The organism is Kitasatospora sp. NPDC057936 (genome assembly GCF_042887525.1).
GTDB lineage: Bacteria > Actinomycetota > Actinomycetes > Streptomycetales > Streptomycetaceae > Kitasatospora.
On record NZ_JBHVPD010000036.1, the window covers coordinates 1 to 56,388 of the forward strand.

Sequence of the window (56,388 nt, forward strand, 5' to 3'; positions counted from 1 at the left end):
ACAACGCAGCGTTCTCCGCCGCTTCGCGGCTCCGGGCCAAGGATGCATTCCCTCCCCGGCTGAAGCCGGGGATACCCTGCAAGATCAGGGATGGATCGCGGCGAGCGCCTCCACCAGGCCCGCTCCCAGGACCTGCAGCGCGGGCCCGGCGAGCGCGCCGTGGCGTACCACGGCCTCGTACAGCGACGGTCCGGCGACGAACTCGGTGGCCAGCCACGGGACTTCCGCCTCGGTGTCGGCGTCCACCACCGCCACGGTGTAGGCCCCGTTGACCGACCTGGCCGCCGCCACCTCCTGGGTGAACCTGCGCCGGAACTCGGCGTCGGCCGCGTACTCCTGCTGCACGGTCTTCACCGCGACGGGGCGCCCGCTGCCGGTGGCGGCCAGGTAGACGGCGCCCATGCCCCCCGCGCCGAGCTTGCGCAGGATGCGGTAGGGACCGATGCTCTGCGCGCTCATGCGGCGCCGGCCCGGAAGGCGCGCAGCGTGGTGGAGGAGGCGCAGTAGAGCGTTCCGCCGACGGCCGCGGTGGTCCACTGGCCCTCGTCGGAGGCCGGGCGTGACACCCAGCGGACCGCGCCTGCGGTGGCGTCCAGGACGGCGGCCCCGGACGGCCCGCCCAGCAGGGAGACGCCGAAGAAGCCGTCGCCTGCCGACGGCACCCGGAAGTCCCTCCCCGTGCCCGGCGAGGTCGCCGTCGCCACGGTGGAGTGCCACAGCCCTTTGCCGGTCGTGACGTCCAGGCAGTAGGCGGTGCCCAGGTTCCCGGACAGCAGCAGCCTGCCGGCACCGAGTGCACAGCCGAAGACCGCCTGCGGGACGGGCGGAGCCAGCCAGCGCTGCCGCCCGGTGGCCGCTTCCAGGGCCACCACCGTCTGACCGACGACGACCAGCAGCAGTTCGCCGGTGCGGATCAGCCGTGCGGGCTGCCCGGCAATGCCACCCGCGAGACCGACGGCCTGCCACTGGGACACTCCGGTCCGCAGGTCCACCGCGTGCTGGACGTCACCGTCGCGGTAGTAGCACCTGCCGTCGGCGACCAGGCCCATCAGGCTGCCGGAACCGCTGTACGAGGCCTCATCGAGGCGGGCCACGGACACCGGCGCCTGGGCGACGTCGTGCTGCCACAGCACCTCCCCGGTGCCCAGATCGGCCCCGACGACGACTCCGCCGCCGGCGGAGGCCGTCTGCCGGGCCATCACCACGGTCCGGTCGTCCGCGCCGAAGACCCGCATGCTCATCATGGCCTCCCACCGCTGCTCGGTGGGCACGGTGAGCGGGATCCGGTGGTCCTCGGCCGTGGCGTTCAGCCATACCAGACTCTTGAAGTCCATGGACGTCCCGTAGAGCAGCCCGTTCTGCGCCTGAAACAACTGGACGTCCTGCCGGGACCACGCCTGACGCCCCGTCGAGGCGTCCAGGCCGGTCGCGCCCAGCCCCGCGTTCCACCACACCGGCGTCGAGCCGATGAGGGAGAGCTGATGGTCGACCGCCACACCGCTGAACGGCTGGCTCCACAGCGGGGCCGGGGCCTCGGTCGCGGGGCTCGCGCCTCCCGCATCGGCTCCCCATGCGTCCACGGGATTGCCGACCGTCGCCGTCCCGGCCGCCGCCCGTGCCCGACGCGTGAGCAGCAGCGGCACGCCGACGGCCGCAGCCACACCCGCGCCGAGCCCGGCACCGAGGCCGAACAGGCCGCGGCGGCTGAGCGACTGCCACGTCCGCACCGGCAGCGCGGGCGGATCGGCGGGCGGCGCGGCCAGGTCGGTCGCGGCCTGCCGCTCCCGGGCGTCGAGGTCGGCCAGCAGGCCGGGACTCAGCAGTGCCGCCGGATCCACCGGAACCAGTGCGGCCAGCACGGCCGCCGCCGAGGGCCGCCGGGCAGGCTCCTTGTCCAGGCACGCGGCCACCAGTGGGCGCAACACGGCCGGCACACCGGCGAGTTCGGGCTCCTCGTAGACCGCCCGCCGGTTGATCTGCGCGGGCTCACCGGTGCCGAACGGGGCACGGCCGGTGAGCGCGTACACCAGCAGGCAGCCGAGCGAGAACACGTCCGACGAGGCGAAGGTGACGGATGCGGAGACGATGCGCTCGGGAGCGATGTATCCGGGCGTGCCGCACACCATGCCGGTCCGGGTCAGGTGAACGGCGTCGAAGGCACGGCTGATCCCGAAGTCGATGACACGCGGACCGTCCCGCGCGATGAGCACATTGCCCGGCTTGAGGTCACGGTGCACCACGCCCACCGCGTGGATCGCGGCCAGCGCCTCCGCGAGGGCCGCCCCCAAGGCCCGCGCACCCGCCTCGCCGAGCGGGCCGAACCGCCTGACCACCTCGCCGAGCGACGGCGCCGGCAGGTACGCCGTGGCCATCCACGGCCGGGAACCGCGCGGCTGCGCGTCCACCACGGGCGGCGTGTGGAACCCCGTCACCCGCCGGGCGGCCTCCACCTCCTGCTGGAACCGGCGCTGGAACCGCGGGTCCTCCGCGTACTCGGGCCGGATGACCTTCACCGCGAGCAGCCTCAGTCCGGGCGAGCGGGCCAGGTACACCACCCCCATCCCGCCCTCGCCCAACGGCCGCAGCAACTGATGGGGGCCCACGAACACGGCCGGCTGTTCCGCTATTCCTTCGGTGTCACCATTGGCAGCCACCAAGCCTCCCCCGGTATGTCGCCGCCGTCACGGACAGGGTGACACGTACCGCTCATCCAGCGGTTCCCTTCCCCGTATTGGGGGATCCCATCTGCCGGGCAGGCTGGAGGTGTCCGACGCGTTGCTCGACAGGCCGGAGACGAAGGAGAGTCCTTCAAGCCTTTCGGCGCAGATCCCGGAGCTCTGGCAGTCGCCGGAGTCCGGCCGATCGGTAGGTGGCGATGGCGGCGGCGTTGGAACTCGGCGTACACACGACGACGTTGGAGGAGCCCAGATCCTGGAGTGTCCGCGCCGCGGCGAGCACGATCGCGCGGCCGAAGCCGAGGCCGTGGTGGTCCGCGTGGACGCCCATCGGCTCGATCAGGCCTGGTCTGCCTTCTCCTGCGGACCACACCGTCGCGGCAGCCACCGGTTCGCCCCGGTCGTTGCGGGCGAGCAGGCAGCGCGCGGCGGCGTACGGGGCGGCTGCCGCCATCGAGTGCCAGCGTTCGTCGGTGAAGGTGGAATTGGCGAACGCCGAGCGCTGGACGGCAGTCCGCTCGGGTGCCTGCTCGGGCCCCACCACCTCGACGTGCACGCCTGGCTCCGGTACGGGCCCGCCGAGTTCGCGGCGCAGCGGCGTCCAGGCGTCACCGTCCTCCCAGCCGTGCCGCACCAGCAGGTCGCGGACGAGCGCGCCCGGCGGGGTGGCCACGTACGCCTCGCCCTCCGGGAGCACGCCGCGCCGGGGGGACGCTGCGTCCTCGGCCACCTGCCGTGCCAGTTCCTCGTCGTGGAGTGCCTTCGGCGCGATCTGCAGCCGCAGCACGTCCGGTCCGTCCAGCAGGCCGACGGCCAGTAGCTCCCCCGCCCGGCTCCACATCCGGACGGCTGCGGCCGTTCGCTCCGCACCGAACCGCCGGAACCAGCCGACGTCTCCCGGGTGTAGCTCCGCGGGTCGGTCGTCGTGCTGCCAGTCGGTCAACACGCCGACAGCGGAACGGAGTTCGTCGACCTTCGGCGTGCTCATCGTGATCGCCATCCCTCGATTTCACACCAGCCCGCCGACGCTCCGCACCCGATTTCCCACGGGCCTACGCCTGCTACCGCCTCACAGGCCCAACCGCCCTGTCGTCAGCCCGGCGTGGACGCGCAGCAGCAGCCCCTGGAGCACCTCCCGCTCCTCCGCGTCCAGCGGTGCGAGTACCTCGTCCTGCACCGACCGCGCCTCGGCGTCGAGTTCGGCGAGCAGCGCCCGACCCGCGTCCGTCACGGACACCGACACGCGCCGCCGGTCGGCGCTGTCGCGGGCCCGCTCGACGTAGCCGCCGGCGGCGAGTTGGTCGGCGATCTTGGCGAGGTCGCTCGGGTCCAGGGCGAGCCGCTCGCAGAGTTCGCGCTGGGCGTGCGGCCCGAAGTCGGCGAGGGCTGCCAGCACGGCCATGTCCCACAGCCGCAGCCCGCGCCCGGCCAGCCGCTCGCCGAGGCGGGCCCGCGCGGTGCGGCCGATCCGGGAGAGGAGGTAGGTGCCGAGGTCGAGCAGGGTCGGCGGCATGTCGCCCGAGAAAGGGGACGGGAACGGGGACGGGGCGGCGGGAGGGGTCATGGCTGGATTCTAGGGTTCTTCCTATAGTGGGTCTGCACCTACTAATATTCGAGTCACTCCCAGGAGCCCTCGTCATGGACGCCCTGTACCCCCGCCTGCTCGTCACGCACTTCGCCGAGTGCTTCGGCTTCTACCGCGCGGTCCTCCCGCCCCTCACCGGCGCCGTCCTGGTCAAGGGCGCCCCCGAAGGCCCGTACGCCAACTGGGACGTCGACGACCAGGCCGTCCTCGTGCTCTACGACCGCGCCGCGATGGCCGCCACCCTCGGCACCGCGGACCTGCCCGTCCGGGCCGCCGCTCAGGACTCCGCGATGCTCGCCTTCCGCGTCGACGACGTCGACGCGGCGCTCGCCCTCTGCCTCGCCCACGGCGGCACCCTCGCCGTGCCCGCCACCGACCGTCCGGAGTGGGGCCCGAACCTGCGCAGCGCCCACCTGCGGGACCCGGACGGGCACCTGGTAGAACTCCAGTCCTACTGACACGCGTCCCGGCGGCCCTGCCCGCCCGGGCGCGCAGGGCCGCCGGGACGGGCACTCAGCGGTGGAAGACCTGGAGTTCGCGGACGGCATCGTTGAAGTTGCCGCCCAGAGCGGGGGCCGGCAGGTCCATCGTCTTCTCCACGTCGAGGGTGGACCACAGGTGGACGGCGTTGCAGTTGTTGTAGCCCTTCATCGACGAGACGTTGAGCGCCACGTCGAAGTAGTTCACGAGGTGGTAGCCGGTGGCGTCGCAACCGCCCGCATCGCCGTAGAAGGCGTAGAGGACGCCACCCCCGTACTCGACGTCCTTGAACTCCTCCAGCAGCAGCGTGCGGTCCATCGGCCGCTCGGCGGAGCGGCCCACGCCGTCGGCCTTGGCGAGGGCGTCCTCGCGGGAGTCCGTCGAACAGGCCCGCCCGAGCATCGGCGACCGGCCGTCCGCGCCGGGCACGTGGCCGAGGACGGCGGCGCAGTACTGGACCGCCGGGATCGGCAGCGGCCGGGACGGGAGCGGCGAGGCCGGGGCGGCGGGTGCGACGGCGGCCGAGCCGGCGAGGGCCAGGCACGCCGCGAGGGCGGGTCCGACGATCCTGCGCGGGATACGCATGGGTACCTCCGGAACGAGGGGGACGGCGGCCGGGGACTCGGCCGCCGCGCCCATTCGACGGGCGGCCGAGCCATCTTGACGATCCGACACACCGCTTGCCGCACTAGTCGTACGTATGCCATCGGATCAGCGGGCCGGCCCGTCCTCCCACAACTCGCCGCTGTACGCCGCCACCAGCGCGCCGATCCGCGCCAGCGCCTCCTCGGCCGGCATCGGGTCGAGCCGGCGCCCGTCCCGCAGGCGCAGCGCGACGCGCCCGTCCGCCGCCTCCCGCGGGCCGATCACCGCCTGGTACGGCACCAGGCGCGCCTCCCGGATCCGCGCCCCGAGGCTCCCGTGCTCGGGACCGGCGATCTCGACGCGCAGCCCGAGGTCCAGGCAGCGCGCACGCAGCCGCTCGGCCTGCGGGACCTCGGCCTCCGAGATCGGCACCAGCACGATCTGGGCCGGCGCGAGCCATGCGGGGAACGCTCCGCCGTAGAGCTCGATCAGGTGGGCGACCACCCGCTCGACGCTGCCGATCACGCTGCGGTGGACCATCACCGGGCGGTGCTTGGCGCCGTCCGGCCCGATGTAGTGCAGGTCGAACCGCTCGGGCTGGTGGAAGTCGATCTGGACGGTGGAGAGGGTGAACTCGCGCCCGGCGCCGTCGGCGATCTGGACGTCGATCTTGGGCCCGTAGAACGCGGCCTCGCCCTCCGCCGCCTCGAACGGCACGCCGGAGCGCTCCAGCACCTCGGTGAGCAGCGCGACCGCCCGCTCCCAAAGGGCCGGGTCGGCCACGTACTTGCCGCCCGCGCCGGGCAGCGAGAGGCGGTAGCGGACGGGCACGATGCCGAGCGCGCGGTGCGCCTCGCGGATCAGCTCCAGTGCGGCGACGGCCTCGTCGGCGGCCTGCTCGGGGGTGCAGAAGACGTGGGCGTCGTTCAGCTGGATCGCCCGGACGCGGGTGAGGCCGCCCAGCACGCCGGACAGCTCGGAGCGGTACATGCCACCCAACTCCGCCATGCGCAGTGGCAGTTCGCGGTAGCTGTGCGGGCGGGAGCGGTACATCAGCGCGTGGTGGGGACAGAGGCTGGGGCGCAGCACCATCTCCTCCGAGCCGACCTGCATGGGCGGGTACATGTCGTCGCGGTAGTGCGCCCAGTGGCCGGAGATCTCGTACAGCTCGCGCTTGCCGAGGACGGGCGAGTAGACGTGGCGGTAGCCGGCGCGGCGCTCGCGGCCGCGGATGTACTCCTCCAGGGCGTGGCGGACGGCGGCGCCGTCGGGCAGCCAGTAGGGCAGGCCGGAGCCCATCAAGGGATCGGTGTCGAAGAGGTCCAGCTCGCGGCCGAGCTTGCGGTGGTCGTGCGCGGCGGGCACGTGCTCGTGCGCGGCAGCGGCGTGGTCATGCGCGGCGGCGCAGTCGGCGTGGACGTCGGCGGGGGCGGCGTGGACGTCGGCGGGGGCGTGAACGTTCATGGGGTGGTCTCCACTCGGAGGGCGGGACGAGTGGATCCGGAAACGGCGAAGCCCCGGGGCACTCGCCCCGGGGCTTCGGACTAGGTCAGCAGTCAGCGCACCGGGACTCTCTCCGGCGTCGTCGTGGCGAGTGCAGCGCGCTTCATGTGATCCACCGTAGCAGGTGGATGAAGCCGGTGGTGATCTTTTCTCGGACCCGCCGCTCGGCCCGCGGTCAGTCGGCCTCCGGCCGCAACCCCCTGCGCACGACGTCCAGCAGGCGCTCGCGGGAGCCCTCCTCGGGCTGCGTGAATTCCCGCGTGAGGCAGGCCAGCATGAGCGCCTTGACGTCCGCCACGGTCACGTCCGCCCGCACCGCCCCCGCCCGCTGCGCGCCGACGAGCAGGTCGCGCAGGGCCGCACCCACGTCGTAGCCGGCCTCGATCGCGGCGCCCTCCATGTCGAACCCCGCGCCGGCCAGGGCCTCGCTCAGCCCCCGGTTGATCGCGCCCTCCGCGACCATGTAGGCGAAGAACCCGAAGAAGGCCTCGCCCGGCTCCTGCCCGTCGGCGAGGGCGCGGGCCCGCTCGACCAGCCGCTCGACGCGGCTGAGCACGATCGCCCGGAACAGGTCGTCCTTGGTGGGGAAGTGCCTGCTCACCGTGCCCGTGCCCACGCCGGCCCGCCGGGCGATCCGTTGGACGCTCACCGCGAGGCCCTCCTCCGCGAAGGCCGCCGAGGCGGCTTCGAGCACCTTCACGCGGTTGCGTTGCGCATCGGCCCGCACGCCCCGTCTCCCTCCGCCCGTTCGGGCCCCGATCGCCGTTGACAACCGGGACGGGCGTCCCGGATAGTGAAAGCGGGACGCTCATCCCGATTGTACTCTCCGTCACCAGGAGGATCGGATGGCACAGCACCGCTGGACCGCCGAGCGCATCGCCGACCAGACCGGCCGCACCGCACTGATCACCGGGGCCAACACCGGCGTCGGCTTCCACACCGCCGAGTCGCTGGCCCGGCGCGGCGCCACGGTGGTGCTCGCCTGCCGCGACGCCGAACGCGCCGAACAGGCCGCCGCACGGATCCGCGGCACCGCACCGCGATCCCGCGTCGTCACCCTGCCGCTGGACCTGGCCGCACTGTCGTCCGTTCGGGCCGCGGCCGACCAACTCCACACGGTGTGCACCGGGTTGGACCTCCTGATCAACAACGCGGGCGTCATGTGGGCCCCGCCCGGCCGCACCCGGGACGGCTTCGAGACACACCTCGGGATCAACCACCTCGGCCACTTCGCGTTCACCGGACTCGTGCTCGACCTGCTCCGCGACACTCCGGGCGCCCGGATCGTGACGGTCACCAGCCCCGCCCACCGGTCGGCACGACTCGACTTCGACGACCTCCGGTTCACGCGCGGGTACCGCCCGGCCTCCGCCTACGCCCGGTCCAAGCTGGCCAACCTGCTCCACGCCCACGAGTTGCAGCGCCGCCTCGTCGCCTCGGGCTCCGCCCTGCTCTCGGTGGCCGCTCACCCCGGCGCGGCCCGCACCGAGCTGAACCGTTCGATGCCCGCCCTCTTCCGGGGACCGTCCTGGGGACTGTGGCGCCCGTTCACCCACACCGCCCAGCACGGCGCCCTGCCGATCCTGCGCGCCGCCACCGACCCGGAGGCCGGGGGAGGCGAGTACTACGCCCCCAGCGGCCCGGGCGAGTTCAGCGGCCACCCGGTCGTGAGGAGTTCGAGTCCCGGCTCGCACGACACCGGCGCGCAGCGGACGTTGTGGGAGGCCTCGGAGCAACTGACCGGCGTGCGCTACGACTTCGGAGCATCCGATGAGTGAGAAGGGACGAGCGGCATGGCTGGGGCTCGCGGCCGGCGGCGTGCAGTCGCTCGACTTCCTCCGTGAACGGACGGGAGCGTTCGATGCCGTTCCCGGCTCCGTTGCGGCGCCGGTCGTCATCGCGGCCACCCTGTCGTTGTGGACGCTCGCGGGCCTCCGCGCCGCGGACCCGAGGTCCGGCGCCCGTGCCGGACTGCTCAGTGCCGCGGTGACGACGCTGGCGCTCTGGAGCACCATGCTGCTGAGCGGCAACGTCCTCATCGGGTACGCCTGTTGGCACGCGGCCGCCTTCCTTCCCTTCGGCGCCCTCTGTGCCGCCCTCCCGCCCTGGTGCCACAAAGGGCCGCGGGCCGACGAACGCCCGGCCGCCGGGGCCGGATAGGTTGTCGGCATGACCTTGTCGACACGTACAGCAGTCGCCGCCGACCGTGCCAGAGTGCTCGCCCTGATCGACGGCGCCCGGGGCGACGGACTGTCCCCGGAGGAGCGCGCGGAGCGGGGTTTCGTGCAGGGCCGCTTCGACGAGGACAAGCTCGCCGGCATGGAGGCCACCACCGGCATCTACATCGTCGAGGAGGACGGGCGGATCGCGGGCGCCGCCCTCACCGCTCCCGCCTCCCCGGCCCTCGACGAAGGGCCGCCGCGTCAGACCTGCGAGGCCGCCGTGCGCGCCGGGCTCGCGCCGGACCGCTTCTACCTGTACGGGCCGGTGGTCGTGGATCCGGAGTTCCGCGGGCGCGGGGTCGTGCGGCGCCTGTTGCGGGCGGTCGACGCGAACCTGCGCGACCGCTTCGACCACGGCGTCCTGTTCGTCGAACAGTCCAACCACAAGTCGCTCGCGGTCCACCGGCACCTGGGCATGCGCGAGGCGGCGGAGTTCACCGTGGCGGACCGCGCGTACACCGTGTTCAGCTTCGCGTCCGGCACCTTCTGCGACCAGCCGGCCACGACCCCGGCGGGCTGAGCGCGTTACCGCGCCACGGCCGCACCGGCGGCGGCCACGTCGGCCGCCGCCCGGACGAACTCGCGGACCCGCTCCGTCGTGTTGCCCGGCAGCCAGACCGGGCCGCGCTCGATCGGCGGGGCGTCGCGGATCGGGACGTAGGCCAGGTCGGGACGCGGGTAGTACTGGCGGCAGTGCTCGCCGACCGGCAGGACGCCCCGGCCCAGCGCGACCAGGCTGAGCATCTCGGAGAACGTCCCGCCCGACGGCCCCTTGGGCACGGGGCGGCCGGACGGGGTGCGGTCGGGGGTGCGGTCGCGCTTGAACCCGACCGACGTCACCGCCGGGTACTGCACCACCGGGTGGTCCGCGAGCACGTCGAGCGACACCGACTCCTCCGCCGCCAGCGGGTGCCCGGCCGGCACCGCCAGGACCCGGCGCTCGGTCAGCAGGACCGGCCCGGTGGCCATGCCGTCGAAGGGGAAGGAGGCGACCAGGACGTCGACCGAACCGTCCGCCAGGCCGGACCGCGAATTCGAGAGCTGCGCCTCCCGGACGTCCACCCGGCAGTCGGGGTGCCGCTCGCCGAACAGCGCGACCGCCCGGAGCAGCACCGGCGCCGTCCACTCCCCCATGAACGCCACCCGGAGCTCGCCCGTCACCCCCCGGCCGGCGTCCACCGCGCGGCGCAGCGCCTCCTCCATCGCGGCCACCACCGGGACGAGGTCATCGGCCAGCTGCCGACCGACCGGGGTGAGCCGGACGGACCGGCTGGTGCGCTCGAACAGCGGCGCGCCGATCCGGCGCTCCAGCTTCCTGACCACCTGGCTGACCCGCCCGGTGGTGAGGTTCAGCAGCTCGGCGGTCCGGCCGAAGTGCAGTTCCCCGGCGAGCGCGAGGAAGACCTCGGTCTCCAGCCGCTCCAGCATGGTGCCCCCTCGCCCGCCGCTCCCGGCATCGTTCGATCCGGCATCGCCTACTCCGGCACCGCTCACTGCGGCATCATGCAGCATCGTTTAATTCAGCTCAACGATCATACGACGATCCGGCATTGATGATCACTTCCGGGCGGAGGATCGTGGAACCCGTCACCAGCGGAAACCACACCCCCGGAGCCGCCACCATGCGCGTCATCGCCTTCGACCACCTCGTCCTCAACGTCGCCGACATCGAGCGGTCCCTCGCCTTCTACTCCGGCCTCCTCGGCCTGGAGCCCGTCCGGGTCGACGAGTGGCGGGCCGGCAAGGTGTCCTTCCCATCCGTCCGGGTCACCGCCGAGACCATCATCGACCTGGTGCACCGCCCCCGGCACGAGTCCAACGTCGACCACATCTGCCTCACCGTCGAGCCCCTCGACTGGCAGGAGGTCATCGACTCGGGCGTCTTCACCGTCCTGGAGGGCCCCGTCCCCCGCTACGGCGCCCGCGGCACCGCCACTTCCGTCTACGTCCAGGACCCGGACGGCAACACCGTCGAACTCCGGTGGTACCCGCAGGACACCACCGCCTGAAGCAGAGGGGGTCGTCCCGGACCCACGGGGGTGGACCGGGACGGCCTCCTCGGAACCCCGGAAGGACAGCAGCCGGTGCGAGGATGTCGGCATGTACTGGTACCTGACCGTACGGCCGAACCGCCGCCACGACGGGAATGTGGCGGCAGGAGTGCTGCTGGCGCACCTGGACGCGGTGCCCGGCCTCCGGAGGACCGACCTGGCTTCCTACCGGGCCGAGGACGACCGCGAGTGGCTCGATGTGAGCATCGCCGCACGCGGCGAGACCGGCGGCTACGCCGTCCACGAGGGCCGGGTGCCGGCGCGGGTCGACGTGGTGGAGCTGATCTGCTCCACGCCCGGCGGCTACACCGCCGCGCTGGCAGTGGCCACCGGGATCGCCGACCTGCTCGGCTGGGAGGTCGTCGACTCCGAGAGCGACGAAGTCCTGCACACCGGGGCGGCACCGTCCACGTGAGGACCGAAGCTCCCGGTTACGCAGGCCTTCCCGAACTCAGTAGATGACTTCGCAGCCCCGGGCCGTGAGCGCTTCGAGCAGGGCGGGGGCGGGGGTCACCGGGTTCCAGCGGAGGTCGAGCTTCTCCAGGGCCGGGAGTTCGGTGAGCCACGGCGGGAGGGTGGCGATCCGGTTGCTTCGCACGTCGAGGCGGCGCAGCAGGGGCAGGCCGGCGAGGGGTGGCGGGAGCTCCGTGAGGTGGTTCTCGCGCAGGTCGAGCTCGCGCAGGTTGGCCAGGTCGCCGATCGACGCGGGCAGGGTGCTCAACCGGTTCTCGCGCAGCCAGAGTTCGCGCAGGGCGCCGAGGCGGCCGATCGAGTCGGGGAGCGCGGCGAGCCGGTTGTACTGGGCGCGGAGCTCCACCAGCGATGCCATGTCGCCGATCGTGGACGGGAGTTCGCGGAGCCGGTTCTCGCCGACGTTGAGGTAGCGCAGCGCGGTGAGACGGCCGAGGGTGTCGGGCAGGGTGAACAGCCCGTTGTCGTGCAGGTAGAGGAAGTCGCGCAGGCCCGTCAGATCGCCCAGTTCGGCGGGGAGGTCCGCGAGTTTGTTGTGGCCGAGGTCGAGGGTGCGCAGGCGCTGCAACGCGCCCACGGCGGGCGGGACTTCGGTGAGGCCGGTCTCGGCGAGGATCAGGACGGTCACGTCGGTGCGGTCCCACACGTCGGCCGGCAGCTCGGCGAGGGGCCGGCGCCAGAGGTTCAGGGTCGTCACACCGTCTCCTCGGACAGACCGGACAGACCGGCCAGGCCGGTCAGCTTGTCGGGATTGACCTGGAAGCGCAGGTTCTGGAGGCGGCCGTCGGCGATGTCGTAGGTGAGCGCGCCGACCGGCTGGCCGTCCATGGTGAACAGGACGCTCTGCTCGCCGTTGATGACGGCCGACCGCCAGGCCATGCCCTGGAGTTCGGGCTTGGCGAGGACGCCGAGGATCCAGCGGGCGACGCCGTCGGTGCCGTGCAGCGGGCGGCGGGCCGCGGTGACCTTGCCGCCGCCGTCGGACCACGCGGTCACGTCCGGGGCGAGGAGCTCCATGACCGCGTTCAGGTCGCCGCCGGTGCAGGCCGCGAGGAAGCGGTCGGTGATCTCGCGGCGCTGTTCCGGGTCGCTGTCGAAGCGCCGGCGGTGGGCGCGGACGTGTTCGCGGGCGCGGTGGGCGGTCTGGCGGACCGTCGCCTCGCTCCGGTCGAGGAACCCGGCGATCTCCGCGTGCGAGAACCCGAAGGCCTCGCGCAGCACGAACACCGCCCGCTCGACCGGGCCGAGGCTCTCCAGGACCACGAGCATCGCGGTGGAGACGGAGTCCGCGAGCTCGGCGCCGTCCGCGATGTCCGGGGCGGTGAGCAGGGGTTCGGGCAGCCAGGGGCCGACGTACGCCTCGCGCTTGGCCCGGGCCGAGGTGAGCCGGGTCAGCGAGAGGTTGGTGACCGTGCGCACCAGGTAGGCCCGGGGGTTGGCGACCGTCTCCCGGTCGACGCGGGACCATGCGAGCCAGGCGTCCTGCAGCACGTCCTCGGTGTCGGCGACGCTGCCGAGCAGGCGGTAGGCGGTGCCGAAGAGGAGTCGGCGGTGCTCGGTGAAGTCGTCCAGCGCGTCCGGCGCCGCAGGTGTGTTGATCACGCCGTCAGGCTGCCAGCGGCGCACCTGCCACCGCAAGTGCCCAGCGGCCGCGTCACAGCCTCACGGCCGGGGTGGCTTCGCTGCGCTCCGCCGTCGGCGGAACGGTGAGCACCGGACAGCGCGCGTGCTTCAGGCAGTGGGCGGCGACTCGGTCACGGCCGCGGGCGGAGCGGAAGCGGCCGGTGCGGGTGCTCGTGCCCAGGACCAGCAGGCCGCCCTCGCGGTCCGCGATCCGGACCAGGGCGGCGGCCGCTGCACCACGCACCAGTTCGCCGTCGGCGACGACCCCGGCCGCGAAGGCCAGTTCCATCGCCGCGGCCAGCACGTCGGCGGCGGTCTCCCGGGCCTCGACGACCGGGGGCCAGTCCGGGTAGCGCAGGGCGCGCCGCTCACCGACCGGCGACTTCCAGGCGTGCACGGCGAGCAGGCCGGCCCCGGTGCGCCGCGCCTCGGCGATCGCCCACCGCAGGGCCGCGCGGCTCCCCGGTGATCCGTTCACGCCGACCACGATCCGCCGTCTCGGCCCCTCGTCCCAGCCGTTCCCTGCCATTCCTGCCCTTCGACGGTGCCCTGCCGGATCGCGGATCGAGACTGCCGAGCCCGCCTCGATCCGCCCGGCCTTGACACCCACCATGCCCACCGGGCGCGGCCGATAACCGATTGACCGCACCGGCGGCCGCCGCCCATGATCCCCGCATGGACGCACGATTGCTCAACGTGGTGGACGTCGAGGCCACCTGCTGGGACGGCCGGGTGCCGCCCGGGGAGGTCAACGAGATCATCGAGATCGGGCTGACCGTCGTCGACCTCGAAGCCCTCGAACGCGTCGGGCGGCACCGGATCCTGGTGCGGCCGGGGCGCTCGACCGTCAGCCCGTTCTGCACCGAGCTGACCGGGCTGACGCAGTGGGAGGTCGACACCGGCCTGCCGTTCGCCGACGCCTGCGCGCTGCTCGCCGACGAGCACGGCGCGGGCGAGCGGGCCTGGGCCAGCTGGGGCGACTACGACCGCAAGCAGTTCACCCGCCAGTGCCGCGACAACGGGGTGACGTACCCCTTCGGCTTCGGCGAGCGGCACACCAATGCCAAGGCGGTCTTCGCCGACGCGTACGGGCTGCGCAAGCGCCCCGGCATGGCGAAGGCCCTGGAGCTGGCCGGGCTGCCCCTTGAGGGGCGTCACCACCGGGGCGAGGACGACGCGTGGAACATCGCGGCTCTGGTCCTCGGCCTGGTCCGGGCGGACGTCTGGCCGCAGGCCACCGAGGCCTGAGGTCGGAGAAGGTCCGCCGCTCCCGGGTGCCTTCCCAGGAGCGGCGGAACGCGGCTACAGGTACATCGTGTTGGGCGCCAGCCCGCACAGCACGCGGCCGTAGAGCTCGGTGTTGGTCGACGAGTGCATCAGGGCGTGCAGGCTCAGCGCGTGGAGGTCCCGCACGGTGCGCTGGAGCGCGCCCGTGAGGTACAGGGAGCCGCCGCCGCTCGCGTCGCCGAGGGTGCGGGCGGTGCGGGTGGCGCGGTCGAAGACGCGGCCGAGGTAGGCGCGGGCGTGCACCCGCTCCTCGACCGTCCACGGCTCGCCAGCCGCGCCCTTGGCGTCGACCAGGGCGGCCAGCCGCGCGGCGTGGCCCTCGGCCTCCTCGATCTGCAGCGCCGCCTCCGCCACCTGGAGGTGGGTGACGGCGGCCTCGCGCCGGGACCCGTACTCGGTGTAGGTGATCTTCTTGTCGAGCTGCTCCAGGTACGTCGCGAGCGCCGACTTGGCGAGGCCGATCGCGGTGCCGGTGAAGGTCGTGCAGCCGGTGGCGATGAGCGGGGCGCGGTAGAGCGCCGACTCCGGGTTGAGCTTGGAGGCGGACTGCTCCTGGAGCACGAGGGCGAGCGGCAGCAGGCGGTCCTGCGGCACGAACACGTCCTCGGCGACGGTGGTGACGCTCCCGGTGCCGCGCAGGCCCGTGGTGTCCCAGTCGTCGACGATCGTCAGGTCGGAGAGCGGGATCAGCGCCATCAGCGGCCACTGCGACTGCCCGTCCGGCGTCGGTCCCATCGCGAGGGCGACCTGCCACCCGCTGTGGTGCGCGCCGCTGATGAACTGCCAGGCACCGTTCACGACGGCGCCGTCGGCGGCCGGGACGGCGGAGGCGCTCGGGCTGAGCACGCCGCACACCCGGACGTCCCCGGCGGACGCGCCGAACACCTCGTCCTGGACGTGGTCGGGGAACTGGCAGGCCATCCAGGCCGAGATCGACCACGCGGAGACGTTCCACGCCGCCGAGCCGTCGCCCTTGGCGAGTTCGGTCATCACCTCGACGAAGGTCGCGGCGTCGGTCTCGTAGCCGCCGTAGCGGGCCGGCACCCGCATCCTGAACAGGCCGGCGTCGGTGAGCGCCGCCAGGGACTCCTCGTGCAGCCGCCGGTGCTCGTCCCCCCACGGGGCGTTGGCGCGCAGGACGGGGGCGACTTCGGCCGCGCGGCGGACCAGCTCCGCGCGGGCCGGTGCGTTCGCGTTCACCGGTGCGTTCGCGTTCATGGGGCTCCTTCGAGGTGGTCAGGAAGCGGGCGTCAGGCGGATGGGCAGCGTGGCGGTGCCGTTGAGCAGGAAGGTGCCCTGCGGCTGGACCTCCTCGGCCGGGACGGCGAGGGCCAGGTCGGGGAAGCGCTCGAAGAGCGCGGGCAGCCCGATCGCGGCCTCCATGCGGGCCAGCGGCGCGCCGAGGCAGTGGTGGACGCCGTAGCCGAAGGACAGGTGCTCCTTGTCGGGGCGGGTGATGTCGAAGCGGTCGGCGTCCTCGCCGTGCCGGCCGCGGTCGCGCCCGGAGGCGGCGAAGCCGATCAGCACCGGGTCGCCCTTGGGGATCCGCACGCCCGCGAGCTCCACCTCCTCGGTGGTGAAGCGGAACGGCAGCTGGGCGATCGGGGACTCGACCCGCAGGGTCTCCTCGATGACGTCCCGCCACGGCACCTTCCCGTCGCGGACCAGCGCGAACTGCTCGGGGTGGGTGAGCAGCGCGACGACGGCCTTGCTGAGCAGGTTGGTGGTCGTCTCGGAGCCGGCGCCGAGCATCAGGTGCAGGGTGCCGGCGAGTTCGGACTGGTTGAGGCGGGAGCCGTTGTCCCGGGCCTCGATGAGCATGCTCAGGAGGTCGTCGTCCGGCTCCTTGCGCTTCATCTCGATGAGTTCGTACATCGCGTTGTGCCAGGACTCGACGTTGGCGACGGCTTCCTCGTGGTTGATCGTCGTCTCGGTGTTGACCTCGCCGCCGCGCATCACGTCGCGGCGCATGTGCTCGGGGACGCCGAAGAGTTCGCAGATCACCTTGGTGGGCAGCGGGTAGGCGTAGCGGTCCTTGAGGTCGACGACCTCGCCGGGCGCGGCGGTGGCGAGGTCGTCGAGGAGCTCGCGGACGATGCGCTCGACGCGCGGGCGCATGGCCTCGGTGCGGCGCATGGTGAAGGCCTTGGCGGTGAGGTTGCGCAGCCGGGCGTGGGCGGCGCCGTCGCTGGTGGTCATGTTGTCCATGAGCACCCAGCCGATCAGCGGGAAGTCGTCGCTGATCTCGCCGTTGACGAAGGCGGGCCAGTGCTCGTGGGCGTTCTTGGCGAAGCGTTCGTCGTTGAGCACCTGGCGGACGGTGTCGTAGCCGACGACCGACCAGGCGCGGACGTCGCCGGGCAGGGTCACCTGCGCCACCGGGCCCTGCGCGCGCAGGCGTTCGGCCTCGGCGTGGACGTCCCGGCCGGTGGGGTCGAGCACGATGGGCTCGGGGTGGGCTGTCACGGGGAACCTCCGGTAGTTCCGTGTGCGGGTTGGTCGGGCGGGACACACCTGGCAGGACGCACCTGGCAGGACACGCGTCAGGACTTGGGACGCGGCCGGAACACCCGGGTGACCACCGAGGGCCGCATGAGCGCCTGGGGCGGGTCGACCAGGCCGGCCGCGCGCAGGAACGCGGTGGAGAGGGTGGCGTCGTGGGCGGCGGCGGCCTGCAGGCGCGGCATGTAGAGGTTGGCCATCCGCACGGCGAGCGTGCGCCGGCCCCGGACCTCGGGGAAGCCGAGGTCGCCGCCGACGGCCATGTCCCAGGGCGCGTCGATGACGGCCGCGAGGTCGCGGAAGTAGTCGCGCGGGCGGGGCGGGACGCCGCGCTCCAGGTGGCCGCGGAGCACGGTGGCGCCGATCGCGGCGACGGTCATGCCCTGGGCGTAGATGGGGTTGAACACGCAGGCGGCGTCGCCGATCGCGAGCAGGCCGTCGGGCAGGCGCTCGACGCGCTCGTAGCGGTGGCGCACGTTCGCGGGGAAGTGCATGGAGACCGGCTCGGTGATCATCCGGGCGTGTTCGACGGCCGCGTGGATCTCGGGGACGGGCATCGTCTTCGCGAAGGCGAGGAAGCCCTCGGGGTCGGTGGGCGGGCGCTCGCCGAGCAGGCCGTAGAGGGCGAGGGCGTAGCGGTCGTGCAGGCGCACCAGCGTGGCGCCGCGCGGCCGGCCGGGGCCGGCGACGCAGACCAGGCCGGCGCCGTCGCCGATCGGGTCGACGGGCAGCGGGGCGGCGAACTCGGCGGTGGTGTAGGTGAGGTCGATCTTCACGCGCTCCTGCGGCACCTGCGGGTAGCCGAGTTCGCGGAGCCAGAGCGGGGTGCGCGAGCCGCGGCCGGTGGCGTCGACGACGAGGTCGGCGGCGAGGACCTCCTCGGCGCCGTCGAGGGGCTGGACGCGCACGCCGGTGACGCGGGCGCGGTCCGGCGAGGAGTCGAGGCCGTTGATGTCGCAGCGGTCGAGGAGGCGGACGTTGGAGAGGGCGAGGACGCGCTCGCGCACCCGGGCCTCCAGCAGCGGGCGCTCGGCGGAGACGCAGATCAGCCCGGTCTCGGCCTTGCGGATCGGGCGGCCGGCGAAGTACCAGGTGAGTCCGGTGCCGAAGTCGCAGACGGGGACGCCGAGTTCGGCGAGCTCCTTGGTGAGGCCGGGGAACAGTTCCTCCAGCACCTGCTGGCCGCGGGCGAGCAGGCCGTGGACGTGCCGGCCCTGCGGCGCGCTGCGGCGCGGGGCGGCGGAGGACGTGAGCGTGTCCCGGTCCACCACCGTGACGCTGCGGTAGGCGTCGGCCAGCAGGCGGGCGGCGAGCAGCCCGGCCACGCTGGCGCCCAGCACCACGGCCCGGTCGCCGATTCGAGTAGCCACCGTGCTCCCCTCTTTGGAACGTCCGACGGCGGAAGGAACGGAAGAAGCGGAAGGAGCGAAGGAGCGGAACGAGCGAAGGAGCGGAACGAGCGAAGGAGCGAAGGAGCGAAGGAGCGGAAGAAAGCGAACGAGAGCGCACATCCGGAGAAACGGGAATGGGCGGTGCGCGCCGAAGCAGCGTGCCCGGCCGACGGCACCATCATTGACGGCCCGCGAATGCGCCTCTACTTCCAGATTGCTCTGTCGCCCGGCGGTGCCCCGGTGATCCCTGTTTAGCGCCGGAGCGCGCTGGTAGCGTCCCCGGGCGGCAGGGACGAAGGGGCGGCGTGCCGCCCGCCGAATTGAGGAGGCCCGGAAATGCAGCCGTTCCGAATCGCCGTTCCGCAGGAGGACCTGGACGACCTCGACCGCCGCCTGGCCGCGGTGCGCTGGCCGGCCGAGGTGCCCGGGGCGGGCTGGGCCCGCGGGGTGCCGCTGGAGTACCTGAAGGAGCTCACCGAGTACTGGCGCACGGAGTTCGACTGGCGGGCCGCGGAGGAGCGGCTGAACCGCTTCCCGCAGTTCCGCACCGAGATCGACGGCGCCACCGTGCACTTCCTGCACGTGCGCTCCCCCGAGCCGGACGCCACGCCGCTGATCCTCACCCACGGCTGGCCCGGGTCGGTCGCCGAGTACCTGGACGTCATCGAGCTGCTGACGGACCCTCGCAGCCACGGCGGCGACCCGGCGGACGCGTTCCACGTCGTCATACCGGCCCCGCCCGGCTTCGGCTTCTCCGGTCCCGCCCCCGAGGCCGGCTGGGACGTGCCGCGGATCGCGCGGGCCTGGACGGAGCTGATGCGCCGGCTCGGCTACGGCCGCTACCTCGCCCACGGCGGCGACCTCGGCGTGTGGATCTCGCTGACCGCCGCCGCGCTCGACCCCGAGCACCTCGCGGGCGCGCACGTGACGTTCCTGCTGACCCCGCCCACCGGCCCGGAGGACCTGGAGGGCCTCGACGAGGCGGACCAAGCGCGGCTCGCCTACCTGGCCGCCTTCGAGACCACCGGCCGGGCCGGCTACATGAAGATCCAGAGCACCCGCCCGCAGACCCTCGCCTACGGCCTCACCGACTCCCCGGTCGGCCAACTGGCCTGGATCGCCGAGAAGTTCCGGGACTGGACGAGCGGCGACTCGATCAGCCGGGACCAGCTCCTGACCACCGTCTCGCTCTACTGGCTGACGGCGACGGCCGGTTCGTCCGCGCAGCTGTACTACGAGATGGCCGACATGCTCCCCGACGCCGCCCGCCAACCCGTCGCCGGGCCGCCGCAGCCGGTGCCGCTCGCCGTCGCCGCCTTCGCACACGACGGGAGCCTGCCGGTCCGGCGGATCGCCGAGCGGCGCTTCCCGAACATCGTCCAGTGGAGCGAGTTCGCCGAGGGCGGGCACTTCCCCGCCCTGGAGGTGCCCGAGCTCCTCGCGGGCGACCTGCGCTCCTTCGCCCGCGCCGTCCGGGCCCACGAGGCCGCCGCCGAGCAGCCGAAGCAGGACCCCGCAGAAATCGACTGAAGATTTTTCGCCGCCGTCGTCCAAACCGCGGTCCTCCCGTTCGTCGAGGTGTCGAACCGCACTCCGACAGCCGAGCCGAGGAGACGACGTGCCGCACACCGAGGACGCAGCGCCGGTCCCGCCCGCCGGGAACTCCGGGGACGGGACCGGCCGCCACCCCCTCTCCAGCCAGCAGGAGCACTGGCACGCCAACGCGGGCTCCGGCTCGTTCGGGCCCCGGTTCACGGTGTCCAAGGCCCTGCGCATCACCGGGCCCGTCGACGTGGCCGCGCTCCAGGGCGCGCTGGACGACGTGGTGGTGCGGCACGAGGTGCTGCGCACGGTGATCGTGCGCGACGCCGAGCCGCCGTACCAGCAGGTGCGCCCGGCCACCCGGGTGCCGCTGCACGTGCGGGACCTGCCGGTGGCCTGGGCGCGGCGCGACGCGGCGGCGCAGCAGTTGCTCGCCGAGGCCGAGTCGACGGCGCTGCCCGTCGAACGGCTGCCGCTGCTGCGGGCGTTCCTCACCCGCTTCGACGAGCGGGACGCGGTGCTCGGCCTGGTCAGCCACCACACGGCGTGCGACGGCTGGGCGCTCCAGCTGATCCACCGCGACCTCGCCGCGTGCTACGCCGCCCGGACGGCGGGCCGCGAGCCGGGCCTGCCGGCGCTGCGCCAGTACGGCGAGTACACGCGGTGGCAGGCGGAGAACCAGTCCGGCGACGCGGCGGCCGAGAACCTCGCGTACTGGCGCAAGCGGCTGGACGGCGCGCCGTTCTTCACCCTGCCGACCGACCGCCCGATCCCGCCCGAGCACACCGAGCTGTACGTCGCGCGCCCCTTCCGCTTCGACGCGGCGACGACGGACGCGGTGGCGGCGCTCGCCAAGGCCGCCCGCTGCTCGCGCTTCATGGTGATGCTGGGGGCGTTCGCCGTGCTGGCGAGCCGGATCTCCGGGGCGGACGACCCGGTCGTCAACACGATCGTGCACGGGCGGGGCCGGCCCGAGTACCAGGACACCGTGGGCCCGTTCCTCAACTTCCTGGCGCTGCGCACCGACCTCGCGGACGCGGGCACGATCCGCGAGCTCCTCCTGGCCGTGCGCACCACCTGCCTGGAGGCGTACCGGCACGAGGTGCCGATCCACTGGGTCGAGCAGGCCGTGCCGTCGCTGATGGCGCCGATGGCCGACCCGCGCAACTGCGACTTCATCTTCGGCTTCTCCGAGACGCTGGCCGCCCCGGCCGGGGGCGCGGACCCGTTCCTGTTCTCCGAGGGGACCGTGCCGGTCGCCAAGGGCGAGAGCGCCAGCGAGCAGATCCCGGGCGGCGCCGCCTGGAACATGGGCGTCGCGCCGTCGGGGGAGATCAGCGGGATGGTCCAGTACAACCCCGAGGAGTTCGACGAGGAGACGGTGGCCGGCTGGGTGGCCGCGTACCGGCGGATCGTGCTCGCCGTCCTCGCCGATCCGGAGCGCGACTGGCGCACCCTCTGACCGACGGCCGCAGACCGAGGTACCTCACACGAGAGGTGTTTCCCATGACGTCCTATACGCTCGAACCGCTGGGCCCCGTCTTCGGCGCCCGCATCACCGGCATCGACCTGCGCGAGGAGGTCGGCCGGGAGACCGCCGACCGGATCCTCGACGACCTCGTCCGCCACCGCGTCCTCGTCCTGCCGGACCAGGACCTGAGCCACGCCGACCACGTCCGCTTCAGCCGGCTGTTCGGCCCGCTGGACGTCTACCCCGTCGCCCGGTACGTCGTGCCGGATCACCCCGAGGTCCTGAAGATCAGCAACATCTTCGAGGACGGCGAGCCGATCGGCCTCTACGACGGGGACGACCAGGAGGAGTGGCACACCGACTACTCCTGGCGCGAGGTCATGAGCCGTGCCTCGCTGCTGTACTCGGCGATCGCCCCGGAGGAGGGCGGCGACACGATCTTCGCGGACAGCACGACGGCCTACGACGAGCTGCCCGCGGAGGTCCGGGAGCGGATCGGCGGTCTGCAGGCCGTCCACTCCATGGCGCACCTCGTCGACCAGGAGCTCCTCACCAACCCGCACAAGAAGCCGCTCTCCGCCGAGGAGCGCGAGCGCACCCCGGACGTGGCGCAGCCGATCGTGCGCCGCCACCCGGTGACCGGCCGCAGCTCGCTCCTGCTCGGGAGCATGATCATCAGCGGCGTCGTGGGGCTCGGCGAGAAGGAGGGCGCCGAGCTGCTGGACGACCTGCACGCGCACGCCACCAAGGACCGCTACCTGTACCGCCACCGCTGGAACGTCGGCGACCTGGTCATCTGGGACAACGACGCGACCATGCACACCCGCACCCCGTGCGACAGCCGCTACCACCACCGGCTGCTCTACCGCACCACCGTGATGTGACGGCCCGTCCGCCGTCGAAAAGCCGTACGCCCGTTCCGCCCGATCCGTGCGGGCACAACCCTGCGTGAACGAACCGCAACCGCATTCTGGAAGATGCGGTCAGGCCGACCTGCCCCGGGATAATTCCCGGGGAGGGAAAACCCAGGAGGAATGCATGTCCGGGGCCATTTCTGAGAGCATCGCGCCGCCGCGCACCGGGACCGGCACGAAAGGCCGGTCCGGTGCGGAAAGCCAGTCCGGCGCGGAGGAGCACGCCGGCGCGGAAATCGCCGCCGCTTTTCCGGCGGCCGGCACCGAGCCGGACACCGCCGTCCGCCTCGCCCTGATGGAGCGGCTGCACCGTCACTACACCGGCTACCTCGGCGGCGCCGAAACGTTCCTGTCGGTGCCGCGCCTCAACGCCGACCCCGTCATCGCCGCCACCGAGGACGCCTGGCTGCGCTGGGAGGACGGGCGGGTGGACGAGGCGCTGCTGCCGCGCACCGCCGAGGGCCTCGCCGACTGGTTCGCCGACCTGCGCTCCCGGCACGTCCAGCCCGCCTTCTGCCGCTACCTCGCCGACGAGGCCACGATCGAGGAGATCGCGCTGTTCTTCCTCGCCGAGGAGCTGGTCGACAGCCGCTTCGACGACCTCGTCGCCCTCGCCCAGCTCGGCGCGACCGGCACCAGCAAGCTCACCATGGCCGAGAACTACTGGGACGAAATGGGCGAGGGCAAGCTGGAGCAGATGCACACCCGGCTGTTCGAGCACTCGGCCACGTACATGCGCGCCCGGCTCGAACTCAGCGGCGTCGACGTCTCCGGCCTCGGCGGCATGGAGGTGTTCGAGAACGCCAACCTGGTCCTCATGTACGGCGTCCACCGGCACCTGACGCCCCGCCTGCTGGCCGCGATGGGGCTCATGGAGTACACCGCACCGGTGCGCTTCCAGGCGATGGTCGACGGCTGCGCGCGCCTCGGCGTGCCGGACGACGTCATCCTCTACCAGCGCATCCACGTCCACGTGGACGCCGACCACGGCGCCGAGTGGCTGGAGAACGTGCTCACCCCGCTGGCCCACCACTCCCCCGAGGTGCTGCGCGAGATCGGCATGGGCGCGCTCACCCGCGAGCGCGTGGCCAACGCGTACTACACCCGGGTCTGGCAGCAGATGCGGGCGCTGCGGTGAGGGTCGCCCCGTGAAGCCCGAGGAGTTCTACCACGACGGCAGCCGCGACCTCCAACGCCGCTTCGGCAGCAAGCAGTTGGCCGACCACCTGGCACACAGGTACGTGCTGGACGAACTGGAGGAGGGGCACGCCGAGTGGATCCGCGGGGCCGACGCCGTGTACGTCGCGACGATCGACCCCGACGGCTTCCCCGAGTGCTCCTACAAGGGCGGCCTGCCGGGCTTCGTCCGCGTGCCGGACCTGCGGACGCTGGAGATCCCCAGCTACGACGGCAACGGCATGTACCGCACGCTCGGCAACGCCGCCGCCGTGCGGCGCGTGGGCCTGCTCTTCCTCTTCCCGGCCCTGCGCGCCAAGCTGCGGGTCAACGGCACCTGCGAGGTGCTGACCGACCGTGACGCGCTGCACCCGCACCACGGCGCCGAGGCCGTGCTACGGGTCGGCGTGACCGCGGTGTTCGAGAACTGCCCGCGCTACCTGCACGACCCGGTGACCGGCGAGCACTCCAAGCACTGCCCGCGCCCCGGCCACCGCCCGCCCGACCCCGACTGGAAGCTCAAGCCCGAGTACGACGGGCTGCTGCCGGCGCCCCGCTCAGAACAGATCGAAGACCGGATCCAGGAGTCGAACCGATGAACCGACCGAGCCGACGCACCGTCGTCGACCTCTCCCACCCGATCGAAGCCGGCATGACCACCTACCCCGGCCTGCCCGGGCCGGTCATCTCCGACCACATGTCCCGCGCCGACTCCCGGCCCCGCTACACCCCGGGCACCGAGTTCCAGATCGGGCGGATCGAGATGGTCGCCAACACCGGCACCTACCTCGACACCCCGTTCCACCGCTACCCGGACGGCGCCGACCTCTCCGGCCTGGACCTCGCACTGCTCGCCGACGTCCCGGGCGTCCTGGTCGACGCGACCGGCGCCGGCCGGGCCGTCGGGCCCGAGCTGCTGGAGCAGCACGAGGTCGCCGGGCGGGCCGTGCTGGTGCGCACCGGCTGGGACCGGCACTGGGGGACGGAGAAGTACGGCGACCCCGAACACCCCTTCCTCACCGTCGACGCCGTGCACTGGCTGATCGCCGAGGGCGCCGCCCTGGTCGGCATCGACTCGGTCAACATCGACGACATGGCGGACCTCGACCGCCCCGCCCACACCGGCCTGCTCGGCGCCGGGATCCCGATCGTCGAGCACCTCGGCGGCCTGGACCGGCTCCCCGCGAGCGGCTTCCGCCTCCACGCCGCCCCGCCGCCGGTGGTCGGCATGGGCAGCTTCCCGATCCGCGCCTACGCCGTCCTGGACTGACCCTCGCGGGTTGTCCATCCGCCGCCGGCCCGTTCGTCGACTTCCCAGAAGGAGCCGCCGGAAGGAGCCGCCGGAGGGATCCCCGCAGTGGATCCCGGACACCGGCGGCGGCGGACGACCCCGAGCGAGGAGACGGACCATGAAGTACCTGCTGCTGATCTGCGCCGACCAGGACGCCGAGGTCACCCCCGAGGACGACGCGGGCATGGCGGTCGGCACCGCCGACTGGGTGACCGAGATGGACGGGCGCGGCGTGCGGCTGGACGGCAACCGGCTGCGCCCGGCCGGGGACGCCACCTCGGTGCGCGTGCGCGGCGGCGAGGTCGTCGTCGACGACGGCCCGTTCGCCGACGCCGAGGGCCGGATCGCCGGCTACGACGTCATCGAGTGCGCCGACCTGGACGAGGCGATCGAGGTGGCCGGCAAGCACCCGGTGGCCCGCTTCGGCACCATCGACGTCCGCCCGGTCTGGTAGCGCGCCGCGCCGTCCGGACCGGTCCGGTAGCACGCCGCACCGTCCGGACCGACCCGGCCCGGCCCGGCGGCACGGCCGCGGCACGCATCCGAACCGAACGAGAAAGGCCTGAGCAATGACGCACGACACGGCCGGCACGGCCGCCGCACCGCTCGCCCCCGAACTCGTCGCGCGGTACCACCGGGACGGCTACGTGCTCCTGCCGCCCGGCTCGCTGGCCGGGGACCTCCTCGACGTGGCGCTCGACGAGCTCCCGTCGATCCTCGCCGCGGACGACCCCGGGCGGGTCCTGGAGCGCGACGGGCGGACCGTCCGCTCGGTCTACGGCCTGCACCGCACGAACCCCGCGATCGCCGCGCTCACCCGCCGGCCGGCGCTGCTCGGCGCCGTCCGCGGCCTGCTCGACGACGACGTGTACGTGCACCAGTCGAAGGTGAACATCAAGGCGCCGTTCGCCGGTGACCAGTGGGAGTGGCACCAGGACTACGTCTACTGGCTCACCGGCGACGGCATCCGCCGGCCCGACCTGGTCAACGTCGCCGTGTTCCTGGACGAAGTGACGGAGTTCAACGGGCCGCTCACCTTCGTGCCCGGCTCGCACACCGCCGGGCTGCTCGCCAGCAGCGACGCGGACGGCATGCCGCTCGGCTACGAGGACGCGCCGGCCTGGGTGGCCACGCTCACCGCCGACGAGAAGTTCCGGGTGCGCCACTCCGTCATCGAGGAACTCGCCCGCGCCAACGGGCTGGTGAGCCCCAAGGGGCCCGCCGGGTCGGTGCTGGTGTTCCACCCGAACATCCTGCACTGCTCGGCGGCGAACATCTCGCCGTTCCGCCGCTCGATGCTGATGTTCGTCTACAACAGCGTCGCCAACCGTCCCGAGGTCACCGGTCTGCGGCCGGACTTCCTCGCCGACCCGGAGCCGGTCGCGCTCCAGCCGATCTGACGATCCACCGGAAACAGGTCCTTCGAGTCACGGCGCAGTGGGGGGAACCATGCGGGACGCGCACGAGCAGGTGACGGCATGACGGACGGGGCCCCGGTGCTCCGCGGACCACGGGTGCCCCACCGGGCGCCGTACGGGGTCCCGGGGCTGGTCCGCGACCAGCGGACGCGCACCCCGGACGCCGTCGCCTGCTCCGACCCCGGGCGGACCCTCACCTACGCCGAGCTGGACCTGCTCAGCGACGCGTGCGCGGCCGCCGTGCTGGGCGCCACCGGCGGGCGCCGGGGCCCGGTGGCCGTGCGGATGCCCCGGCAGGCCGACCTGCTGGTCGCGCTGCTCGGGGTGCTCAAGGCCGGCTGCCACTACGTGCCGATCGCGGCCGACGAGCCCGCCGGGCGGGTCGCGGCCATGGTCGGCGTCGTCCGGCCGCTCTGCACGGTGGTGGCGGCCGGGCACGAGGGCCTCGCCCCGGGCGGTATGCCGGCCGTCACCGTACCGCGCACGGCGCCCGCCGGGTACGCGCCGCTGCGCGAGGCCGGGCCCGAGGACCCGGTCTACGCGCTGTTCACCTCGGGCTCCACGGGCACCCCCAAGGCCGTCCTGGTCGGCGCCGCCGCCCTCGCCAACCGGATCCTCTGGATGGCCGGGCGGTTCGGCCTCGACGGGCGCGACCGCGTGCTCCAGAAGACGCCGAGCACCTTCGACGTCGCCGGGTGGGAGTTCTTCCTGCCCGTCGTCACGGGCGCCCGCTGCGTCTTCCCGCCCGCCGACGCCCACTACGACCCGCAGCTCCTCGCGCGCGCCCTGGCCGACGGGCGCATCACCGTCTGCCACTTCGTGCCGACGATGCTGGCGGCCCAGCTGCGCCTGGCGGCCGCCGAACTCCCCTCGCTGAGGCTGGTGTTCTGCAGCGGCGAGGCGCTCCCGCCGGCGCTCGCCGCACGGTTCGCGCAGTGGTCGGGCGCCGAACTGCACAACCTGTACGGGCCGACCGAGGCCGCGATCGACGTCACGCACTGGCCGGTGCCGCGCGGGCTCGCTCCGGACGGGGACGTGTTCATCGGGGCCCCGATCGACAACGTCGACCTGCGGATCGTCGGAACGGACGGCTCCCCCGTCCGCGACGGCGAGCCGGGCGAGCTGTGGATCGGCGGCGTCCAGGTGGCGCTCGGCTACGTGGGCCGGCCCGACCTCACGGAGGCGGCGTTCCCCGTCGTCGACGGCCGACGCTGGTACCGCACGGGCGACTTGGCGTCCATGGACGACGGCCTGGTGCGCTACCTCGGCCGGATCGACGCGCAGCTCAAGATCCGCGGCGTCCGGATCGAGCCGGCCGAGGTCGAGGCCGCGCTCAGCGCGCACCCGGCGGTCGCCGCCACCACCGTCGTCGCCCTCCGGCCCCCGGACGGCCTCGCCGCCGAACTCGTCGCCGTCGCCGTGCGGGCCGAGGGCCACACGGACGCCGACCACGCGATCCTCGCCCACGTCGCCGAGCGGCTGCCCCGGGCCTTCGTGCCGCACGCCCTGCGCTGGGTCGACCACCTGCCCCTCACCACCTCCGGCAAGGCCGACCGCCGGCGCATCACCGAGGAGACGGAACACTGGTGGGCCTCCAAGGCGCACGTCGAGGCCGCGGAGAGCGACGAACTCGCCTCCGCCTGGTGGGAGTCGCTCGCCGTCCCGGCCGACCAGCGGCGCGAGGACCTCGGTTTCCTGAGCCTCGGCGGGCACTCCCTCACCGCCCTCGCGCTGATCGCCCGGCTCGCCGACCTGCGCGGCGTCGACCTGCCGCTGCCGCTGCTCCTGCGGGACGGCCTCACCCTGGCCGGCCTCCGCGACGCCGTGGCCACCCTGCCCCGCACCGAGCGCCCGCAGGCCGCCGAGGGCCCGGCCGACCACAGCCCGCTCACCCCGGTGCAGGAACCGCTCTGGCTCCTCAACCGCGCCCTCGCCGACGACTCCGGCAACAACGTCGTCGGCACCCTGCGGATCCCCGCCACCGTCGACGACGACGCCCTCCGCGCCGCCGCCCGGGACGTGCTCGGGCGCCACGACCTCCTGCGCGCGGCCATCGACGTCATCGACGGCGTCCCGCGTTGGACGTACGCGCCGCACGCCGAGCCGCGGTTCACCGTCCGGGAGACCGCCGGCCCGCTCGACGATCCGGCGGTGTGCGCATTCGTCGCCGGGATCGCGCGGACGACGATCCCGCTGGACCGGCCGCCGCTGCTCACCGTCGGCCTGCTGCGCGGCACGGGCGAGGCGCTGCTCGTCCTCTCCCTGCACCACCTGGTGGCCGACCAGCACGCCCTCGAACTCGTCGCCCGGGACCTCGCCACCGCCTACACCGCCCGCGCCCGCGGCCTCGCGCCGCAGTGGCCGCCCGCACCCCGCTTCGCCGCCTTCGCCCACCGGCGGGCCGCCGCCGTCGGCTCGGACCGCTGGCACGAGGACCTCGCGTACTGGGCGGCGCTCCTGCCCGACGCCCCCGCGCGCACGCCGCTCCCGTTCCGCCTCGCCGGCCCGGCCGGCCCGACGCTCGACGGCCGCCGCACGGTGGCGGCGCTCGGCCCGGAGCTCACCGCCTCCGTCGACGCCCTGCTCACCCGCAGCGGGCACACCCGGGCCACGTACGTCGTGGCGTGCGTCGCGACCGTCCTCGCCGCGTGGGCGGGCGAGCGGTCCGTCGCCGTGGGCGTACCGGTCAGCCGGCGGCTGGGCCCGGGGGAGCAGGAACTCGTCGGGCCCGTGCTCAGCACCGTGCCGCTGTGGCTCGACGTCGAGGACCGGAACGGGCGCGACGACCTCCTCGCCCACGTGCGCGAGCGGTCGCTGGAGGCGCTCGACCACCTCGCGCCCACGTTCCAGGCCGTCGTGCACCGGCTGGGACTGCCGCCCTCGCCCCGGGACAACCCGCTGTTCCAGGTGTGGGTCAACGACCTCAGCCGGATCGGGCCCGCACCCGCCTTCGCCGACGCGCCCGCGCGGTGGATGGACGCGGCGCCGCCGTACGCGCTGTTCGACCTCAACTTCTACCTCCGGCACGACCCGGACAACGGACTGCGGCTCGAACTCGTCGGGCGGGAGGGGCTGTTCGAGGACGCGGTGGTCGACGAGCTGCTGCGGCAGGTGGTCGGGGTCGCGGCGGCGTTCGCGGCGGACCAGGCGCCGTTCGAGGGCCGTTCCGCACCGAAGGTGCACGCGCCCCAGCCGGACGCACCCGACGTCCTCACGCGGATCCGGGACGTCGCCCTGCGCCACCCCGACGCCATCGCGATCCATTCCACCCAACTGGATTTGACGTACGCCGAGTTGCTGCGCCGCTGCGACGAGGTGGCCGCCACCGTCACCGCCGCCGGCGTCCTCCCCGGGGACGTCCTTGAGCTGCGCGCCGAGCGCACACCCGCCCTCGCTGCTGCCTTCCTCGGCGCCCGGCTCGCGGGCGCGGCCGTCGCCGTCACGGACGCGCACCTGCCCGCCGCCGCACTCGCCGAACGCCAGGACCTCCTGCGCCCCAAGGCCGTCCTGACCGCCGACGGCACCATCCGCCCCGGCGCCCGGGAACCGCGCCACCTGCCCGGCACCAGCCACGTCCTCTTCACCTCCGGCACCTCCGGCCGCCCGGCCGCCGTCGCCGTGTCCCCGGCCGCGCTCGCCGGCACGCTCGACTGGTACCGGTGCTCCTTCGGCCTCGGCCCGGCGGACCGGATCGCCCTGCTGGGCGCCGTCGGCCACGACCCGCTGCTGCGCGACCTCCTCGTCCCGCTGCTGGCGGGCGGCACCGTCGTCGTCCCGCCCGAGTCCGTGTTCACCGCCCCCGACCGGCTCTTCGCGCTGCTCGACGACGAGCGCGTCACCGTCCTGCACGCCACCCCGGCCCTCCTCGAACTGCTCCTCTCCGGACGCCCCCACGACACCGCCCGCCTGCCGCACCTGCGCCTGGTCGTCAGCGGCGGCGCGCCGCTCACCGCGGGCATGGTCCGCGCGCTGCGGGCCGTCACCGGCGCGGCCGTCGTGAACGCGTACGGCGCCACCGAGACGCCCCAACTCGCCTCCGCCTGGCGGCTCGACGCCGGACAGGACCCGCTCGCCGGTCTGCCGGACACGGCCGAACTGCCGGTCGGCACCGGCGCGGGAGCCGCCGAGCTCCTCGTGCTGCGCCCCGACGGCACGCCCGCCCCGGTCGGCCACGCGGGAGAGGTCGTCGTCCGCTCCCCGCACCTGGCCGCGGGCTACCTGGACGGCACCGGCCGGGGCGAGCGCTTCGACACCGCCGCCGGCACCTACCGCACGGGCGACCGCGGCCGCCGCCACCCCTCCGGCGCGGTCGTCCTGCACGGCCGGCTCGACCGCCAACTGTCCGTCGACGGCTACCGCCTGGACCCCGAACAGGTCGAGCGCGCGGCCCTCGACCACCCCGCCGTCCGGCACGCCGTCGCCGGCCTGACCACGACCGCCGCCGGGCCCGTGCTGTCGCTCACCGTCCGCACCGCGCCCGGCACCGCCGCCCCGGACCCGGCCGACCTCCGCTCGCACCTGCGCCGCCGCCTGCCGCGCTACGCCGTGCCCGCCGAGATCCTCTTCACCGACGGACCGCGCGAACGCGCCGCCAAGTCCGCCGGGGCGCCGGTCGCCGACGGCCCCGCCCGGGACGGCAGGGCCGCCGCCGAGCTGGCCGCCCTCGTCCGGGAGGTCATCGGGATCGATCTCCCGCCCGCCGACAACTTCTTCGACGCCGGGCTCAACTCGATGGCCGTCGTGCGCCTCCACGCCCTGCTGGGCGAACGGCTGGCCACCGCCTTCCCGGTGACGGCGATGTTCGAGCACCCGAACCTCCTCGCGCTGGCCCGCTTCCTCTCCGGCCGCGCTCCGGCCGAGCCGCTCCGGGACGGTCCCCCCGCGCCCCGGTCGGCCCCACCGGCCGAGCAGCGGCGGCAGTTGCGCCGACGCATCCGACACGACCTCCAGGGGAACGCATGAACGACCAGAGCAGGTACGAACCCGTCGCCGTCGTCGGAATGGCCGGCCGCTTCCCCGGGGCCGTCGACCTCGGCGCGTTCTGGGCCAACCTCCGCGACGGCGTCGGCTCCATCCGCCCCGCCTCCGACGAGGAACTCGCGGCGGCCGGCGTGCCGGCCCGCGCGCTCGCCGACCCGCAGTACGTCAAGGCCGTCGCGACGGTGCCCGAGATCGACGGCTTCGACGCCGGGTTCTTCGGGCTCACCCCGCGCGAGGCCCGCATCTGCGACCCGCAGATCCGGCTCTTCCTGGAGTGCGCCCACGCGGCCCTGGAGGACGCCGGCTACGACCCCGAACGACTCGCCGACGTCGGCGTGTTCGGCTCCGCCGGGCGCGGCCGCTACCTCGACCTGGTGCGCCGCAGCGAGGGCCGCGCCGGCAACGGCGGCAGCGGGGGCGACGGCGTCGGCCTGTCCCTGAGCACCTGGAACTCGACGGACTCCCTCGCCCCGCTGGTCTCCTACAAGCTCGGCCTCAACGGCCCGAGCCTCGGCATCGCGACGGCTTGCGCGAGCCCGCTGGTGGCCCTGCACCTGGCCGCCGCGTCGCTGCGCGCGGGCGAGTGCGAGCTCGCCCTCGTCGGCGGGGCGGAGGTCGAACTGCCGCTGGAGCACGGCTACTGGTGGGAGCCCGGCGGCAAGATCAGCCGCGACGGGCACTGCCGGCCCTTCGACGCCCACGCGACCGGGACGGTGTTCGGCTCGGGCGCCGGCGTGGTGGCGCTCAAGCGGCTCTCCGACGCGATCGCCGACCGGGACCACATCCGCGCCGTGATCCGCGGCTCGGCCGTCAACAACGACGGCTCCGCCAAGGCCGGGTTCGCCGCGCCGAGCGTCTCCGGCCAGTCGGCCGCGATCGCCGAGGCGATGCTGACGGCGGAAGTCGAGCCCGGCGACGTCGGCCTGGTGGAGGCGCACGCCTCGGGCACCGTCCTCGGCGACCCGATCGAAGTGGCCGCGCTCACCTCGGCCTACCGGTACCTCGGCGCCACGGGCAGCGGCGCCACGGTCCTCACCTCCGTCAAGGGCAACATCGGGCACCTCGGCCACGCATCGGGGATCGCCTCGCTGATCAAGGTCGTGCTGACGCTGGAGCACGGGAGCGTGCCGCGCACCCTCGGCTTCCGCACCGCGAACCCCGAACTCGGCATCGACGACTCGCCGTTCGAGCTGCCGACCGCCGCGGTGCCGTGGGAGCGCCGGGCCGAGCGGCCCCGGGTGGCGGCCGTCAACACGTACGGCGTGGGCGGCACCAACGCGCACGTCGTGCTGGAGGAGGCGCCGGCGCGTCCGGCACCCGCGGCCACGACGGAACGCCCGCGGATCGTCGTCTGGTCGGCGCGCACGCCCGAGGCGGCGGAGCGCTACCGGACCCGGCTCGCCGGTCATTTCACCTCCGCCGCACCGGACTTCGCCGCGAGCGTCGCGACCCTCCAGCAGGGCCGCACGACGCACCCGTACCGCGGCGCCGTGGTCGCCACGGGCGCCCGCGAGGCGGCCGGCCTGCTGGCAGCGGCGAGCGGCCCCGCCACCGACCCCTCGGGCAGCCGCATCGCACTGCTCTTCCCCGGCATGGGCAGCCAGCACCCGGGCATGGCCCTCGACCTCCACGACCGCTCCCCCGCCTACGCCCGCGCCTTCGACGCCTCCCTCGACCTCTTCGAGGCCGAGGGCGTGCCGCTGCGCGGCCTGTGGCGGGACGCCGACGCCAGGCGGATCGCCGACCCTGACGTCGCCCAGCCGCTGCTGTTCGCCGTCGAGCACGCGCTGGCGCAGGCCTGGCACGCGTGGGGCGTGCGGCCGGGCGCCGTCCTGGGCCACAGCCTCGGCGAACTCGCGGCGGCCGCGGCCGCCGGGGTGCTGACCCCCGAGGACGCCGTGCGGGCCGTCGTCGCCCGCTCGCGGGCGCTCGCCGCCACACCGCCCGGCGCCATGCTCGCCGTCGCGGCGGCGGAGGCCGACGTCGCTCCGCTGCTGCCGGACGACGTGCACGTGGCAGTCGTCAACGGCCCGCGCATGGTGGTGGTCGCCGGTCCGGTGGACGCCGTGGCGCGGGCGGGCGCCGAGCTGCGGGAGGCCGGGATGAACGTCCGCCCGGTCCCGTTCAGCCGCGCCTCCCACGTGCCCCTCGCGGCCCCGGCGGCGGAGGCCTTCGAGGAGTCCCTGCGGGGGCTGCGGTTCTCCGCCCCCGCCCTCGACCTGTACTCCTCGGCGACCGGCGGGCTCGTGAGCGACGCCGAGGCCACCGATCCGGCCTTCTGGGCCGGGCAGTTGGTGCGGCCGGTGCGGTTCGCGGACGCGGTGGCGGCGCTCGTCGGCACCGACGGGCGGCAGCTGCTGATCGAGTGCGGCCCCGGCCGCACGCTCACCTCGGCCCTGCGCCAGCACCCCGCCGTGGACGCCGCACGCCACCGGGTGCTGCCGACCCTGGCCCAGCGCAGGACCGAGCCGCTCGCCGACGTGCAGTCGGCGCTCACCGCGGTCGCCGCCGTGTGGACGGAGGGGCACGCGATCGACTGGACGGCAGTCGAGGACCTGTCGGACGCGGGCCGCGTGCCCGTACCCGGCTACCCGTACGAACGGCAGCGGTACTGGGTCGACGTGGCGGCCGAGGAGGAAGCCCAGCAGACTCCGGCCGACTCCCCCTTCACGCTGCCCAGTTGGCGCGAACTCCCCCGCCCGGCACACCGCCCCGAGCCGGTCGCCCGCACCGCCGTCGTCGCCCTCCCCACTGACGAAACGGCGGCCCGCCGGATCACCGCCGCGCTGCGCGAGGCCGGGCTACGGGTCGTCCCGCTCACGCCGGGTGCCGATTACGAGGACCGCGAGGTCGGCTTCGTCGCCCGCGAGGGCGAACCCCAGGACCTCGCCCGCGCCTTCCGCACCCTGCGCGAGCGCGGCGTGACACCCGGCCTGCTGGTCCACGCCGGGAGCCTCGGCCGCCCCGAAGGCCGCGACCTGGCCGAGCAGTTGGCGGCCGGCCACACCGCCGCCACCGAACTGCTGCGCCAGGCCGCCGAGAGCGGGGCACCCGAACTCGTCGTCTTCACCGAACACGCCGTGGACGTCAGCGGCCACGACCGGCTGCGCCCGGGCCACGCCGCGCTCACCGCGCTCGCCGGGGAGGCCGGGGTCCGCCTGATCGACCTCGGCGGGTCCGTGCCCGACCGCGAGCTCGCCGCCGAACTCCGCACGGGCGGCGACGACGTGGTAGCACTCCGCGGCACCCGCCGCTGGGTCCCCACCGAGCACCCGCTCGCCGTCGCCCCGGCCGAGGGCCCCGCCCTCCGGCCCGCCGGCACCTACCTGATCACCGGCGGCACCGGCCGCCTCGGCGTCCGGGTGGCCCGCGGGCTGGCCGCGACCGGACTGCACCCGACGCTCGTCCTCGTCGGCCTGAAGGCGGCCGAACGGCCCGAGCTGCTCGCCGAGCTGGCGTCCCTGGGCGCGACCGTCGAGTCGGCCGCGTGCGACGTCACCGACCACGCGGCGCTCACCGCCCTCCTCGACGACGTCACCGGCCGCCACGGCCCCGTCCACGGCGTCCTCCACCTGGCCGGCCCGGCCCCCGACGCGGCCGAGGCGGACGCCTTCGGGCCCCGGGCGTTCGGCCTCGCGACCCTCGCCCGAGCCTTCGCCGGCCGCCCGGCGCTCGACCTGTTCGCGACCGTCACGCGGAGCCGCCCCGACGCCGCCGACGCCGTCCTCACCGCCCTCGCGGCCACCAGCGCCCCGCCCGCGGCCCGCACGCTCGTCGTCTCCACGCCCCGGCCCACCGACGCGACGCTCCTCCTGGAGCTGTTGCAGGCGCACACGCCGACCCATGTGACGATCCATCAAATCTCGGACGAGGATTGCCAAGAGGGCCGGAAAGCCGAGCCGGCCCCCGCTCCCCCCGTGGCCCTCCCGACCGAACGGGACGCCACCACCGCCCGCCTGCGCGAGCTGTGGACGGGCCTGCTGGGCTGGCCCGAGATCGCCGACGGCGCGGACTTCTTCGACATCGGCGGCAACTCCCTCACCGCGGTCGAGCTGGTCTCCCACATCCACGACGAGTTCGGCGTGGACCTCGGCATCGCCGCCCTCTTCGACTACCCCACCCTGGACGCCCTCGCGGCCCAGATCGAACGGAAGAAGGCAGTATGACCGGGTCCGACGGGCACCACCTCGTCCCGCTGAGAGCCACCGGCTGGTCCGTGTGGCGCGACGTCGTCCTGCGCAGCACCGGCTTCCCCGCCGACACCGTGCGGCCGCTCACGGACCCGGCGCTCGCGGCCGCGGCGGACGCCGACGACGCGGACGCCTACCGCGCCGAGTACGCGCGGGCCTCCGAGCGCCTGTCCGCCGCCGTGCGCGGGGCGTCGACGACGCCGCGCTTCCGGGAGGCCGTCGCCTGGCAGAACCCGAAGCTGCTGAAGCTGTGCCTGGACAAGCTCGCGGCCGGCGAGCCGCGCAACGTCCGGGGGCGCAACCACGAGCTGGCGGTGGCGGGTTACCTCCAGCGGTACGCGCTGAAGAACGACACCATCGGCTTCGTCGGCCCGGTCGGCTGGGCCCGGTGGACGGACGGCGGCGCGCCGCTCGCGTCGCGCGTCGGCCCGGACTTCCTGTCCCGGCGCACGGTCTACTTCGAGATCTGGGCGGTGGACGCCGTCGCCCGGGCCCTCTCGGACGACCCGCGCGTCCGCCCGTGGCTGGCGCCGCGCCGGTTCGCCGCGCACCACCTCGCGGGCGCCACGCTCCTCGCGCCCGGCCGTCCGCCCGTGCACCTCACGGAGGCCGAGGCGGAGTTGCTCGCACTCGTCGACGGGGTCCGCTCGCTCCCCGAGCTCGCGGACGAGCTGGCGTGGTCCGAGTTCCCCGAACTGGGCGATCCGGCCGCCCTCCTGGCCACCGTCGAGGACCTCGTCGCCCGCCAGTTGCTCCGCCACGACGTCGTCGGCGCGATCGAGGCCCACCCCGAGCGCTCGCTCGTCGCCCGTCTGGAGCGGATCGCCGACCCGGAGGCCAGGGCGTACGCGCTGAGCGTCACGGCCCGGTTCACCGCCGCCCGGGACGCGGTCTCGGCCGCGGCGGGCGACGACGCCGCGCTGGAGGCCGCGATGGCCGCCCTCGGCGCGTGCTTCGAGGAGATCACGGGCGTCGCCGGCGAGCGCCGCGCGGGCCAGACGTACGCCGGGCGGACGCTCGTCTACGAGGACACCGTCCGCGACGTCCGGGTCGACCTCGGCCCGGTCCTGCGCGACGCCCTGGCCGGGCCGCTCGCGCTGCTGCTGGACAGTGGGCGGTGGCTGGTCGCGGAGGTGGGCCAGGAGTTCGACCGCTACCTGACCGACATCTACGAGCGCCGGGTCGCGCAGCACGGCGACCCGGAGGTGCCGCTGGCGGCGATCCTGAGCCTGGCGACGCCGCAGCTGTACTTCAACATCCGCGGCCTGTCGAAGCCGGCCCGCCGCGCGGTCGACGAGTTCCAGCGCCGCTGGGCGGACGTGCTGCGGCTGCCCCCGGACGCGAAGCGCGTCGAGCTGCGCAGCGAGGACATCGCCGGGCGGGTGGCCGAGCTGTTCCCCGCGCGCCCGCTGCCGTGGCCGACGGCGGTGCACCACTCGCCGGACTTCATGCTGGCCGCGGCGGACGAGGAGGCGGTCGGGCGCGGGGAGTTCCTGCTCGTGCTCGGCGAACTGCACCTGTCGTTCAACACGATGGAGAGCCGGGTCTTCGTCGAGCAGCACGACGACCCGCCGTCGATGCTGGCGGCGGCCGAGGCGGACATGCGCGGGAGCCGGATCTACGGGATCATGAACCGGGACGTGCCGGGCGTGAGTTCGCGGGTGTCGCCGCCGTCGGCGCTGCTGTCGCCCGAGTACACGTACTGGACGATGCACCCCGAGGCCGTGACCCCGCCGGGCCCGATCATGCCGGCCGCCGCGCTGTTCGTGCGCCGGGAGGGCGAGCGGCTCATCGTCCGCTCGCGCGCCGGGTCGTTCGCGGCGCCGCTGGCGCACGTGGTGGGCGAGCCGCTCGCGGCGGCGGCGATCAACGCGTTCAAGCCGGTCGCCAAGGCGCGCCACAACCCGCGCATCACCGTCGACCGCATGGTGGTGGCCCGGGAGTCGTGGAGCTTCCCGGCGGGCGAGCTCGCCTGGGCCGCGGTGAAGTCCGAGCCCGAGCGCTTCCGGGCCGCCCGCCGCTGGCGGCTCGAACAGGGCCTGCCCGAGCGGGCGTTCTACAAGGTCCCGGTGGAGGACAAGCCCGCGTTCGTCGACTTCACCAGCCTGGTGCTGGTCAACATCCTGGCCAAGGCGGTGCGCCGCTCGGTGGAGGAGGAGAACGGCTCCGTCACGCTCACCGAGATGCTGCCGGACGCGGACGGGCTGTGGCTCCGGGACGCGGAGGGGGCGCGGTACACCTCGGAGTTCCGCATCCTCGCCGTCGACGCAGCCGCGCGCGATCTGTAGCCGGCCGGGGTGTCCATCCGGGCCGCCCCCGTTCGTCGAGGGGGTGGCCCGCCCGGACGGGCACCCGTACCACGCACAAGAGACCCGAGGAGCACCACATGATCAAGGCCCTGAACGAGATCGAGGTCATCACCCTCTTCGTGGAGGACCTCGCCGCCACGAAGAAGTTCTACCTCGACGTCTTCGGCCTGGAGGTGGTCTACGAGGACGGCGAGTCCGCCGCCCTGAAGATGCGCAACCTGATGATCAACCTGCTGGAGGTCGGCGAGGCGCACGGCCTGGTCGCGCCGGCCCCGGTCGGCGGCCCGGAGACCGGCGCCCGCGCGCTGCTCACGATCAACGTCGCCGACGCCGAGGCCGTCTGCGCCGAGCTGGCCGAGCACGGCGTGGACCTCCTCAACGGGCCGGTGGACCAGCCGTGGGGCCGGCGGACGGCGACCTTCGCCGACCCGGCCGGGAACGTCTGGGAGATCGCCCAGGAGCTGTCCCCGGCGGCGTAGCGCCTCAACGCCGCACCCCAACGCCGCAGTCCAGCAGCCGACTTCTCAGATCACCGGAGAGGACCCAGTAGATGTCGAAAGTCGTCGAGCTCATCGTCCCCAACAGTGCCGAGTACCACCTGCGCAACCCCGCCCTGAACCTCACCGGTGAGGAGCGCGAGCGGGTGGTGCGCTTCAGCGGCACCTACGAGTGCGAGCACTCGGTCTTCTGGAGCCCCAACCCCCGGGTCCTGGTGCTCCCGCTCGGCTGGAACCGGCAGTGGTTCGACGACATCCACCGGACGCTGGGCCTGGACCCGGCGCCGGTGGTGTCGCCGGCCCGGCGCACCGGGCTGCTGGTGGAGGACTTCCTCAAGGACGGCGACGCGCAGGCGCGGCTGCGCGGGCTGCTGGAGCCGTACGACGCGGTGAAGCTCCAGATCGTCGGCCCGACCGACGAGACGTACCTGCTGGCGGCGCTGGTGCGCGGCTGGGGCAAGGCGGTGGAGCTGGACCACGTCGGCGAGGACTCCTACTGGGCGAGCCTCTACCTGGACTCCAAGATCAGCCCGCTGGACCTGGCCCGCGAGCTGCCGGGCATCAACGTCGCCCCGGGCATGGTCGCGGGCAACTGGGTCGAGCTGCGCGGCGGCCTCAAGGCGATGACGGCCCGGTACGGCAAGGTGATCGCCCGGACGCTCTTCGGCGTGGCCGGCGACGGCTCGGGCGTCGTCCGCGACGAGCCGGGCGCCGTCGAGGAGTTCCTGGACAACGCGGGCCGGGACTCGTTCTTCGCCTTCCCGATCCTGATCCAGCGCTTCCAGGAGCACGCCGAGGGCGTCGGCTGCCCGGCCGCGGACATCCTGATCGGCGAGGACGGCGTCGAGGACGTCGTGTGGTGCGCGCTGACCGTCGAGCACGGCTACTCCTTCCGCAGCGTGGACGTCGGCGTCGGCGCGCTGCCGCCGGAGTGGGGCGAGCGGCTCACCCAGGCCGCGCACGAGGTCGGCGCGGCCGCGCACAAGCTGGGCTACCGCGGCTGGATGTGCATCGATTGCGTGGCCGGGGACGACGACCGGCTGTACATCACCGAGATCAACGCCCGGCGCAGCGGCTCGCTGCACGCGGGCGGCCTGCTGCGGCTGTGGGGCGCGGAGAAGGAGCTGACGCTCTCCGCGCACTTCATGCTGCAGGTCGCCGAGGGCACAACGTACGAGGACCACATCCGGCCGGTGTTCGAGAAGCTCTGGGCGGACGGGGTGCGGGCGTACCCGACGAGCGTGCGGGCGCTGCCCTGGCCGGACCCGATCGTCGCGGTCATCGCGGCGGCGCCGACGGCCGCGGAGGCCCAGGCGATCGTCGCCGGGATCAAGGAGGGGATCGACGCGCGGACGGCCGCGGCCGGCCTGACCGCCGCCGCCGACTCCGCCTACGGGCCGGGCAGAGCGTGAGACCGCGGGCGGGTCGCCCGCCGTACAGGGGGAGGTTCTCGTGAGGCTCGGTCGTGAGGTGCACCTGGTGTCCAGGCCCGCGGGCCGCTTCCCGCGGGCCGGGGACACCAGGGTGGTCGAGGTCCCGGTCCCGGAACCGGGCCCCGGCCAGGTCGTCGTCCGCAACCTGTTCATGTCGATCGATCCCGGGCTGGTCCTGCGGATGAACGACCTGAGCACGCTCGACATCCCCGACTTCGCGGTCGGGGCGCCGATGTGGTGCGACGCGATCGGCGAGGTGGTCGACACCGCCGACGAACGGCTGAGCCCCGGGGACATCGTCTGGCACCGGTTCGGCTTCCGCGACTACGCGGTCGCGGAGGCCGGCGAGTTCCGCCGGGTCGACCCGGACGCCTACCCCTCTCTCACCCACCACCTGTGCTTCGGGCTGACGGCCTACGTCGGCACCGAGGTGGCGCAGATCCGGCCGGGCGACACGTTCTTCGTGTCCAGCGCGGCCGGTGGGGTGGGCAGCATGGCGGGCCAGCTGGCCCGGCTGCGGGGGGCGACCCGGGTGATCGGCTCGGCGGGCACGCCGGAGAAGGTCCGCTACCTCAGGGAGAGCCTCGGCTTCGACGACGCCTTCGACTACCACGAGGGCGTGCGGCCGCGGCTGCCGGAGCTGGACGTGTACTACGACAACGTCGGCGGCGCCCACCTGGAGGCGGCGATCGACGCGATGCGCCCGCGCGGGCGGATCGTCATGGGCGGGCGCAACGAGGAGATCCGCACCGGATCCGCGGAGGGCCCGCGCAACATGATGGCCGTGATCGGCAAGCGGCTCGAACTCCTCGGCTACTACACCTTCGACCACCCCGAGCTGTTCCCGGTCTTCGACGAGCGGTTCCCGAAGTGGGTGCGCTCGGGGGAGATCGTCGTCGCCGAGACGGTCGTCGACGGCCTGGAGAACGGCGTGAGCGCCGCCGTCAACCTGATGCACGGCGCGTACGTCGGGAAGGTCGTGCTCCGCATCTGACGGGACGGGCGGCCCGCCGGACGGACGCGGTCCGTCCATCCGGCGGGGCCCGGTTCGTCGCAGTGGCAGCAACGGCCAAGGGGGTGGCAGCCGAGACACCCCACCGGAGACACGGAGGAGCGATGGCGAAGGTTCTGGAACGCGGCGCCGGGGAGCGTGCGCGGTGAGCGCCCCGCAGACCGGGGGCGCGGAGAGCACGGCGGCCCGCCTGGTGCGCGAGCGGCTGGAGATCTCGGCGCTCACCCGCCGTGCGGGCGCCGGGCTGATCGCCCTCGACGTGCTCGTCAACGTGCTGCTGGGCGCTCTGCCGGTGGTGTTCGTGGTCGCGACGGCGGTGCTGCTCGGCAAGGTGCCGGCGGCGATGGCCGGCGGCCTGGACTCCCCCGCGTGGGACTCGCTGCTCGGCGCGTTCTTCGTGGCCGCGGCGGCCTTCATCGGGCAGCAGGTCGTCGCACCCGTCCGTGAGTCGGTCGGCGAGCTGGTGGCCCGGCGGATCGACGGCGAGGTGATCGACGACGTGATCGCCGCCGCCACCGGCACGACGAGCGTGGGCCCGCTGGAGGACCCGCAGGTCGTGGAGGACCTGCGCACCGCCGCCCGCGAGCTGGAGACCTGGGTGCAGAGCCCGGGCCAGGCCTGCGCCGGCCAGCTCGCGCTGATCGGCCGCTACACCCAACTCGCGGGCTACGCCGGGGTGGTGGGCGCCGTCTTCTCCTGGCTCGCCGCGGCCGGGCTGGTGGTCGCCGTGCTGCTGTTCCGCTACGGGCTGCGCGGCGGGCTGCGCAAGTACGCCGACGTCCGCTTCGAACTCGACGGCGCCGAGCTGAAGAACGACTACCTGCGCGAGCTCGCGATCGCCTCGGGCGCCGCCAAGGAGATCCGCGTCTTCGGCCTGAACGGCTGGCTGCGCGGCTTCTGGGGCTCCTCCTACCGGGAGTGGCTGGTGCCGCTGTGGGCGGCCCGGCGCCGCATCTACCTGTGGCCGTTCGTCTGGTTCACCGCCTGGGGCATGGCGGTGACCGCGACCGTGATGGACCTCGTGGGGCGCGGCGCGGCCGGTCCCGGCGCCGACCTCACCCTCACCGACTTCGCCCTGGTCGTCACGGCGGCGCTCAGCGCGCTCACCCTCGGCGAGTTCTACCGCGAGTCCGACCTGCCGACGGCCGTCGGCATGCACGCCTACGGCGCCACCAAGAGCTTCCTGGGCCGCCTCGCGGCGGAGGAACCCGCCCGGGCCGCGGCCGTCGAGGTGCCGGAGCCCGCGCACACCATCACCTTCGAGGACGTCTCCTTCCACTACCCCGGCGAGGACCGGGTGATCCTCGACGGCCTGGACCTCACGCTCACCGTCGGGCGGTGCACCGCGCTCGTCGGCCTCAACGGCGCCGGCAAGACGACGCTCGTCAAGCTCCTCGCCCGCCTCTACGAGCCCACGTCCGGGACCATCAAGCTGGACGGCGTCGACATCCGCAGCCACCCCGTCGAGGCCTGGCGGGCCAAACTCGGCGTCATCTTCCAGGACTTCGCCCGCTACGAGGTCTCCGCCGCCGACAACGTCGCCTTCGGGTCCGTCGCGCACCGCGACGACCGCGCCGGTGTGGAGGCCGTCGTCGACGCCGTCGGCCTGCGCGAGGCCCTCGACGGACTGCCGCGCGGCCTCGACACCCCGCTCGCCCGCCACCTCGACGGCGGCGGCGACCTCTCCGGCGGGCAGTGGCAGCGCGTCGCCCTCGCCCGCGCCCTGTTCGCGCTGCGGCACGGCTCGCCGGTCCTGGTCCTCGACGAGCCCACCGCGAGCCTGGACGTCCGCGCCGAGGCCGGGTTCTTCCGGGAGTTCACCGAACTCTCCCGCGGGGCCACCACGCTGCTGATCTCGCACCGCTTCTCCACCGTCCGCCAGGCCGACCACATCGTCGTACTGGAGGGCGGCCGGGTCGCCGAGCAGGGAAGCCACGACGAACTCCTCGCCGCCGAGGGCCGCTACGCCCGGCTCTTCCGCCTCCAGGCCGACCGCTTCACGGACGCGGACACCTCCGACGCGGACACCTCCGGGGAAGTCACCTCCGACGACGAGAGCACCGAGAGCACCGAAGCAGCCGGGAGCGCACGATGAAGGAGACCCTGTCCGGCACCTGGCGGCTGCTCTCGATCGCCTGGAAGGTCGACTGGCGCAAGACCGTCACCGCGACCGTGCTGATGATGGCCGGCGCCGTCGCCGCCCCCCTGCTCGCCGCCTTCCTCGGCCTCATGACCGACGCCGTCGTCCAGGGCCACGGCGGCACCGCGGGCGGGTACGGGATCGTCGTCGCGATCCTCGCCGTCGTCACGCTGTCCTTCGGCAACTTCGCCCACGTCGCCTACTTCGAACTCGCCGAACTCGCCGAACAGCACTTCGTCGAGGACCTGATCACCCTCTCCAACGGCTCCGAGGGCATCGAGCACCACGAGCGCTCCGACTACGCCGACCTCGTGACCGTCCTCCAGCCCGAGAGCCGGCGCTTCCCGAACGCCTTCCAGGCCCTGTTCAGCCTGTTCGGGCTGATCCTCGCCGTGGTCTTCACCGCCGTCCTGCTCGCCCGGCTCAACCCGCTGCTCCTGCTGCTGCCGCTGGCCGCCGTCCCGCCGCTGATCGCCGGCCGCAAGGCCGAGGCCGTCACCGACCGCGCCAGGACCGCCACCGCCGAGCCCACCCGCATCGCGCTCAACCTCTTCCGGCTCTCCGCCAACGCCCGCTTCGCCGGCGAGCTGCGGGTCTTCCGGATGAGCGACGAACTGCGCCGCCGCCACGCCGAACTGTGGGACACCACCAGCCGCGGCCTGTGGCGCGCCAACACCCGCGCCGCCGCCGTCCGCGCCGGCGGGCAGACCGTCTTCGGCCTCGCCTACATGGGCGCCATGATCCTGGTGATCCGCGAGGCGATCTCCGGTCGCCACGGCGTCGGCGACGTGGTCCTCGTCATCTCGCTCGCCACCCAGGTCAACCGGCAGGTCGCTTCGGCCGTCAACCTCCTCGGCGACCTCCAGCGGATGACCGGCACCCTGCGCCGCATGGACACCATGCGCGACGTCGTCACCCGGGCCGACGCCCCCGCCGCACGGCAGGCACCCCCGGAGCGCTTCACCCGCGGCATCCGGCTGGACGACGTCGACTTCGCCTACCCCGGCACCGACGCCCCGGCCCTGTCCGGCGTCTCACTCGCCCTGCCGGCGGGCTCCACCGTCGCCGTCATCGGCGAGAACGGCGCCGGCAAGAGCACCCTCGTCAAACTCCTGTGCGGCCTCTACCGCCCCACCCGCGGCCGCATCCTGCTCGACGGCACCGACCTGCGCGACCTGCCCACCGAGGAGTGGCGCGAGCGGATCGCCGCCGGCTTCCAGGACTTCGTCCGCTTCGAGCTGCCCGCCCGCCACACCGTCGGAGTCGGTGACCTGCCCCGGCTCGACGACGACGCGGCCGTCCGCGAGGCCCTCGAAAAGGCCCACGCCACCGACGTCGTCGGCCAGCTGTCCGACGGCCTCGACACCCAGCTCGGCACCAGCTGGACCGAGGGCGCCGAACTCTCCGGCGGCCAGTGGCAGAAGCTCGCCCTCGGCCGGGCCCTGATGCGCGAGGCCCCGCTGCTCCTCGTCCTCGACGAACCCACCTCCGCGCTCGACCCCGAGGCCGAGCACCACCTCTTCGAGCGCTACGCGACCCAGGCCCGCACCCTCGGCGCGTCCACCGGCGCGATCACGCTCCTCGTCTCGCACCGGTTCTCCACCGTGCGCATGGCGGACCTGATCGTCGTCGTCCGCGACGGCCGCGTCGTCGAGACCGGCGACCACGCCACCCTCATGAAGGCCGACGGCCTGTACGCGGAACTATTCGAACTCCAGGCGCTCGCCTACAAGTAGCCGATCGCGAACGAGCCGGCGCGCCTGGCGACCTCTCCCACACACCCGTTCCCAGGAGGAACCCCTTGCGAAGATGGACCGCCCTGTTCACCACCCTCTTGACGGCGATAGCCCTCGCGGGCGCGGCCACGCCCGCGAGCGCCGACGACGGCGACTCTCCCGACCTCGCCCTCACCAGGGGCGTCACGACCAACGGCATCATGACCCACGTCCGCGCCCTCCAGCGCATCGCCGACCACAACGACGGCCTGCGCGCCTCCGGCACCGACGGGTACGACGCCGCCGCCGACTACGTGGAGCGCACCCTGCGCCACTCCGGCTACGACGTCCAGGAGCAGCAGTTCACCATCCCGTACTACCGGGAACTGAGCCCCGCCGCGCTGACCGAGGTCTCTCCCAACGCCGTCACCATCAAGGCCGACACGTTCGTCTACTCGGGCAGCGCGGACGTGACGGGCACCGTGGTACCGACGACCAACGTGGTCGTCCCGCCGACGCCCCAGCCGAGTTCGGCCTCCGGCTGCGCCCCCGGGGACTTCCCCCCGGTGCCGGCCGGGGCCGTCCGGATCGCGCTGATCCAGCGCGGCGGCTGCGGCTTCGCGCCGAAGACGGCCAACGCACAGGCGGCCGGCTACAAGGCCGTGATGATGTTCAACGAGGGCCAGCCGGGCCGTGACGGAGCGCTGACCGGCACGATCGGCGGGCCCACCGGCATCCCGGTGGTCGGCCTCGACTATGCCAGCGGCCTCGCCCTCTACCAGGCGGCCACGTCGAGCACCGGTGCGACCGTCCACCTCGTGACGAACACCGAGCAGAACCCCAACGCGGAGACCCGCAACATCATCGCGGAGACGCGCGGCGGCGACCCGAACCACGTCGTGCTCGTGCACGCCGAGCTCGACGCCCTGCCCAGCGGCCCCGGGATCAACGAGAACGGCACCGGCGTGGCGACGGCCCTGGAGATCGCGCGGCAGCTCGCGCGCCTGCACGTGCCGCCGCACTACAAGGTCCGCTTCGCGTTCTTCGGCGCCGAGGAGACCCGCGCCTTCCGCGACGCCACCGGCGCAGTCGGGCTCCAGGGCTCGCTCCACTACGTCGACACGATCGGCCCGGCCGAGGTGGCCAAGATCTTCGCCGCCGTTCACCTGGACTCGATCGGCTCGCCGAACTACACCCGCTACGTCTTCGACGGCAGCGGACCCGCCGGGTCGGACAAGATCACGAAGCTGTTCACCGACGCGTTCGCCGCGCGCGGCCTGGCCACCGATCCGCACCCGCCCACCACGTTCGACGGCGACTCCGACTACGGGCCGCTGATGAACGCGGGCGTCCCGACCAGCGGCCTGTTCGGCGGCGCGGCCGAGGTCAAGACCCCGGACCAGGCCAAGAAGTACGGCGGCACCGCGGGCCAGGAGAACGACCCGTGCTTCCACCAGGCCTGCGACACGATCAAGAACGTCAACCGCACCGCGGTCGGCGACTTCGGCGCCGCGGCCTGGACGGTGGTGCGCGAGCTCGCCGCCAAGGGCCTGAGCTGAGAAGTGTCCCGCACTGTCCAGCCACGTGATTGTCCAGAACCGCTCCCCCTGTTCGTCGTGGGAGTGCGGTGACGGACGGTCCGTTCCGGCCGCCCGGTGCGATCACCGGGCGGCCGGTGCCGGTCCCGCCCTAGAATTCGGTTGCCGCGCGTCCGTCAACTGAGAGTTGGGGTTATGAAGTTCATGCTCTTCGTCTGCGTCGACAAGGCCGCCTACGAGGGCGAGCCGCAGAAGCCGGTCGAGCCCGACGAGCCGATGCCCTGGGCCGACGACCTCGACGCCGCCGGCATCCGCCTGCACGGCGACGAGCTGAGCCCCTACCACGCCGCCACCACCGTCCGCCTGCGCGGCGGCGAGGTCGTGCTCGGCGACGGCCCGTTCGCGGAGACCAAGGAGGTCATCGCGGGCTACGACATCATCGACTGCGCCGACCTCGAAGAGGCCGTCAAGATCGCCGCCCGCCATCCCGTGGCCGAGTACGGCGTGATCGAGATCCGCCCCTTCCGCGGCTGAGCGTGAACGTCGAGTCCGCCGTCGCGACCACCTTCCGGGCCGAATGGGCCCGGGTGGTCGCGACGCTGATCCGCACCACCGGCGACTGGGACCTCGCCGAGGAGTGCGCCCAGGAGGCCTTCGCCCAGGCGCTCGCCCGCTGGCCGCAGGACGGCGTGCCCGCCCGCCCCGGCGCCTGGATCGTCACCACCGCGCGCAACCGCGCCATCGACCGGCTGCGCCGCCGCAAGGTCGAGGCCGTCAAGCTCCAGCAGATCGCCGTCGACCTGCGCCACGACGAGGAACGCGCCCCCGCCGAGCCCAACGACATCACCGACGACCGCCTGCGGCTCATGTTCACCTGCTGCCACCCGGCGCTGCCGCTCGTCTCCCGCGTCGCCCTCACCCTGCGCACCCTCGCCGGCCTCACCACCGCGGAGATCGCCCGCGCCTGCCTGGTCTCCGAACAGACCATGGCCAAGCGCCTCGTGCGCGGCAAGGAGAAGATCCGCCACTCCGGCATCCCCTACCAGGTGCCCGGCAAGGAACTCCTCCCGCAGCGGCTGCCCGGCGTCCTCGCCGTGCTCTACCTGCTCTTCAACGAGGGCTACGCCGCCTCCACCGGCGCCGACCTGCTCCGACCGGACCTGTGCGGCGAGGCGATCCGGCTCGTCCGCCTCCTCGCCCGCCTGATGCCCGACCAGCCCGAGGTGCTCGGCCTCGGCGCGCTCATGCTGCTCCACCACGCCCGCCGGGACGCCCGGGTGAACCCCGACGGCGAGCTCGTGCCCCTCGCCGACCAGGACCGCTCGCGCTGGCACCGCGCGGAGATCGACGAGGGCGTCGCCCTGCTGGAGTCGGCCCTGGACCTCGGCGAGGTCGGCCACTACCAGCTCCAGGCCACCATCGCCGCCTGCCACGCGACCGCCCCCTCCGAGGCGGACACCGACTGGTCCGCGATCGCCCACCTCTACGCCCGCCTAGCGAGCCTCGCCGCGTCCCCCGTCGTCGAGCTCAACCGCGCGGTGGCCGTCGCGATGGCCGAGGGCCCGGCGGCCGGCCTGGCCCTGGTCGACGAGCTCGCCGCCGGCCGCGAACTCAGCGGCTACCACCTGCTGCCGGCCGTCCGCGCCGACCTCCTGCGCCGCCTCGAACGCTGGGACGAGGCCGCCCACGCCTACCGCCTGGCCCTCGACCTGGCCACCACCGACACCGAGCGCAAGTACCTGGCCCGCCGCATCGAGGAGGTCGCCGCCTGCACGGGCTGACGTCACGGTCCGGCGAGGCGGCCGCCAAGCCGGGTCGGCGCGTCGCGGTCACGGTGCGGCGAGGCGGCCGTCCAGCCTGGTCAGCGCGTCGCGCAGCGCCGCCCTCGTCGTGATGCCCAGCTTGGGGAACGCGCGGTAGAGGTGCGCGCCGACGGTGCGGGGTGACAGCCGCATCTGCTCGCCGATCTCCTTGTTCGTCAGGCCCCCGGCGGCCAGGTCCGCCACTCGGCGTTCCTGCCACGTGAGCGCCACCGTCGCGGCGGGCACGGCCGGCGTCCGGGGGACGGCCCCGGCCGCCCGCAGTTCGGCCTGCGCCCGCGCGGCCCAGCCGCCGGCGCCGAGCCGGTCGAGCGCGTCGGCCGCCGGGGCGAGGAACTCGCGGGCCGCCGCGCCGCCCTGGGTGCGGCGCACCCGGATCCCGTGGGCCAGCCGGATCCGGGCCAGCTCGAACGGGAACCGGTCGGCGGCCGGGTGCGCGGCGGCGCGCGCGTACATCGCGACCGCCTCCCCGTCGTCGTCGGCCGTCATTGCCAGGGCGCCGTAGGTGATCAGCGCCAGGCGCGGCGAGATCCCGGGCAGTCCGGCGTCCCGCGCGGCGAGGGCGTGGTCGCGGGCCTGCTCGGCGCGCCCGGTGTGCAGGGCCGCCTCGACGAGGTCGAGCAGGGTCCGCGACGCCTGGTAGGCGTAGGGCCGGAACGCCCCGGGGGCCGTGATGCCGATCGCGTAGAGGAACGCGGTCTCGAAGTCGCCGGCGCTCAGCGCGGTGGTCGCGCCGACGGAGTCGGCGATCTGGGTGAGGAACCCGACGCCGCGCGGTCGGGCCCACGCGTCGACGGCGGCCTGCAGGTCCCGCGCCTCGTCCGCCCGACCGCGCACGGCGGCCAGCTGGGCCAGGTAGGCGCGCGTCTGGTGGGCGAACAGTCCGTGGCCGCGCTCGACCGCGAGGGCCAGCGCCCGGCGCCCGGTGCGCTCGGCCGCCTCCCAGTGACCGACCGCCAGCTGGTCGAGCATGATCAGGTGCAGCATGACGATGCCGCTGGACGTGGCGCCGGTCTCCAGTTCGCGGTCCACGACGCGCTCCAGGTGGGGGCGCAGCGGCGTCAGGAGGTCGAGGTGGTAGGCCGACACGGCCAGCCGCGTGACGTCCCAGGGGTCCTGGTCGGCCAGGCCGGCCGCGGCCCGTTCGATCGGTCCGGCCCAGCCCGCGCCGTGGCGGACGACGTCGCTCCAGGTGCTGCCGTACATCCGGGCGCGCTCGGCGGCGAGGTCACCGAGGGAGGCGAGCACCTCGTGGGTGCGCTCCCAGGCGGCGTGGCCGCCCGCGTACTGGCTGACCGCGAGCAGGAGGCTGACCAGGCGGTGGAGCACCTCGTCGTCGGGCCGGCCCGGCGTCTCGTCGCGCAGCTTCTTCACCGCGGCCAGGACCTGACGGTGGGTGGAGCGCACGTCGCCGTCCTGGTAGAGCGCCAGGTAGGCGTTGGCGAGGACGGCGGCCGGGTTCTCGTCCGGCCCGCCGGTCGACGCGGCGAGGGCGAGGCTGCGGGCCTGGCTGAGCCGGTCGGCCTGCCCGGCGACGAACGCCGCGTCGCCGAGCCGCCGGGAGCGGTCGGCGCCGTGCTCGCTCAGCTCGGCGGCGCGGGTCAGCCAGGACACCGCCATGAGCGCGCCGCCGCGCCGGGTCGCCGAGCGGGCCGCGGTCTCCAGGGCGGCGGCGACGTCCTCGTCGGGGTCGACGGTGGCCGCGGCCAGGTGCGTGGCGCACCGCTCCACGTTCTCCCGGTGGACGTGCGCCAGCACCCGGTGGGCGGCGCGGCGCTGGTCGGGGGTGGACAGCTGCACGATGCTCGACCGGACGAGGGGGTGCCGGAAGGCGGGTTCGCCGGTGGCCGGTTCGACGACCAGCAGGCCGCACGCGAGCGCCTCGTCGACGCCGCGCATGCGGTAGCTCGCGGCCGGGGCCGGGCCGTCGCCCGCCCTGGCCGTCGCGCCGTCGAGGGCGCCCGTCAGCAGCTCGGCCCGGACGGAGTCGCCGAGGCGCGCGATGCGGGTGGCGTAGACGTCCTGGATCCGCCGGGGCAGCGGCACGGCGTGCAGGCCGAGCAGGTCCTCCGGCACGCCGGCGGCGGGGGCCGCCGCGCGGGCGGCCAGGTGGGCGGGCAGCTCCAGCAGGGCCAGCGGGTTGCCGCGGGCCTGGTCCAGCACGAGGCCGCGCAGCCGCGCGTCCAGCTCGGGGTGGTGACGGGCCAGCAGGCACGCGGCGTCGTCGGCGGCGAGCGCGGCGACGGGCGCCTCGGGCAGCGCGGCCGTGTCGAAGCGGGAGGCGGTGTCGCTGCGGACGGCCACCAGGAGCTTCACGCCGGGGCTGCCGCTCAGCCGGCGGCCGACGAACCCGCACACGTCGGCGCTGGCGTCGTCCAGCCACTGGCCGTCGTCAAGGACCAGCAGCACCGGTCTGCGCGAGGCCGCCGCCGACAGCAGGTTGAGCACGGCGATGCCGAGGGCCATGACCGAGGGCGGCGGGCCGTCCATCCCGCCGAACGCGGCGTCGAGCGCCGCCCGCGCGGTGGCGTCCAGCCGTGTGCCGGCCGGCCGCCCGGCGTCGGGGAGCAGCGGGTAGAGCAGCTGGTGCAGTCCGGCGTACGGCAGTTCGGCCTCCGCCTCGACCCCGGTGGCGCGGACCACCAGCTGTCCGCCCCCGGCGGCGAGCCGCCCCGCCAGGTCGAGCAGCGCGCTCTTGCCGACGCCCGCCTCGCCCCTGAGCAGCAGCGCCCGCCCGTCGCCGGCCCGCACGAACGTGGCCAGCCGGGCCCGTTCGCCGTCCCGACCGACCATCACCATGCCCGGTTCCACGCCCGGTTCCCTCCCTGACCCCCCGTGGTCGTTGCCCGCAGCCGTATTCAACTGGACGGTTAGTTGATTACATTGGTGCCGAGGCGGACCTGTCAAGTAACCGGTTAGTTAGGAGCAGGGTGCATGGAGCGCGACGCGGAGGCGACCAAGCGCAGACTCATCGCGGCCGGCCGGGCCGAGTTCGCCGCGTACGGGCTGCACGGCGCCCGCGTCGACCGCATCGCCGCGGCCGCGCAGAGCAACAAGGCGCAGATCTACCACTACTTCGGGAACAAGTCCGGGCTGTTCGACGCCGTCTGGAGCGAGCTGGTCGAACTGATCGTGGTGGGCGTGCCCCTCGACGTGGACGACCTCCCCGGGTTCGCGGCCGGGCTGAGCGACCTCTACGAGGAGCACCCGGACATGCCCCGGATCATCACCTGGCAGCGCCTCGAACACGGGGACGCGCTCAACGACCTCGGGGTCGCCGAGGTCCGCGCCAGGAGCGCCGCCATCGCCGACGCCCAGGCCAGGGGCCTGGTCTCGACCCGCTTCGAGCCGCAGGTGCTGTTCGCCCTGCTCGTCCACCTCGCGATGCTGTGGGCGGCGGCCAACCCCGAGGTGCTCACGGTCATCGACCTGGCCGGCCGCGAGCAGCGCCGGGAGATGGTCCGCCGCATCGCCACCGCGATGGTGGAGTAGCGGCTCCGCGGCCGCGCGCAAAAAACACCGAGACGGTCCGCCGACTCTCCGTCAGCGGACCGTCCGGTTCGGGTGTGGCTAGCCCGCGTGGATCGGGGTGTTCTGGTACCCGGCGACGCGCCACTCGCCGCCGGACTCGCGGGCGAGCATCCACGTCGCACGGATCGCGCGCTCGCGGGCGACCTCCGTCTCCCCCGGCGCGAGGACGCCGCCCTGGGTGACGACGAGGGCGAAGTCGGGCCCGTGGAACTTGGCGGCCAGCGGGTCGCCGGTCACCCGGGTGCCCTTGAACGGGCCCGCGTAGGCCTGGGCCATGAACGTGCGGATGGCCTCGCGGCCCTGCAGGAAGACGTCCCCCGCGAGGATCAGGTGGGCGTCCTCGGTGAAGAGGTCGGCGAAGGCGTCGTGGTCGTGTCCGGCCCACGCGGCGACGATGCGCTGCGGGACCTCGACGGCGGCGGCCTGGTCGGAGGTGAGCTCGGGCATATCGGTTCTCCTCGTCGTGGGTGTGGGGCTCTACCGCTTGGCGAACTGCCCGGGGGTGCGGCCGGACCCGGCCGGGCCGCGGTAGGCCTGGGCGATCTCCAGCCACGCCTGCGCGTCGGCGCCAGTGGCGGTCACCGCCAGGTCGTCGGGGTGGCGGCGGCGGGTGACCAGCAGGCAGAAGTCCTCGGCGGGCCCGCTCACCCGGTCCGTCGCGTCGACCGGGCCGTACGCCCAGAGCGCGCCGGAGGGCGCCGTGATCTCGAACCGGAACTCCTTCTCCGGCGTCGCCAGCTTCCGCGCCTGGTAGCCGAAGTCCCAGACCCGGACGGCGAATTCGACCAGCGGCCGGAGCCGGTCCGTGCGCGGGCGGTCGACGCCGAGCGCGTCCGCGATGTCCTGCCCGTGCCCGAACAGCTCCATCATCCCGGCCGCCGCCAGCACCGGGGCCGGGATCGGCCGCACCAGCCACGGCACCAGCTCCCCGGCCGGCACCTCCGCCAACGCCTTCTCCGCCGCCGCCCGTTCGGCCTGCCACAGCGCGTACAGCCGCTCCGGCGGCTCCGCCAGGTAGGGCAGCAGCGCGGTCTGCACCGCGCCGTCGAAGTCCCCGCCGATCCGCGACACGATGGCCCGGAACGCGTCCGGCGCCGCGGCCGCGGTCCCGGCCATCTTGAAGGTCGCCGCCAAGTGGGCCACCTGGTGGGCGATCGTCCACCCGGGCGCCGGCGTCGGCAGCCCCCACTGCTCCTCGTCCAGGTCCGCGACGAGTCGGTCGATCTCGCCGCCCTCGGCGCCCAGCGCCGCGATCACGTCCTGCGGGTCCGCCATCCTGTGTCCGTCCGTCCTGGTCTCGTCACCGGGGCGCCGGCCATCCGACGAACCGCCGGAGCCGCGCCGCACCGACCGTGCGATCAACGAACTTCAGTATGTCCCTGCCGAGTTGCCCCGCCTTCTCCGATCGTGCGGTGCCCACCGGCAGCCGCACGACCACCATCGTGGAGCATGTGTGACGACTGATCAGAAGACGAAGTAGCTCGCGCCGAACGTCGTCGCCGACTGGCCCGGGTCCACCTCGGCCGTCACCGGGCCCTGACAGTTCGCCGCCGCGTGGACCAGGACGATGGACGTCGTGTGGTTCTGGATCGAGATCGGCGACCAGGTCGCGTAGCAACCCCGCTGCGGGTTCTGGTGGGGGATGCCGTTCACCACCAGGAGGCCGGTCGCAGCCTCGGCCGGGACGGCGAGGGCGAGGGCACCGGCGGCGGCCAGCACGACGGCTCCAACTAAACGACGACGCATGGCGGTTCTCCCTTCTCCGGGCCCGCATCCGGCAGCGGTGCCCGCTGTACGGAATGCTGTCCGCCCGGGCTCGGGTACCGCAATCCCCCGGAGCGGTGGCCGTGCGCCGGACGCCCCCGGGGAGCCCCCGCGCGCCAAGTGCGCAAGCTCGAAGACGGGTGCGAATCCAGGCATTTGGCAAGGTGGTCTACCGGCGTGGCGCAGGCCCCGCCGCACGACGGAAACCCCGCCCCTACGCATCCGCCCCACCGGGAGGACCCATGAGGACGAAAGTGGTCCAGCACCACCGGGCCCTGCTCAACCTGTTCCTGATCGTCGTCATCGGCCACTGGATGGAACACCTCGTCCAGGCCTACCAGATCTGGGGCCTCGGCCGGCCCGTTCCGAAGGCCCGGGGGGTCCTCGGGGAGTTCTACCCGTGGCTGATCACCTCGGAGTGGCTGCACTACGGCTACGCGATCGTCATGCTGATCGGACTGTTCGTCCTGCGTCCCGGTTTCGTCGGACGGGCGCGCACATGGTGGAACATCTCCCTGGGCATCCAGTTCTGGCACCACATCGAGCACCTGCTGCTGCTCCTCCAGGCCCAGACCGGCCACTTCCTCTTCAACCGCGCCGCACCGACGAGCATCCTCCAACTCGTATTCCCCCGAGTCGAGTTGCACCTCTTCTACAACACGATCGTGTTCATCCCGATGGTCGTGGCGATGTACCTCCACCTGCGGCCCAGCCCGGAGGAGGCGCACGAGATGACGTGCAGCTGCCACGCCGTCGAGCACCGGCCGCTGGCCCCGACGGGCGCATGACGCTCGCGCAGCCCCTGCGGAAGACGGCCAAGCCGCGCAAGCCGCCCGCCACCCGTGCGTTCCAGCGGCGGATGGCGGCGGGCCTCGCCGTCCTGGTGCTGCTGCTCCTGGCCGTCGCGTGGCTGAGCTCCTCGAAGCCGTTCCGGCTCACCGCGGCGACGCCCGCCGACGGCGCCACCGTGGACGCCCCGCCCGCCGAGGTGGTGCTGGCGTTCAGCGACGAGCTCCGCACGAAGTCCGTCTTCGTCCGGGTGACCGCCGCCGACGGCACCGCCGTCGACAGCGGCACGCCGAGGCCGGACGGGCAGCGCGTGGTCACGCCCGTCACGATCTCCCGGCCGGGCGCCTACGTCGTCACCTACCGGCTCGCCCTCACTACGGGCAAGGAGACCTCGGGCGTCACCGGCTTCTCCGTCGGCGCCCCCGCCGCCGGGCCGCAGAGCGACACCGGGGCCGCGTCCGGCCACTCGCACGACATCGACGGCGTCTGGAACGCCGCGCTGCTCGTCGTCGACGCCGTCCTGCTGCCGGCCGCCGTCCTGCTGATGATCCGCCGGCCCCGGGTGCGCCGCCGCGCCCGCCCGGACCCCACCTCAGGCCCCTGAGGACGATCCCTGGAGACCACACACCGATGAGCCCCCGCCGCCGCGATCCCGCCGCCCGTCCGGCCCTGCTCGACATCGCCGCCCGGCTCCTCACCGAGGAGGGTCCGAAGGCGCTGTCGGCCCGGCGGATCGCCGCCGAGGCGGGGAGTTCGACGATGGCCCTCTACACGCACTTCGGCGGGATGAACGGCCTGGTGCGCGCGACCGTCCACGAGGGGTTCGCCCGGCTGCAGCGGCACTTCGACCGGGTCCACCGCACGGCGGACCCGGTCGCCGACCTCGCCGTCCTCGGCTTCGCCTACCGCTGCAACGCGCTCGACAACCCGCACCTGTACGGGGTGATGTTCGGCGGGGCGCTGCTGGGCGGGTTCTCGGTCGGCGAGGAGGACCGCCGGCACGGCCGCTACACGCTGACGGGCGTGGTGGAGAGCGCCGCCCGCTGCATCGAGGCGGGCCGGTTCCGGGCGACGGACCCCGGGCTCGTCGCCCACCAGATGTGGTCCGCCGTGCACGGCCTGGTCACCCTCGAACTGGGCGGTTACCTCCTCGCCCCGTGGAACGCCGAGAGCTGTCTGCTCGCCCAGCTGACGGCGCTGATGGTCGGCGTCGGCGACAGCCCGTCGGACGCCGCGGCCTCGATGGCCTCCGCACTGCTGCGGATGCCGACCGAGGTCGCGGCGCACGACGACACCCGGTCCACGGTCGATCCGGCCGACCTCAGCAGCTAGGACCCCGGCTGGGCGCGACTCCCCGGAGCCGACCCGGAGCGGCCCCGGAGCGGTTCACAGGCCGGTTTGGAGCTTCTCGATCCGCTCGAAGAAGAACTCGTGCTTGAGGAAGGAGACGTCGTACTCGTGGCCCGGGTAGGGCGGGACGAGTTGGGCGGCCTGGATCAGGCGCCAGCCGTCCTTGAGCGCATCGAGTCCGGTGCCGTAGGGCGGCTCCGCGCCGTCTCCCGTGGTCGGGGAGGTGCGGCCGGTGCCGTCGTACCGCGACCAGCCGACCACCTCCGAGTCCAAGGCGGAGGTGAGCAGGTACATCACCAGCAAACCCTCAGGGCCTGTCCTGTCGATCTCGGCCGTCCAGCGGTCACACTCCGATGAAGCTCACCGTTTCCGTCATGTCCGCCCGCCCGGTGCGCAGTTGCGGCACGCCCTCCTTCTCGAACCCCACTGAGACGCCGCAGAACAGCACGAGTCCGTCATCGGCTCCGACTGCCTGGCCGACAGTCTCCCGGTACACCGTCCACATCACTTGGGGGCAGCTGTGCAGCCCCTCGGCCCTCAACAACAGCATGACCGTCTGCAGGTACATCCCCGCGTCAGCCCACTGTCCGGGCCCCATCGTCCGGTCGAGGTAGCAGAACAGGACAGCCGGCGCCCCGAACGCCTCCGAGTTCAAGGTGGCGATCTTCCTGGGCCGGTCCGGGTCGTCGCGCTCGATCCCCAGCGCTTCGTACCGCTGGGCGGCGGCAGCAGCAAAGCGGTCCAGATACGGCGAGGCCAGCCCCTCCGGGTACATCGGGTACTCACGCTCGTCGCCGGGGTCCCCCACCAGTGCCCTGGCTGTCGCGGTCCGCTTGAGTTCCGCCAAGGGTTCGCCGGTCACGACGTACAGATGCCACGGCTGGAGGTTCCCGCTGGACGGAGCCCGCGTCGCTGCGGTCAGCACTCGTTCGAGTACCTCCTTGGGCACGGGCTCATCGCTGAACGCCCGCACGGCCCGGCGGCTGTCCACCGCCTCATACACATCCACGTCCTCGCGTCCTCTCGTTCAACCAAGCCCCTCCACCGTATTCAGCGGTCGGTACCGAGCACGCCGGGGGTTGGGAGACGTCCCGACGATCAGTCCAGTCGTTGATAGGACTGTCGGAGACAGA

The 56,388-nt window shown here is 73.8% G+C and carries 50 protein-coding genes; 30 read left to right on the forward strand and 20 right to left on the reverse strand.

The annotated features are described in order from the left end of the window. Positions 1–84 precede the first annotated feature (84 nt). The 4 genes from ACFVU9_RS20050 to ACFVU9_RS20065 all read right to left on the reverse strand — a co-directional run bounded on the left by ACFVU9_RS20050 (position 85) and on the right by ACFVU9_RS20065 (position 4,239). Positions 85–459, reverse strand: coding sequence for a protein kinase (locus ACFVU9_RS20050; RefSeq protein ID WP_387594962.1), 375 nt, complete (start codon positions 457–459; stop codon positions 85–87). Next, positions 456–2,654, reverse strand: coding sequence for a protein kinase (locus tag ACFVU9_RS20055; RefSeq protein ID WP_387594965.1), 2,199 nt, complete (start codon positions 2,652–2,654; stop codon positions 456–458). Before ACFVU9_RS20055 ends, ACFVU9_RS20050 begins: the two co-directional genes overlap by 4 nt. A gap of 154 nt (positions 2,655–2,808) precedes the next feature. Next, positions 2,809–3,675: a GNAT family N-acetyltransferase gene (locus tag ACFVU9_RS20060; protein ID WP_387594967.1), complete on the reverse strand. Its 867-nt coding sequence runs from the start codon at positions 3,673–3,675 to the stop codon at positions 2,809–2,811. 69 nt (positions 3,676–3,744) lie between these two features. Then, positions 3,745–4,239, reverse strand: coding sequence for a MarR family winged helix-turn-helix transcriptional regulator (locus ACFVU9_RS20065; RefSeq protein WP_387594970.1), 495 nt, complete (start codon positions 4,237–4,239; stop codon positions 3,745–3,747). A 74-nt stretch (positions 4,240–4,313) separates the two neighbouring features. Here ACFVU9_RS20065 and ACFVU9_RS20070 point away from each other — a divergent pair, with 74 nt between their 5' ends. Beyond that, positions 4,314–4,718: a VOC family protein gene (locus tag ACFVU9_RS20070; protein ID WP_387594973.1), complete on the forward strand. Its 405-nt coding sequence runs from the start codon at positions 4,314–4,316 to the stop codon at positions 4,716–4,718. Positions 4,719–4,773: 55 nt separating this feature from the next. On the opposite strand, the gene ACFVU9_RS20075 is transcribed toward ACFVU9_RS20070, so the two are convergent. The 3 genes from ACFVU9_RS20075 to ACFVU9_RS20085 form a co-directional block, all read right to left on the reverse strand. Then, positions 4,774–5,325 carry a hypothetical protein gene (locus ACFVU9_RS20075; RefSeq protein ID WP_387594976.1) on the reverse strand — a complete coding sequence of 184 codons (552 nt, stop codon included), beginning with the start codon at positions 5,323–5,325 and terminating at the stop codon, positions 4,774–4,776. Positions 5,326–5,451: 126 nt separating this feature from the next. Next, positions 5,452–6,789, reverse strand: a complete 1,338-nt coding sequence (thrS, locus tag ACFVU9_RS20080; RefSeq protein WP_387594979.1) for a threonine--tRNA ligase — start codon at positions 6,787–6,789, stop codon at positions 5,452–5,454. Positions 6,790–7,003: 214 nt separating this feature from the next. After that, positions 7,004–7,555 (reverse strand): TetR/AcrR family transcriptional regulator, encoded by a 552-nt coding sequence (locus ACFVU9_RS20085; RefSeq protein WP_387594982.1) that lies wholly within the window; start codon positions 7,553–7,555, stop codon positions 7,004–7,006. Positions 7,556–7,673: 118 nt separating this feature from the next. Between ACFVU9_RS20085 and ACFVU9_RS20090 the strand changes: the two genes are divergently transcribed. Genes ACFVU9_RS20090 through ACFVU9_RS20100 form a run of 3 tightly spaced genes read left to right on the forward strand, consistent with a single transcriptional unit; the run spans position 7,674 to position 9,570 of the window. Continuing rightward, entirely contained in the window at positions 7,674–8,606 is a 933-nt protein-coding gene (locus tag ACFVU9_RS20090; protein WP_387594985.1) for an oxidoreductase, read from the forward strand. Then, complete coding sequence (locus tag ACFVU9_RS20095; RefSeq protein WP_387594987.1) at positions 8,599–8,988, forward strand: hypothetical protein; 390 nt, start codon at positions 8,599–8,601, stop codon at positions 8,986–8,988. The genes ACFVU9_RS20090 and ACFVU9_RS20095 overlap by 8 nt, the downstream gene beginning before the upstream one ends. Positions 8,989–8,997: 9 nt before the next feature. Continuing rightward, the gene (locus ACFVU9_RS20100; protein WP_380447555.1) at positions 8,998–9,570 is read left to right on the forward strand and encodes a GNAT family N-acetyltransferase; all 573 of its coding nucleotides are present in this window, start codon (positions 8,998–9,000) and stop codon (positions 9,568–9,570) included. Between the two features lie 5 nt (positions 9,571–9,575). Here ACFVU9_RS20100 and ACFVU9_RS20105 read toward each other — a convergent pair whose 3' ends face one another. Then, positions 9,576–10,478 (reverse strand): LysR family transcriptional regulator, encoded by a 903-nt coding sequence (locus tag ACFVU9_RS20105; protein WP_387594990.1) that lies wholly within the window; start codon positions 10,476–10,478, stop codon positions 9,576–9,578. 194 nt (positions 10,479–10,672) lie between these two features. On the opposite strand from ACFVU9_RS20105, the gene ACFVU9_RS20110 reads away from it, so the two are divergent. Both ACFVU9_RS20110 and ACFVU9_RS20115 read left to right on the forward strand, forming a co-directional pair. Then, complete coding sequence (locus tag ACFVU9_RS20110) at positions 10,673–11,059, forward strand: VOC family protein (RefSeq protein ID WP_387595102.1); 387 nt, start codon at positions 10,673–10,675, stop codon at positions 11,057–11,059. A gap of 91 nt (positions 11,060–11,150) precedes the next feature. Next, positions 11,151–11,516, forward strand: a complete 366-nt coding sequence (locus ACFVU9_RS20115; RefSeq protein WP_387594993.1) for a hypothetical protein — start codon at positions 11,151–11,153, stop codon at positions 11,514–11,516. 36 nt (positions 11,517–11,552) lie between these two features. Here ACFVU9_RS20115 and ACFVU9_RS20120 read toward each other — a convergent pair whose 3' ends face one another. Genes ACFVU9_RS20120 through ACFVU9_RS20130 form a run of 3 tightly spaced genes read right to left on the reverse strand, consistent with a single transcriptional unit; the run spans position 11,553 to position 13,808 of the window. Then, positions 11,553–12,269, reverse strand: a complete 717-nt coding sequence (locus ACFVU9_RS20120) for a leucine-rich repeat domain-containing protein (RefSeq protein WP_387594995.1) — start codon at positions 12,267–12,269, stop codon at positions 11,553–11,555. Next, complete coding sequence (locus ACFVU9_RS20125) at positions 12,266–13,174, reverse strand: RNA polymerase sigma-70 factor (protein ID WP_387594998.1); 909 nt, start codon at positions 13,172–13,174, stop codon at positions 12,266–12,268. Before ACFVU9_RS20125 ends, ACFVU9_RS20120 begins: the two co-directional genes overlap by 4 nt. A 52-nt stretch (positions 13,175–13,226) precedes the next feature. Continuing rightward, positions 13,227–13,808, reverse strand: a complete 582-nt coding sequence (locus tag ACFVU9_RS20130; protein ID WP_387595001.1) for a universal stress protein — start codon at positions 13,806–13,808, stop codon at positions 13,227–13,229. Positions 13,809–13,870: 62 nt separating this feature from the next. On the opposite strand from ACFVU9_RS20130, the gene ACFVU9_RS20135 reads away from it, so the two are divergent. After that, on the forward strand, positions 13,871–14,443 hold the full coding sequence (locus ACFVU9_RS20135) for an exonuclease domain-containing protein (protein WP_380446670.1): 573 nt from the start codon (positions 13,871–13,873) through the stop codon (positions 14,441–14,443). Positions 14,444–14,497: 54 nt separating this feature from the next. Here the strand turns inward: ACFVU9_RS20135 and ACFVU9_RS20140 are convergent, their stop codons facing one another. The 3 genes from ACFVU9_RS20140 to ACFVU9_RS20150 form a co-directional block, all read right to left on the reverse strand. Continuing rightward, a complete protein-coding gene (locus ACFVU9_RS20140; protein WP_380492605.1) occupies positions 14,498–15,700 on the reverse strand; it encodes an acyl-CoA dehydrogenase family protein in 1,203 nt (400 codons plus the stop codon). Positions 15,701–15,718: 18 nt separating this feature from the next. Next, positions 15,719–16,948, reverse strand: a complete 1,230-nt coding sequence (locus ACFVU9_RS20145) for a cytochrome P450 (RefSeq protein ID WP_380492603.1) — start codon at positions 16,946–16,948, stop codon at positions 15,719–15,721. A gap of 77 nt (positions 16,949–17,025) precedes the next feature. Continuing rightward, positions 17,026–18,354: an FAD-dependent oxidoreductase gene (locus ACFVU9_RS20150; RefSeq protein ID WP_387595004.1), complete on the reverse strand. Its 1,329-nt coding sequence runs from the start codon at positions 18,352–18,354 to the stop codon at positions 17,026–17,028. Positions 18,355–18,711: 357 nt separating this feature from the next. On the opposite strand from ACFVU9_RS20150, the gene ACFVU9_RS20155 reads away from it, so the two are divergent. The 19 genes from ACFVU9_RS20155 to ACFVU9_RS20245 all read left to right on the forward strand — a co-directional run bounded on the left by ACFVU9_RS20155 (position 18,712) and on the right by ACFVU9_RS20245 (position 47,782). Continuing rightward, positions 18,712–19,905: an epoxide hydrolase family protein gene (locus ACFVU9_RS20155; protein WP_387595006.1), complete on the forward strand. Its 1,194-nt coding sequence runs from the start codon at positions 18,712–18,714 to the stop codon at positions 19,903–19,905. Between the two features lie 88 nt (positions 19,906–19,993). Next, positions 19,994–21,379, forward strand: a complete 1,386-nt coding sequence (locus tag ACFVU9_RS20160) for a condensation domain-containing protein (RefSeq protein ID WP_387595008.1) — start codon at positions 19,994–19,996, stop codon at positions 21,377–21,379. A gap of 44 nt (positions 21,380–21,423) precedes the next feature. Further along, positions 21,424–22,272 carry a TauD/TfdA dioxygenase family protein gene (locus tag ACFVU9_RS20165; RefSeq protein WP_380492595.1) on the forward strand — a complete coding sequence of 283 codons (849 nt, stop codon included), beginning with the start codon at positions 21,424–21,426 and terminating at the stop codon, positions 22,270–22,272. A 154-nt stretch (positions 22,273–22,426) separates the two neighbouring features. Then, a complete protein-coding gene (locus ACFVU9_RS20170; RefSeq protein ID WP_387595011.1) occupies positions 22,427–23,440 on the forward strand; it encodes an iron-containing redox enzyme family protein in 1,014 nt (337 codons plus the stop codon). Between the two features lie 10 nt (positions 23,441–23,450). Continuing rightward, positions 23,451–24,077 carry a pyridoxamine 5'-phosphate oxidase family protein gene (locus ACFVU9_RS20175; protein WP_387595014.1) on the forward strand — a complete coding sequence of 209 codons (627 nt, stop codon included), beginning with the start codon at positions 23,451–23,453 and terminating at the stop codon, positions 24,075–24,077. Next, the gene (locus ACFVU9_RS20180; RefSeq protein ID WP_380446646.1) at positions 24,074–24,748 is read left to right on the forward strand and encodes a cyclase family protein; all 675 of its coding nucleotides are present in this window, start codon (positions 24,074–24,076) and stop codon (positions 24,746–24,748) included. Before ACFVU9_RS20175 ends, ACFVU9_RS20180 begins: the two co-directional genes overlap by 4 nt. A 139-nt stretch (positions 24,749–24,887) precedes the next feature. Beyond that, positions 24,888–25,223: a YciI family protein gene (locus ACFVU9_RS20185; RefSeq protein WP_329927846.1), complete on the forward strand. Its 336-nt coding sequence runs from the start codon at positions 24,888–24,890 to the stop codon at positions 25,221–25,223. Between the two features lie 115 nt (positions 25,224–25,338). Beyond that, positions 25,339–26,169, forward strand: coding sequence for a phytanoyl-CoA dioxygenase family protein (locus tag ACFVU9_RS20190; protein ID WP_380446643.1), 831 nt, complete (start codon positions 25,339–25,341; stop codon positions 26,167–26,169). Positions 26,170–26,247: 78 nt separating this feature from the next. Beyond that, positions 26,248–31,149, forward strand: coding sequence for an amino acid adenylation domain-containing protein (locus ACFVU9_RS20195; protein WP_387595019.1), 4,902 nt, complete (start codon positions 26,248–26,250; stop codon positions 31,147–31,149). After that, positions 31,146–35,333, forward strand: coding sequence for a type I polyketide synthase (locus ACFVU9_RS20200; RefSeq protein WP_387595022.1), 4,188 nt, complete (start codon positions 31,146–31,148; stop codon positions 35,331–35,333). Before ACFVU9_RS20195 ends, ACFVU9_RS20200 begins: the two co-directional genes overlap by 4 nt. Then, positions 35,330–37,645 carry a lantibiotic dehydratase gene (locus ACFVU9_RS20205; RefSeq protein WP_387595025.1) on the forward strand — a complete coding sequence of 772 codons (2,316 nt, stop codon included), beginning with the start codon at positions 35,330–35,332 and terminating at the stop codon, positions 37,643–37,645. The genes ACFVU9_RS20200 and ACFVU9_RS20205 overlap by 4 nt, the downstream gene beginning before the upstream one ends. Before the next feature lie 98 nt (positions 37,646–37,743). After that, positions 37,744–38,145, forward strand: a complete 402-nt coding sequence (locus ACFVU9_RS20210; RefSeq protein WP_380446632.1) for a VOC family protein — start codon at positions 37,744–37,746, stop codon at positions 38,143–38,145. 71 nt (positions 38,146–38,216) lie between these two features. Further along, entirely contained in the window at positions 38,217–39,575 is a 1,359-nt protein-coding gene (locus tag ACFVU9_RS20215; RefSeq protein WP_387595028.1) for a hypothetical protein, read from the forward strand. A gap of 40 nt (positions 39,576–39,615) precedes the next feature. Next, positions 39,616–40,590 (forward strand): zinc-binding dehydrogenase, encoded by a 975-nt coding sequence (locus ACFVU9_RS20220; RefSeq protein ID WP_387595031.1) that lies wholly within the window; start codon positions 39,616–39,618, stop codon positions 40,588–40,590. A gap of 163 nt (positions 40,591–40,753) precedes the next feature. After that, entirely contained in the window at positions 40,754–42,703 is a 1,950-nt protein-coding gene (locus ACFVU9_RS20225) for an ATP-binding cassette domain-containing protein (RefSeq protein WP_387595034.1), read from the forward strand. Next, complete coding sequence (locus ACFVU9_RS20230) at positions 42,700–44,484, forward strand: ABC transporter ATP-binding protein (RefSeq protein WP_380445433.1); 1,785 nt, start codon at positions 42,700–42,702, stop codon at positions 44,482–44,484. The genes ACFVU9_RS20225 and ACFVU9_RS20230 overlap by 4 nt, the downstream gene beginning before the upstream one ends. A 65-nt stretch (positions 44,485–44,549) precedes the next feature. Then, positions 44,550–46,022 (forward strand): M20/M25/M40 family metallo-hydrolase, encoded by a 1,473-nt coding sequence (locus ACFVU9_RS20235; protein ID WP_387595038.1) that lies wholly within the window; start codon positions 44,550–44,552, stop codon positions 46,020–46,022. A 174-nt stretch (positions 46,023–46,196) separates the two neighbouring features. After that, positions 46,197–46,535, forward strand: a complete 339-nt coding sequence (locus ACFVU9_RS20240; protein ID WP_387595041.1) for a YciI family protein — start codon at positions 46,197–46,199, stop codon at positions 46,533–46,535. Positions 46,536–46,537: 2 nt separating this feature from the next. After that, the gene (locus ACFVU9_RS20245; RefSeq protein ID WP_387595044.1) at positions 46,538–47,782 is read left to right on the forward strand and encodes an RNA polymerase sigma factor; all 1,245 of its coding nucleotides are present in this window, start codon (positions 46,538–46,540) and stop codon (positions 47,780–47,782) included. 48 nt (positions 47,783–47,830) lie between these two features. Here the strand turns inward: ACFVU9_RS20245 and ACFVU9_RS20250 are convergent, their stop codons facing one another. After that, a complete protein-coding gene (locus tag ACFVU9_RS20250) occupies positions 47,831–50,614 on the reverse strand; it encodes an AAA family ATPase (protein WP_387595105.1) in 2,784 nt (927 codons plus the stop codon). Positions 50,615–50,755: 141 nt separating this feature from the next. On the opposite strand from ACFVU9_RS20250, the gene ACFVU9_RS20255 reads away from it, so the two are divergent. Then, a complete protein-coding gene (locus ACFVU9_RS20255) occupies positions 50,756–51,313 on the forward strand; it encodes a TetR family transcriptional regulator (protein ID WP_380445430.1) in 558 nt (185 codons plus the stop codon). Between the two features lie 78 nt (positions 51,314–51,391). Here the strand turns inward: ACFVU9_RS20255 and ACFVU9_RS20260 are convergent, their stop codons facing one another. The 3 genes from ACFVU9_RS20260 to ACFVU9_RS20270 form a co-directional block, all read right to left on the reverse strand. After that, complete coding sequence (locus ACFVU9_RS20260; protein ID WP_387595047.1) at positions 51,392–51,799, reverse strand: SgcJ/EcaC family oxidoreductase; 408 nt, start codon at positions 51,797–51,799, stop codon at positions 51,392–51,394. Positions 51,800–51,829: 30 nt separating this feature from the next. Further along, positions 51,830–52,627 carry a TIGR03084 family metal-binding protein gene (locus ACFVU9_RS20265; protein ID WP_387595050.1) on the reverse strand — a complete coding sequence of 266 codons (798 nt, stop codon included), beginning with the start codon at positions 52,625–52,627 and terminating at the stop codon, positions 51,830–51,832. Positions 52,628–52,816: 189 nt separating this feature from the next. Beyond that, positions 52,817–53,098: a hypothetical protein gene (locus tag ACFVU9_RS20270; protein ID WP_380445427.1), complete on the reverse strand. Its 282-nt coding sequence runs from the start codon at positions 53,096–53,098 to the stop codon at positions 52,817–52,819. Positions 53,099–53,358: 260 nt separating this feature from the next. Here ACFVU9_RS20270 and ACFVU9_RS20275 point away from each other — a divergent pair, with 260 nt between their 5' ends. The 3 genes from ACFVU9_RS20275 to ACFVU9_RS20285 are packed head-to-tail and all read left to right on the forward strand — an operon-like array spanning position 53,359 to position 55,237. Further along, complete coding sequence (locus ACFVU9_RS20275; RefSeq protein WP_387595053.1) at positions 53,359–53,904, forward strand: hypothetical protein; 546 nt, start codon at positions 53,359–53,361, stop codon at positions 53,902–53,904. Beyond that, a complete protein-coding gene (locus tag ACFVU9_RS20280) occupies positions 53,901–54,509 on the forward strand; it encodes a copper resistance protein CopC (protein ID WP_387595056.1) in 609 nt (202 codons plus the stop codon). Before ACFVU9_RS20275 ends, ACFVU9_RS20280 begins: the two co-directional genes overlap by 4 nt. Positions 54,510–54,535: 26 nt before the next feature. Beyond that, positions 54,536–55,237, forward strand: a complete 702-nt coding sequence (locus tag ACFVU9_RS20285) for a TetR/AcrR family transcriptional regulator (protein ID WP_380445424.1) — start codon at positions 54,536–54,538, stop codon at positions 55,235–55,237. Positions 55,238–55,291: 54 nt separating this feature from the next. Here ACFVU9_RS20285 and ACFVU9_RS20290 read toward each other — a convergent pair whose 3' ends face one another. Next, entirely contained in the window at positions 55,292–55,549 is a 258-nt protein-coding gene (locus ACFVU9_RS20290) for a hypothetical protein (protein ID WP_380492679.1), read from the reverse strand. Positions 55,550–55,598: 49 nt separating this feature from the next. Next, positions 55,599–56,264 carry a nitroreductase gene (locus tag ACFVU9_RS20295; RefSeq protein ID WP_387595059.1) on the reverse strand — a complete coding sequence of 222 codons (666 nt, stop codon included), beginning with the start codon at positions 56,262–56,264 and terminating at the stop codon, positions 55,599–55,601. Positions 56,265–56,388: the final 124 nt, after the last annotated feature.

What these genes read in the sequence shown, in the direction of transcription:
- ACFVU9_RS20070 (WP_387594973.1), top strand. Translation starts at nt 4,314, where the DNA reads ATGGACGCCCTGTACCCCCGCCTGCTCGTCACGCACTTCGCCGAGTGC.
- ACFVU9_RS20210 (WP_380446632.1), top strand. Translation starts at nt 37,744, where the DNA reads ATGATCAAGGCCCTGAACGAGATCGAGGTCATCACCCTCTTCGTGGAG.
- ACFVU9_RS20265 (WP_387595050.1), bottom strand. Translation starts at nt 52,627, where the DNA reads ATGGCGGACCCGCAGGACGTGATCGCGGCGCTGGGCGCCGAGGGCGGC.
- thrS (WP_387594979.1), bottom strand. Translation starts at nt 6,789, where the DNA reads ATGAACGTTCACGCCCCCGCCGACGTCCACGCCGCCCCCGCCGACGTC.
- ACFVU9_RS20110 (WP_387595102.1), top strand. Translation starts at nt 10,673, where the DNA reads ATGCGCGTCATCGCCTTCGACCACCTCGTCCTCAACGTCGCCGACATC.
- ACFVU9_RS20165 (WP_380492595.1), top strand. Translation starts at nt 21,424, where the DNA reads ATGACGTCCTATACGCTCGAACCGCTGGGCCCCGTCTTCGGCGCCCGC.
- ACFVU9_RS20155 (WP_387595006.1), top strand. Translation starts at nt 18,712, where the DNA reads ATGCAGCCGTTCCGAATCGCCGTTCCGCAGGAGGACCTGGACGACCTC.
- ACFVU9_RS20050 (WP_387594962.1), bottom strand. Translation starts at nt 459, where the DNA reads ATGAGCGCGCAGAGCATCGGTCCCTACCGCATCCTGCGCAAGCTCGGC.
- ACFVU9_RS20105 (WP_387594990.1), bottom strand. Translation starts at nt 10,478, where the DNA reads ATGCTGGAGCGGCTGGAGACCGAGGTCTTCCTCGCGCTCGCCGGGGAA.
- ACFVU9_RS20230 (WP_380445433.1), top strand. Translation starts at nt 42,700, where the DNA reads ATGAAGGAGACCCTGTCCGGCACCTGGCGGCTGCTCTCGATCGCCTGG.
- ACFVU9_RS20100 (WP_380447555.1), top strand. Translation starts at nt 8,998, where the DNA reads ATGACCTTGTCGACACGTACAGCAGTCGCCGCCGACCGTGCCAGAGTG.
- ACFVU9_RS20135 (WP_380446670.1), top strand. Translation starts at nt 13,871, where the DNA reads ATGGACGCACGATTGCTCAACGTGGTGGACGTCGAGGCCACCTGCTGG.
- ACFVU9_RS20060 (WP_387594967.1), bottom strand. Translation starts at nt 3,675, where the DNA reads ATGGCGATCACGATGAGCACGCCGAAGGTCGACGAACTCCGTTCCGCT.
- ACFVU9_RS20275 (WP_387595053.1), top strand. Translation starts at nt 53,359, where the DNA reads ATGAGGACGAAAGTGGTCCAGCACCACCGGGCCCTGCTCAACCTGTTC.
- ACFVU9_RS20075 (WP_387594976.1), bottom strand. Translation starts at nt 5,325, where the DNA reads ATGCGTATCCCGCGCAGGATCGTCGGACCCGCCCTCGCGGCGTGCCTG.
- ACFVU9_RS20270 (WP_380445427.1), bottom strand. Translation starts at nt 53,098, where the DNA reads ATGCGTCGTCGTTTAGTTGGAGCCGTCGTGCTGGCCGCCGCCGGTGCC.
- ACFVU9_RS20065 (WP_387594970.1), bottom strand. Translation starts at nt 4,239, where the DNA reads ATGACCCCTCCCGCCGCCCCGTCCCCGTTCCCGTCCCCTTTCTCGGGC.
- ACFVU9_RS20195 (WP_387595019.1), top strand. Translation starts at nt 26,248, where the DNA reads ATGACGGACGGGGCCCCGGTGCTCCGCGGACCACGGGTGCCCCACCGG.
- ACFVU9_RS20260 (WP_387595047.1), bottom strand. Translation starts at nt 51,799, where the DNA reads ATGCCCGAGCTCACCTCCGACCAGGCCGCCGCCGTCGAGGTCCCGCAG.
- ACFVU9_RS20190 (WP_380446643.1), top strand. Translation starts at nt 25,339, where the DNA reads ATGACGCACGACACGGCCGGCACGGCCGCCGCACCGCTCGCCCCCGAA.
- ACFVU9_RS20250 (WP_387595105.1), bottom strand. Translation starts at nt 50,614, where the DNA reads ATGGTCGGTCGGGACGGCGAACGGGCCCGGCTGGCCACGTTCGTGCGG.
- ACFVU9_RS20280 (WP_387595056.1), top strand. Translation starts at nt 53,901, where the DNA reads ATGACGCTCGCGCAGCCCCTGCGGAAGACGGCCAAGCCGCGCAAGCCG.
- ACFVU9_RS20285 (WP_380445424.1), top strand. Translation starts at nt 54,536, where the DNA reads ATGAGCCCCCGCCGCCGCGATCCCGCCGCCCGTCCGGCCCTGCTCGAC.
- ACFVU9_RS20180 (WP_380446646.1), top strand. Translation starts at nt 24,074, where the DNA reads ATGAACCGACCGAGCCGACGCACCGTCGTCGACCTCTCCCACCCGATC.
- ACFVU9_RS20240 (WP_387595041.1), top strand. Translation starts at nt 46,197, where the DNA reads ATGAAGTTCATGCTCTTCGTCTGCGTCGACAAGGCCGCCTACGAGGGC.
- ACFVU9_RS20200 (WP_387595022.1), top strand. Translation starts at nt 31,146, where the DNA reads ATGAACGACCAGAGCAGGTACGAACCCGTCGCCGTCGTCGGAATGGCC.
- ACFVU9_RS20205 (WP_387595025.1), top strand. Translation starts at nt 35,330, where the DNA reads ATGACCGGGTCCGACGGGCACCACCTCGTCCCGCTGAGAGCCACCGGC.
- ACFVU9_RS20255 (WP_380445430.1), top strand. Translation starts at nt 50,756, where the DNA reads ATGGAGCGCGACGCGGAGGCGACCAAGCGCAGACTCATCGCGGCCGGC.
- ACFVU9_RS20215 (WP_387595028.1), top strand. Translation starts at nt 38,217, where the DNA reads ATGTCGAAAGTCGTCGAGCTCATCGTCCCCAACAGTGCCGAGTACCAC.
- ACFVU9_RS20185 (WP_329927846.1), top strand. Translation starts at nt 24,888, where the DNA reads ATGAAGTACCTGCTGCTGATCTGCGCCGACCAGGACGCCGAGGTCACC.
- ACFVU9_RS20130 (WP_387595001.1), bottom strand. Translation starts at nt 13,808, where the DNA reads ATGGTGGGTGTCAAGGCCGGGCGGATCGAGGCGGGCTCGGCAGTCTCG.
- ACFVU9_RS20140 (WP_380492605.1), bottom strand. Translation starts at nt 15,700, where the DNA reads ATGAACGCGAACGCACCGGTGAACGCGAACGCACCGGCCCGCGCGGAG.
- ACFVU9_RS20090 (WP_387594985.1), top strand. Translation starts at nt 7,674, where the DNA reads ATGGCACAGCACCGCTGGACCGCCGAGCGCATCGCCGACCAGACCGGC.
- ACFVU9_RS20095 (WP_387594987.1), top strand. Translation starts at nt 8,599, where the DNA reads ATGAGTGAGAAGGGACGAGCGGCATGGCTGGGGCTCGCGGCCGGCGGC.
- ACFVU9_RS20115 (WP_387594993.1), top strand. Translation starts at nt 11,151, where the DNA reads ATGTACTGGTACCTGACCGTACGGCCGAACCGCCGCCACGACGGGAAT.
- ACFVU9_RS20290 (WP_380492679.1), bottom strand. Translation starts at nt 55,549, where the DNA reads ATGTACCTGCTCACCTCCGCCTTGGACTCGGAGGTGGTCGGCTGGTCG.
- ACFVU9_RS20170 (WP_387595011.1), top strand. Translation starts at nt 22,427, where the DNA reads ATGTCCGGGGCCATTTCTGAGAGCATCGCGCCGCCGCGCACCGGGACC.